Raw genomic sequence first — 57,671 nt, 5'->3', positions numbered from 1 at the left:
CGTATCAAACAGTAAATATTGACCTTTAATGCCATTTAATACGCCAGTAACTTCAGGGTTTTTATCAAAATTATGGCTGACAATTTTGGTTGGAAATTCATTAACAGGGAATGCGATATCAAGAATATTTTCATCTAATAGTTCAACAGAATCTTCACCGTGTTCAGCTTGAATTTTCGCAATGGCTTCTTCTACTTGAGGAAGGAGTTCTAATGCCGCTTCTTTTAGCGCTAATGGCTCATTATTGCCTTTTAATAAGGTACGCCAATTGGTCTTATCTGCGATTAATTTTGCTAATTCAATTTCAACTAATCCTGAAATTAAACGGTTCTTAACTTTAGCAATAGGTAACCCTTGTGTTGCACCTTGGTCAATCCAGCGCGTTGGGATTTGAGTGTGGCGAGTAATACCTACCTTTAAACTTGAAGTGTTTGATAGATAAACATAATGATCAACAAAGCAGTTAGCTTCTCCCCACTGAGGTTCGCGACAAGTCCCCTCTGCAAAATGACAAGTTTCTGGTTTCATAATGCACATATCACAGCTTGCCAGTTTTTTCATACAGACAAAACAGTGACCTTGAGAGTAACTTTTCTTTGTTTTTTTACCGCAAGAGCAACAGAAAATATTGCCTGTATGCGCTAATGTCAGCGTTTGACCAATGAGTGTGTTGAGTTCGACTTCTTCGTCTCCTACCGGTAGACGATATTGTACTGCGCCATCAAGTAGGGATGCGCGCATTTTTGCTATTGTTCCAGTGATTTGAATGCTCATAGACTTCTCTACTACTTATTATAAAAGATGTTTATTATCGAATGTTTTTATTATTAAAGATATTGTCTATCTTATCGTTTATTGAGGCATTGTAGCAAAGTGGTGGGTGAGTGTAAGTGACCAAATGAAGAATTATGTGCAAGGTTAAAGGAGTCTTATGCTATACTCCGCCTCATTAGACCAGAATGACTGGTTATCCATCAATAATACTCGAAATTGGAGTGCAGCTTTTGCAATTTAAAGATTTAGGTTTAGATAATCGCCTATTAAAAAATCTCGCTCACCAGAACATCAAAAAACCAACTGAAATTCAGCGTAAAGCAGTACCTATTGCGATGGCAGGAAAAGACATTCTTGCATCATCAAAAACAGGGTCAGGTAAAACACTCGCGTTTGTATTACCAATGCTTCATAAATCACTAAAATCAAAGTCGTTTTCTAAAAATGATCCACGAGCTGTGATTTTAGCGCCAACACGTGAACTAGCAAAACAAGTATATACGCACCTACGTGCAATGTTGGGCGGGTTAACGTACGATGCTGCATTGATCACTGGTGGTGAAAACTTTAATGATCAAGTCAATGCACTTCGTAAATTCCCTAAATTTATCGTAGCAACTCCTGGTCGTTTAGCGGATCACATAGAGCATCAATCTTTATTCTTAAATGGATTAGAAATGCTTATTCTTGATGAAGCTGACCGTATGCTTGACTTAGGTTTTGCAGATCATCTTCAAAAAATTCACCAAGCAGCAAACCATCGTCGTCGTCAAACTTTAATGTTCTCTGCAACGTTAGATCATGATGCGGTAACTCAGTTTGCAGGCAACATGTTGGATAACCCTAAGTTTGTGTCTGTTGGTTTATCTACCGATGAGCATACAGATATTACGCAAAGCTTTTACTTGTGTGATCACTTAGATCATAAGCAAGCGTTGTTAGATAAAATCATTGAAACGGAAAAATACTTCCAAATCATGATCTTTACAGCAACACGTGTTGATACCGATCGTTTAACTAATTTACTGAACGAACGTAACCTTAAAGCCGTTGCATTAAGTGGTGACATGAATCAAACCGCTCGTAATAACATCATGAGCCAGTTTGAGCGTCGCGCACATAAAATACTAGTGACAACAGATGTTGCTTCGCGTGGTTTAGATTTAACTAGCGTAACTCACGTTATCAATTTCGATATGCCAAAACATATGGAAGAATACGTTCACCGTGTTGGTCGTACAGGGCGTGCTGGTAAGAAAGGTACAGCGATTTCTCTTGTTGGGCCAAAAGACTGGGAAAGCTTTAAGCGTATAGAGAATTTCTTACAAAAAGAATTAACGTTCTCTGTATTTGAAGATCTAAAAGGCAAATTCAAAGGGCTTGTACCGAAGAAGAAACGTACGTTTGTGAAGAAAGCAGATGCTAAGAAAAATACAGCAAAACGCGGAACTCATAAGCCAAAAACAGCGAAGAAACGTGATAATTCATTCCACACTAACGTAGCAGTGGGTGATCAAGTGTTTATGCCAAAGAAAAAGCCAAAAAAATTAGTAGTAGATGACGAATAAAGCGTTGTTTATACATTAAGAATATAAAAAGCCAAGTGAACCTTCATTCACTTGGCTTTTTTATTAATTACTGAGTAACTTGTATACTCTAGTGATTATAAATACTCACATAAGTATGCGGTTTCAACTTCAACTTTAACGTCAAATGAAGAGTTGCCTTCAACTGAGAAATCTTCTCCAGAACTAAACACTACCCAATCAGCATCGGCAGAGCGCTTTATAGTAAGAGCCCCTGTGATTACAGACATTTTCTCTGCTGCATTTGTTCCAAAAGTATAGTTACCCGGTAACATAACACCAACAGAAATTGAATTGTTCTTTTGAACAAAGCCAATTGATTTAACTTTGTCTTCAAAATAGCTATTTACAGTTAACATGGTTCTTCCTTGTTGTGATTCTGACTGTATTAATTTTCACAATAAATTATTCGCTATTTTATTTCAACTATTCTTTTACATAACCTAATGATTTTATTTTAGAAATTGATTGCTTTGAGTTTATGTAATCAATGAATTTTTGTGAATCAGAAGGAAGGTCTTCATTTTTATATACAAACAAGAAAGGGCGAGATAGAGGGTATTTTTTATCAGAGATGGATTCTGTGCTTGGTGAAATACCATTAATTTTAACAACTTGCAATTGTGCTAGATCACCAATCGATCCCGCAGAAACATAACCAATCGCGTGTGGGTTACGTGCCACAATACTCTTAACCATACTTGTACCGTTTACAACAATCGCTTTTTTGCTGATATCAGAAACCGTAAATGAGTTAATTTCTTTGGTTAGTTTAAGGTGTTTCTCAAATGAAAAGCGAGAGCCTGACGCTATTTCTCTTGTTATAACAGCAATCTCTTTGTCTTCACCACCAACTTGTTTCCAGTTAGTAATATCTCCATGATAGATCTTCCATATATTATCAGCAGAAAGGTTATTAATTGGATTATCTGGGTGGGTGATAATAGCAATTGCATCATAGGCGATAAGATTTGAAGAAAGAGACAGTTTTTCTTTAGGCGTAAGTTGACGAGAGCTAATCGCTAAACTGACAATATTATTTTCCAACATAGTTATGCCAGCACTAGAGCCAATGCTTTGTAAATCAATGGACGGTTTGGTTGCTTGATTATACTCTTCAATAAAAGGTTCTAATAAAGTAGAAACAGAGGTCGAACCTGCAATAACCATATTGTTATCGGCGGCAAAAAGGGTTGAGCTAAAAAGTAATCCCGTGATAAAAGTGGTGTAACTGAGTGCTTTAAACATGACCTAAATCCATAATAAAAAAAAGCATCATAAAGTCAAAATGTTACACCAATGTGACACTTAAGGTTGTATAGATTCTCTAAACTCTTTCGGAGTCCTCCCATGAACAGACTTAAAGCAGGTGCTAAAATGAGCAGCTGTTTTAAATCCTGTTTCATAGGCAATTTCAGTGATGGTTTTACGTGTTATGCGCAATTGAGTTGCGGCATAGTTAATGCGTTTCACTTTAACTAAATGTGCAAAAGAAAGTTTATCCGATTGCAATTTTCGTTTGAGTGTTGATGCGGACATTCCTAATTTCGGTGCGACAGCATCAATGGTTAAATCGGCAGAAATATTATCTTCTACATATTGAATCAATTGCTGTGAGGTGGTTAGGATAGAAATACGATGTATAAAAGCAATTAAGTCCGGATATTCATGCACCATTTCACTTAATAAAGCCAGCACCATAAATTCAAGTGAATCATCGGTAGCGCCTTCCGCTAATTGGCTTTTTATAAGATCTAATATTTTATTTACTGATGTGTTTTCAGGCGTAAAAATGAAAGACTCTCTGTCTGACGCCGTATGTGCGGTGTTATTGGTATAAGCAATGAATTTTTGAAAAAGACTGACATCAATGACTAATGATTCGGCTTTAAAATTACCATTTTCATTAATCATTTTTACTTTTGATATGTCACCAGAGCTGTAAAGTAAAAAATCACCAGCATTAAGGGTAATAGGTTTGCCTGATTTATCACAGTAATGAAATTGGCCTGATTTAACAATAAATACGCCATTTCGTTCCACTGGATAACGATCAGATTTTCTTCGGGTTTGGGTGTTAAATTGGTGTAATTCAATTGGTGACATGATGAATTTCCTCTAAATACTCGAGATTTAGTGTAAACTTACTTATTGAAAAATCAAGAGTATAAGTTCACAGTCTCAGAATTTGAACTTATAACTAAGACTAGTATCAACTAACACAACGGTGCTTTATGGGTAGTCCACGTTTACGTACACAATTTGAGAAACTATATACGCATTATAATAATAATGATTCAGGCGTTCAAATTGATGATATTGCCGATTTGTTATGTTGTACTCGTCGAAATACACGTATGGTTCTTAAAAAAATGTCTGATGAAAAATGGATCATTTGGAACCCAGCAGTAGGAAGAGGAAAAAGCTCTATTTTAGAGTTCATTTCTACGCCTGATACGGTGTATTTATCGTTAGCTAGACAAAACATTGAAGAAGGAAAGCTAGATGTAGCTCTTGAATTGCTTGATGGTAACCAAGATGCGTTATTAGATCTGATTAATAATGCGCTAGGCGTTTCTCATGAAAAAGGGAAGCAAGTCGTTAAGCTGCCTTATTATCGTCAATTACACATACTTAAGCCATCTCTTGCCATTCGCCGTTCAGAGCAGCACCTTGTTCAGCAAATCTTTAATGGACTAACGCAATGGAATAAAGCAGGAGATATTGAGGGAGATATCGCTCACCATTGGGAAATGCTTTCTCCTACTCATTGGAGATTTTATATTAGGCCAAGTATTAGCTTTCATGACGGAAAGTTATTAGCGTTCGAGGATATTAAAGAGACGTTTTTAGCGCTTAAGTCGAACTTTGTGTTTGCTCATATTCACAGTGTAAGCAGCCCAAGCCTTAATATTATTGATTTTGCTTTATCTAAAAGCGATCATCATTTTGCATCAAAACTTGCACAGTTTAACGCGAAAATTATTCCAACTACGGCTCATACACAACAGGATTACAGCCGATATCCTATTGGCACTGGACCTTATAAGATAAGTGAGAATACGGATAAAAAATTAATTCTAACCGCTAATGAGCATTATTTTGGTTATAGACCATTAATTGATTCGGTTGAGGTTTGGACTTTACCTGAAGTTGCACCAATACAGCTAAAACTCGGGTTAGAAGTAAGTGAAGGGCCAGAGTCTTATTCTTCTTATGGTGAAAAAGTCGATGTAGATAAAGGGTGTAGTTATCTATTGTTCAATCGTAAAACAGGGGTTGCAAAAGATAAAAATTGGCAAGCGTATCTGTCACAAGTCATTACTCCATTAATGCTGCTTAATGAACTTCAAAATTCACAAATGAATGGGATTGGTTTATTTAATGCCTATGGCTTATTACCTGGATTACAGCACTGTCTTAATCGGCCAAAAGTCCCATTTACTTTGCCGACGAAAGGGAGCGTAGTTCATCTTGGTTACGAAAAAGAGCACCCGTTATACCCATTGTTAGGTAAAGCAATAGAGCAACGTTTAGCACTTGATGGCATTGTTTTAAAAATGCATCCGTTTGATACATTAGATTTATTGTGTGAAGAAAAAACGCAATCTATTGATATGTGGCTTAGAGGTATGAGTCTTGGAACCCAATGCCCAGAAGCTTTGCTATCGTGGTTATTTGCGTTTAATGAAATAGAAAGAGCGACGCCGGAAGAGGATTTTATTCAAATAACAATGCTCATTGATAATTGGCAATCTTCATCAGAAAACCACTTTCCTGTGAACGAAATTTGTCGTTATCTAGTCAATAGCGATCAAATTTTACCTCTTTTCCATGGTTGGATGGGAATAAGTGAAAATGCAAATAACAGTATTCAAAATGCATCATGCAATGGATTAGGTTGGTTTGATTTTGAAACCGTATGGATAAAACCAGAAATAAATTAATTGTTTATTACCGCCATTGAAAACTGACCAATGGCGTTAAATAAAGCTAATGTAGTTTACATTTTTCGATGATTAAATTCACGAATCGCTTGCGCTAACTTTGCTTTAACCTCAATGGTTATCGGGCAAACTTTGTCATCAGGTAATACAGTTAAAAGAGCACTGACTAATTCGTTAATTGGCTCAGGAGAGCATTTTTGCCAATTTTGAAGTAAGTTACGATTAATATGAGAAGGCAGAGACCCTAGCGTACCAACATCATTTTGGTTATGTACTAATAATCCAGCGGTTGTTCCCTTATCTAAAGTAAGCACTTGATAAAAATATAAAGTATGGTAGTTCAATTGTTGCTGACGTTGTTCTACTGAGGGGGCTACCTGACTAATCAAGTGGGATTTTAGAATATGAACATAGGTGTCCATAACATTGCGTGCAAAGTAACGAGTGAATGTCTCACCACTTTCTTCGGTAGGATTAAATCCTTCTAAATAAAAGTGACTGACACCGCGACGTGTTTTTAATGCTGGAATATCAAAATAGTGATTTCCTGCTTTAGTGCCTTGTGAATAATACGCTTTAGCGGCAACTTTTAGGGTTTGATCGAAATATTCTTTATCGTCTTTATTAAAATGAGAAGGGTTTAGATCTGCCATAATTCGCCAGTAGCTGGAACCATCTTTTAATATTGTCCAGCTAAAGTGCATATGAACTGAAGGCAGTGATGGGTTGGCAGGGTGGATAATTGTAGAAAGCGCTGTCGCACTGTCGTAATGCTTTGTCGTATCGTCTTCATAATGAATTTGAGAGACATTAATTGACGCTCGGTTGAAAATTCCTCCTTCAATCGCTTCAAAGCGTTTTCCTCCGCCATGTAAACCTTGATCGCGTAACCATTCCACAGAAATAAACTCAGAAGGTTGAGTTGAGAGCTCGCTTGCTTTTATCAATTCATCTTTAAAGTAAGATTGCAGCTCATTAAGAAGGAGTAGAGCTTCTTTAGCTTGGGGGTGTTGAGCATAAGTTCGCATGGACGATCCTTTATATACAGCAAATTAACAAATAAGAACAATCAATCAATTACTTATTTGGTTGGATTGTAACTCCAGTGTAAAGTAAAATCTTTGTTGATCGCAACCATGGATAATTGAAAGGTATGGCAAAGCCAAATAAAAAAGGTCCAACAAAAACAGTTCAAATCTATTGTGATAAGTGCAGAACAATCCTTTTTAAATATAGAAAAGGCGGTAAAGGCGCATTAATTAAGTGCTTTATTGAGCGTATTGTTGAAAACTATACTAATGAGACTTGTATTTGTCCTAATTGTAAAGGTGTCTTCGCTCGAGAAACTTTAATCAAGGGGACCCCTGCATATAAGATGATTGGCGGAAAAGTAATGGTGAAGTAAGATAAACGGTTCGTATTCCGATTGATTTATAATATACTGATTAAATTGATCTTTATTTTTACATTAACCACAGGATTCACCGTTGATAAATAAACGCTTTCTCCTTTCTTTATTACTGTTAATTAGCTCTTCTTTACATGCCGAGAGTTTAGCTACGAAAATTGACAGCTTTAAAAAAGCGTTTAAAAAACAGCAGGCTGTTGAGATTTATGACATTCGCCTGATACAAAAAGAATATCCTACAGTATTATTGTCCCCTGATACACTCTTGCCGCAAACGGCGTCTTACCCATTTAAGCAGTTACAACAGCTTTATAAAAATGCCCGTACTTGTACTGGACCTTGGCCGGTAAGCCCACTTGTTGGTGAGCCTTTGGTGCTGATCCGGGCTATATGTAAAGGGATCACATTACCTAATAGTTGGTTTGCGCGTTCAGGAATGATTCATCCTGGAGGTGGCTCATATGCTTATCGTTATGTTGATCAGTATCCTAAGAAATTAGGTGAGCTAGAACAATATATGCATATTAAAGAGCGTCCATTAGCGCAAGAAGGAACCTTATTGCATCATCTTCAAAAAATGGATGATAAGGCAATAAGAGCGATTATCAGTGGCTCTGATACGATCATTGCCGATAAGTTACTTTGGATAAGAAAAGGAAGTCGTTATTACCTTTATCCGATGGAGCTAAAATTAAAGTACTTAGACAAATTTGACTTAGATATGTCAGTGTTTGAACAGGGAGATAACTGTTACGTAAAAAATGGGAATGTCTGTTGGAAAGATGAGAGTAATTCTCAAACACTTTCATATATAGTGCTATTTCTTGTTTTTGCTAACTTATCACTTGCAATAGGTTGGGGGATATCTCAATGGAACGGTAAGCGTCGAGAGATGAAAAGCCGTATGTTGGTTTTACAGATACTTACGCATGAATTACGTACACCAATTGCTAGCTTGGGATTGACAGTTGAAGGATTTAGAAGGCAATTTGAATCACTGCCCGAGTCACTTTATGATGAATTTAGACGATTATGCGAAGATTCTCGACGATTAAGACAACTGGCAGAAGCAAGTAAAGATTATTTACAGTCTGATGACAAAGGCCTTTCAACAGAGTGGATCCCTTCTGTTGAAGAATGGTTAAGTTATCGCTGTATGGAGTATAGTAAGCCTGTAGAATTTAAGATAAATAAGGACTCAGCGATAAAAGTAAATATTTACTGGCTGGGGAATTGTATTGACAACTTAATTAGTAATGCTCATAAATATGGGATTGAGCCTGTACTTTTGACCGTTACTGTAGCAAATAAACATTTAAAAATTGAAGTCATTGATGGCGGACAATTAACAAAAGCAAATTGGAAAGAATTAAAAACCCCTTTTGTTAGTAAGGCAGGGCTAGGCTTAGGTCTAACCATTGTTGAGTCAATGATTAAAAGAATGGGTGGAACCATGACACTTCAAGGTCCCCCAACGACATTTATATTGGAGATACCGTGTGAAACAGACAATCCTACTTGTTGAAGATGATAAAAACTTAGCAGATGGTCTTGTAGTTAGCCTAGAAGAAGCAGGGTATCGATGCTTGCATTCTGAAAATGCAACGAATGTATCAAGTTTATGGGCGGAAGCTGACATTGTTATCCTTGATCGTCAGCTACCTGAGGGCGACTCACTGACTTGGCTACCTCAATGGAAACAAATAAAAGATGTTCCAGTTATTTTGCTAACGGCATTAGTGTCTGTTCGCGATAAAGTAACAGGGCTTGATTCAGGCGCTAATGATTATTTAACCAAACCTTTTGCTGAAGCAGAATTATTGGCTCGTTTGCGTGCGCATTTACGCTCTCCAGAATCTGATGAGGCAAAAACACAGTTAAACGTAGGTAATTTATCGATTGATACTTCAACAAGAGACGTAGTTAACTCTGGTGAAAATGTGACTTTAACTCGAACTGAGTTTGACCTTTTGCTTTTCCTCGCATCAAATTTAGGAAAAGTATTTACTCGTGATGAATTACTGGATCAAGTATGGGGTTACAACCATTTCCCAACAACACGTACTGTTGATACGCATATTTTACAACTTCGCCAAAAAATCGTAGGGATAGATATCGAAACCTTACGTGGTGTTGGCTATAAAATGAAAGCGTAATTCTGATGATGATTAAGCGAAAAATTGCCACAGCCATTGGTTTTTTTTGTTTAGTATTTATGGGTACTAATGTCGTTGCAAAAGATTGGTTTAATGAGCAATCTGCGTTGTATAGTGCCCATAAACAATTTTTAGAAGGCGATTCTTTAAAGGGATTTGAAACCGCGATTGAAGTCTTACAGAGTTCGACAGATAACAATGTGAACCATAATATTGATAAATTGATTGGTGCGGTCAGCACGAAAAATTGTGGCCGTGATTTATCAACTATTGTTATCCCTAATTGGTTAAATTCGTTGAGTGTTCAACGAATGATTATTCAAAGTCCGGGTCGATTACATCATCGATTATTAGTTCAGTTTGATAGTAAAAAGACAATATCATCACTGTCTTTCATTAAATGGCCGGATGAAGAGCAATTAACTAACCCGTCGATAAGCATAACTCCGACGCAAGACGAGAAGATAAAACAATATACCTACGCCAGTGAATCGCTCAATAATCGAGTTAAAAATGGGTTATATAAACTCATTATAACTGCGGACGATAAAGAGAGTACTAAATGGGAATCGTGGATTATATTGAATACACCGAAAACAGAAATGACGGTATCGTGGTTAGGAAAAGATAAGTGGAAAACTACGCAAACTGGATTATTAAAGTCAAATTGCCCATTACCAGAAATGGCGATTGGGATTTATGACCATCAAGATAGTGAATACATAAAATTGTGGGAGAAGTTCTATGATGAACAATTCCCACAAAGTCTTCCTAAAACCAATGTGCTACCAGGAAGTTATATTTTAAGCGTGTCGTTTAATCATAAACGTTTCCAAGGCCCAATATCGATTCAAGAAATACAAGCCATAACCAAAGTCATCAATTTTGATGTCACAGAAACTGTAGAGAGTAACTGATGTTAGATTTACCAACGTTAACTCATGAAGAGCAACAACAAGCGGTAGAAAAGATCCAAGAATTAATGCGTCAAGGCGTTAGCAGTGGTGAAGCCATTAAAATCATTTCTGATCAGATCCGAGCTGAAATAGCAGAGAAAGCGAAGAAATAATAAAAAGCCGAGATCATATGATCTCGGCTTTTCACTACGTTAACTATTCAAATTTTACTTATCTCCCACCTTATTCATCATTAAAATAAATGAAAGCGTAAATTTACCTAAAGTTAGCTTTTCTTAAGCCGATACCGTACTTAAGTATTTCTATTAGGTTATAAAAAATGAAACAGTGGATGAAAATTGGCTTACTTTCTTGCGCAGCAGCAACCTCAACTCAGCTACAGGCAACCAATTACAGTGTTGATGGTCGTACTGATGCAATGGGTGGTGCAGGTACAGCGTCTGCGGATTATCTTACTGGTGTTTTTTATAACCCTGCTTTAATCGCTATCTACAGCCGTAAAGATGATGCCGGCCTATTATTACCAAGTTTTGGTTTTCAGGTGATGGATCGTGGTGGCATTATTGATGATGTTGATCAAATAAAAAAAGGGCTTGATAAGCTCCCAAGTGATCCGGTCAATGCTGAAAGAGAAATTGAATCAGGTTTACGCAATTTAAATGGTGATGCGCTCAGTTTTAACCTTGGTGCCGCCGCGGCAGTTGCAATACCAAATCGTTACCTCTCTACTGCTTTTTATGCAAAAATGTCAATGGAAGGCGTGACATTGCCTAATGTTAATACCACTGACTTATCTGATCCTATCGCTGTAGCAAATAATACTACAATGAGTACGGTTAGTTTAGGCTTGATGGAGGCTGGGGTGGCTTTTGCAGGCTACACGAATTTCTTAGGTCAAAATATGACGATAGGCATAACACCTAAAATTCAAAGTTATCTTACTTATACTCATGTAGCCGCAATTAATAATTTTGATTTTAAAGATTTTGATAAAAACAAAACAACAGATAATGCCTTTAATGTTGATGTTGGTGCCGTTTGGTTTTATGGGCCTTGGCGTTTTGCTGCTGCAGGTAAAAATTTAATAAAAAATGAAATTGAAACGAAAAAAATACAAGATCCTATTGATTCTAATAAATATCACCAATATAACTATGAGCTAACACCAACATACACAGCTGGTGTGGCATTTATGACCAACTACTTTATCTTAACCGCTGATATGGATTTGAATGAGCAGGAGCGTTTTGTTGGTTTGGATGATAATGTTCAAATGTTCAGAGCGGGTGCTGAAGTCGATTTATTATATCAAATTCAATTACGTGGTGGTTACAAGAAAGACCTAGCTGGAACTTACGACGATGCCTTTACCGCGGGTATTGGTTTTTCACCATTAAATATGTTCCATTTTGATTTAGCTGCTATCTACTCTATTGATTCAACTTATGGTGTATCACTAAATATGGCTTACGAATACTAATCCAATTTGTCTTTTTAGTAGAAAAATAGGTAACCACTTGTAATAATAGGGTTACCTTACTTCAATAAGAAATTAACTATGACTAAAAAAGCGAAAATTGGCATTGTTACGGTAAGCGACCGTGCAAGTGTTGGTATTTATGAAGACATTTCAGGTCCTGCAATCATTGCTACATTGAATGATTACCTTACCTCTGAATGGGAACCGGAGTACGTAGTTATCCCTGATGAGCAAGATGTGATTGAAAAAACACTGATTGAACTTACAGACGAGAAAGGTTGCTGCTTAGTTGTTACAACGGGTGGTACTGGCCCTGCTAAGCGTGATGTTACACCTGAAGCAACCGAAGCTGTGTGTGATCGCATGATGCCTGGTTTTGGTGAGTTAATGCGTGCAGAGTCATTAAAATTTGTTCCTACTGCTATCTTGTCACGTCAAACGGCAGGTCTGCGTAAAGATTCTTTAATTGTAAATTTACCAGGTAAACCAAAATCCATTCGTGAATGTTTAGATGCGGTATTCCCAGCAATTCCGTATTGCATTGATCTAATGGAAGGGCCATTTCTTGAATGTAACGAAGATGTTATTAAGCCTTTTAGACCAAAAGCAAAATAATACGTAAACAATGAGCCAACTGTAAACTCCCCAGTTGGCTTTTTAACAGCTTTTCTCTTTTCGCAATTTCTTCAATGCTTTTTTCTCTTTTAGCTTTTCCTTATACTCCTTTCCTTCACTAAAGCTTAATACTTTATTTACGTGCGTTAATGTCCGTGTAAGGGTTTCGCATCGTTTTGATTGATGTTCTTTATAATATTTTTTTACAGATTTAGCATCACTTGGAAAAGAGAGCATCGTCAATAACAAGGGGTAGTAACAACTTTTCATAATTATGTTTTGTGTTGAGAATAACAACAAAGATAGCGTTAATTTGTGGATTTAGGAGGATAACGTTATCAAGTTTCGTATCATGTCGCTTCGCACTGCATTTGTGTTTGTTTTATACTTATTTGAAATGATATGTAGATCACCTTGTTAAATAATTATTATCAAAGTATTCTAACTGTATATTGTACTTTAAGTTATACTTCTATTAATTAAGATAAACGGCAAACCATATTATGAGATTCAGTACTCTCTCTTTATATTCCTCATTGTTTCTCACGTCTTCTTTCGTTTTTGCTAATGACGAAGATCTTAGTGCATTGATGTTAATGAGCTTGGAAGACCTTTCTATGTTAGAAGTAAGTGTAACCAGTGCCTCTAAGAGAGAGCAGCATATCTCAGAAATTCCTGCAGCTATTTACGTTATATCTAACGAACGAATTGTACGTAGTGGTGCAAAAACAATAGCAGATGCACTATCTCTTGCTCCTGGTATCGAAGTTAGTCAATTTAATGAGTCTAACGACTTTGTATCTTCTCGTGGCTTTCATGATGGCTTATTTAATAAAATGCTCGTGATGATAGATGGCCGGAGTGTATTTAGCCCAATGTATGGTGGCGCATTCTGGGAAAACATCGACTACATTCTTGCCGATATCGAACGAATTGAGATTATTAGAGGCCCAGCAGGAACGATTTGGGGTGGTAATGCGGTTAATGGTGTTATTAATATCATCACAAAATCGACTAAAGAGACGTTAGGCACTTATGGCCAAATCGCGTATGGGCAACATGGCTATAAAGAAGCTTCTGTACGTCATGGATTGCAGTTTAATGATAACACCACAGCAAGAGCCTTTTATAAAGCTAAAGATACTTTTAGCGTAATTGATAAGTTTCAGAGTCAATATGAAAGTGACAAAGTAAATACGATTTCAATACAAACCGCCGGAGTAAAATTTGATATCGAAGAGGGTAATTCATCTTGGATGCTAGCTTTTGGCGGAGAAAAGTCAGCACAATATTATGATTGGTATACTGTTGATATGAGTGATCTTAATAGGCAGTATGATGATAGTTACAAAAGCGTTGATAGCTCTTCACTTTACGGGCAAGTTAATCACACAATCGAATTAGCTAATTCTCAATGGCAAACTAATTTATGGTATTGGCAAGACAAAGACAACTCTCCCGATGCTCACGGAGAATTCAATACGATTGATTTAGATTCAGTTTATACCTTACAGTATGGTTCAGATGTAACGATCTTAATTGGTGGTGGTTTGAGGCATATCAATATTAAATTACAAGATTCAAGTAATTATGATGTGAGTCATGTTGATATATATAATCGCTACTCAAGCGATCCTATATCAAGCGATACAACCAGTAATGTCTATGCTCAAATTGACTATAATTTTACTGAACAATTTATGATTCAAGTTGGTGCAAAAGCCGAATACTTTACGCTTAATGATTATTTTGAGGTTTCCCCACAGATACGAGGTTTATATTCGATCTCTGCCAGTCAAAAAATATGGTTTGGTGTAGGTCGGGCAGTGGTAACCCCCTCTTATTTTGAGCAAAAATCTACTTATACAAACTATTATAGTTATGTTTATGAAAACAATTTTTATGATGGTGTTTCCGCTTATTTACCGTCTACAAGTCTAGATAATGAGAGTGTTATAACTATTGATGCTGGCTACCGCTTTGAAGGTACTAACGTCAATATGGATTTAACCGCATATTCAAGTTCGTATAACAATGTTCGTGGCCACGACTATATAGGGTACCTTAATGATGGGATTGGTAATTATTATGATCTCTATGAATTTAACGATGATTACGAAGCTCAAACTTATGGTGCAGAGGTAGCTATCGAATGGGATATCAATTCTTCGCTAAAAAATTATACCAGTTATAGCTATCTTTCATTTTCACAAGATAGGGTGCAGGGTGATTCAAATGCGTCTGGCTCTGATGATTACTTCGAAATAAATCATCAAAATATGCTTTCAAACCAATTATTGTGGCAAGTAACAAATAGCATTCAGTGGGACTTTGTTGTGAACTATAAAGATATCGACTATACGAGTGATAGCAACCAATTCGTGTATGATGTTGATAACTTAATATCTTTAGATTCTCGTATTGGTTGGAAAAAACATGAAAATGCACCACTTGTAGAAGTGATGGTAAAAAATATTGGAATGTCGAGTAAATGCGAACTAAATACTAATATCTATTATGATCAATGTAACGCCTATGAAACCGAGCAATCTATCTATGGCAGGGTTTCGTATGAGTTTTAAACAGCCGAAACTACTTTCGTATCTTCTGCTCTTTCTTATTGGTTACTGTCTGCCTGTTCAGTCTCAAGCTGCTTATCAGGCCCATCAAATCGAAGCGGTTTATATCTTTAGAATTGCAAACTTTATACAGTGGACGAATAAGCCACTCGAATCACCTTTAACATTTTGTGGTGAGTCTTTTGATCCTGTGGTTCAAACCTTAATTAAAATATCTACAGATAAACGTATTCAAGGTCGAAACGTTAATATTAAAACCAGCGGTGAAGATACAGCAAATCAATGTGATATCTATATTGCAAATAAGAATACTAAGCCAAGCGAGTTACAAGCAATGGCTGAAAATATCTTAACCATTAGCGGTAAGAAAAATTTCACGCATGAACGCGGTATGATCGAATTAAGGCAAGTTGACGGTAAAGTAAAACCTATCATTAACCTGGATAATCTTGAAAATACGTCCTTTAAGATAAGTTCTCAGTTACTTCGTATCTCAATTATTGAGGAAGGAAATAACAAATGAATTGGATAGAAAAAGCCTCTTTACGACAGCGCTTAGCGGTACCGCTTATTGCGTTCATTTTCAGCTTATTTATTATTCTTCAAGGTTATAATTATGTTAACACTTACCAAGTGCAGCAAACGAATTTAATCGATAGAATAAAAGTTTTATCTAATGGCGTCAGTGTTAACTTACAAGCCGCATTATTGTTTGATGATGAAATAACAGCTTCTGAAGTTCTTCATGCATTTAGTGCTGATAAAGAGATTTTGCAAGCTCTATTACTCAAAAGTGATGGGCGATTATTTGCTGAATATCGGAAAGATGGATTAGTTGCAAAAGCCCCAAATCGAACGCTTCAATTAGAAATTGCAAAGAATGGTTATGCTCTTGGAGAAGATGCAATCTATATACTTATCCCAATTTTTCTTGATAACGAAGTGATCGCTAAAATCCGTCTAATTGTATCAAAAGAAGGGTTAAATGAGACAAGATTATCCGCAATGCGAGTGGCGTTTTCCTTATTTGGACTCATTATTATCTTTAGCTATATTTTCATAGCTAAAATACAACAATGGGTAATTACACCTGTCGTTAATTTGAATGATGCAATGCAAGGGATCATTCTTAGGGGGGAGTTTGGCCAACGTCCTAATGTGGCAACAAGCGATGAGCTAGGGGATTTAACTTTATCCTTTAATAAAATGGCTGACAAACTGGAAGAGCGTCAGAAGCAGCTTAACTTTGTATTAGATAAAGTTGAGCAAGAACGAGATTTTGGTAAGCAAATTATCACGGCAGTTCAACATGGTCTTTTTGCTATTAATAAAAAGAACGGACAAATCCTATTATCTAATGACGCATCAAAAAAACTATTTCCAGAAAAGCTAGATGATGAATTTAGCGATGTATTTTTACTGGATATTATCAATGCACAGGAAGAAGGTAAGCTTAAAGAGATCATTACACAATGCCAAGAGGTTGATGATCTATTAATTCAAACAAAACAGGACTCGACGTTACAGATAACAACTCGTGTCTTACCCAATAAAGAACAATTGTTATTTTCGATTATGGATGTAACTGAAGTAATACAAAACCGCACGCAACAGAAATTGGCTGCAAATGTATTTAAAAATAGCCAAGATGGAGTACTAATTTTTGATGCATTAGGTAATTTAACGTTAATGAATCCTGCATTTACAGAAATGTTTGGTTATGAATTAAATGACTTAATCAGATTATCAATGACTCAGCTATTTGATGGTAAGCACTTTACTACTTCAACAAATTTGCTTGCAGAGTCAATTGAACGCTTTGGTCAATGGCATGGTGAGGTGCTAGAAAAAGATAAAAATGGTGTGGAATTACCTTTATATATTAAAGCAAGTAAGATAAAAGATGATGAACAAAACGGCCAAAATAGCTACATTTTTATTTTCAGTAACTTAAGTGACGCAAAAGAAAGAGATCGTTTGTATTACCTTGCTCATCACGATACGTTAACTGGTTTACCTAATCGTTCTAAGTTTTATAAATCAGCAAATCAGACGATTGAGAAAAACAAACTCACTACGGGTCAGTTTGGCTTATGTTACCTAGATCTAGATGGCTTTAAATTAGTTAATGATACCTATGGGCATGATGCTGGTGATGAAGTATTAAGAGTTGTTGCAAAACGTTTAGAAAATGCAGTGAGAAAAGGGGATCTTGCTTGCCGATTAGCCGGTGACGAATTTGTTCTCTTTATTGAGCCAGTGCAAGATAAAACGCAACTAGCAGAACTTTCAAGTCGAGTAATAGAATCAATTCAAAAACCAATCGCTTATAAAGGGATCACTTTGTCTGTTGGGGTTAGTATTGGGGTAACCATCGCTTATTACAATGAGGAAAAGGATATTGATTACGTGCTGAAGGAGTCTGATCAAGCAATGTATGAAGCGAAACTTTCCGGTAAAGGGCAGTATATATTTTATGAAGTGTGACAGAATGTGTATAAATGTTAGAAAAAACTATTTACCTTATCTGAATTGATGATATATTACTCAGGTAAAGCACTTTTTAAACAATAGATAGGATAGATTAATGGAAATTTTATTATTAGTTGCATTTGTTATTGCTGGTGCAATTATGGTAAAGAAAGAAAAAGCTGAACAAGTAAAATAATATAGATATCCCTTTTTTAAACAATTTTATATCTATGTGAACCAAGATAATCATTGCGATTATCTTGGTTTTTTATTTTTAAATTAAGATTCAATTTAGCGCTAAACTCATTTCGACTATGCCATCTGACATCTGAATGTCTACAGTAAACCCAAAATGTTGCGCTAATCCAATCATCCCTCGGTTTGATGGCATCGTCATTCCGTTCATCACTTTAATACCTTGTGATTTGCAATATCGAATAATCTTGTCCATTAGAATTTTCCCCAAACCTAAGCCTTTAAGGTCTGAGCGTACCAATACAGCGAACTCGGTATTAATGTTATTTGGATCAGATAATGCACGAACCACAGCCAGAATAACCTCTTGATTATCAATCTGTTTTGTCGCGACAAAAGCCATTTCTCTGTCATAGTCGATTTGAGTAAAGTTCGCTAGAGCTTCATGATTAAATTCACCAACATCAGAAAAGAATCGTTTATATAAATCTTCATGTGATACCTGAGAAATAAACTCTGCGTGTTTTGGCTCATCTTCAGGAAGAATTGGACGAAGTAATACTGAGCTATGATCTTTAAGTTGTGAAAATTCTTCTAATTCATTTGGATAAGGTCTAATGGCTAATCGTTTATGAATGTCGCCAGTAAAATGCTGTACCTTCATGGATGAATCAATGATAGTGAGATCAATACCCGAAACAAGAAGAGGGTGTATATCAAGTTCAACTATTTCAGGACAATCAAGTACCATCTGAGAAAGACGAACGAGAAAAGCACTTAAATCAAAGATACTCATTTTTGTTGGAGAATTGCGATGCTGAATAATATTTTCTTTAATCGCGTATTTTATGAGGTTTTCAGCTAGCGCCATATTAAGTGGTGGTAATGCAACGGCGGCATTGTTATTGAGATCCCATTCAGATCCGCCTTCGCCAAGTAAGATCACCGGGCCAAACACTGGATCTTGGCATACTTTAATCCGTAACTCTTGAGATCCCGCTCTTTGAGCCATTTTTTGAACGCTTAACCCTGAAATTCGAGCTGAAGGGTAGCTAATTGATACACGATCAATAATAGATTGTGCTGCATTAATAACTTCTTCTTTGGTGTTTAAATTAAGCATTACACCTTGAACATCGGATTTATGAGGGATATCAGGAGAACGGAGTTTTATGGCAACAGGGTAACCAATATTCTCGGCAATATAACCTGTCTCAACTGGTTCCTCTGTGATCCAAGTATCTACGGTCTTAAATCCGTAGCATGAATATAGGGTTTGGGTTTCATGGGTATCAAGGTCGGTCAGGTTATGTGATACACAATTATCTAACCATTCGCGAGCCATTCTCGCGTCATGCTTATTAATGTGGCCAGACGATACTGGGGTTTCTATTAAGAGCTTCTGATTACGATGGTATTCTACTAAATGAAGGAATGCTGAAACCGAGCTCTCTGGTGTTCGATACGTTGGAATACCAGCTTGTGTAAAGCGTAAACGAGCTTCTTTCGAAGAGCTCTCTCCTGACCAATTAGTTAAAATAGTAAACTTTGCTTTGCGTTTGTGATTACTGATTAACTGGACTAATTTAGCAGCTGTTTGTGTCGCATTAGAAATTGCAGAAGGGCTATGCATAATTAAAATAGCATCGCAATCTTCACTGTCTAATAACGCGTTAACCGTATCACAGTACCTTTGTTCATTAGCATCACCGCCAATGTCTATTGGATTGGAATGTGACCAATTATGAGGAAGGTACAGGTTTAATTGTTCGACTAATGTGTCACTTAATTGTGCAAGACTTCCACCTTGTTGCATTAAGCTATCAACCGCCATAATTGCAGGACCACCGCCATTTGTTACTATTGCTAAACGTTGCCCGCGGAATGGAATAGGGTGTGCAAGTGTTTCTACTGCTGCAAATAATTCATGAGTGTTTGATACACGTAACATACCTGCCCGTCTAATAGCCGAGTCATACACTGCATCTAAACTGATCTCTCCATTGGTATGTAGTTGCGCCGCTTTACTTCCTGCAACGGAGCGACCACTTTTTACGACTAAGATGCGTCGATTACGAGCGGCAGCACGAGCGGCAGACATAAACCGTCGTGCGTCTTTGATTGAATCAATATAAAGTAGTATGGCGTCGGTTTTTGAATCAGTGCATAAGGCATCTAGCAGCTCACTGAAATCAATATCAATACCATCACCTAAAGAAACAAAAGCAGAGAATCCAATCTCTTTTTCTTTCGCCCAATCAAGTATGGTAGTGCACACTGCTGCTGATTGAGAGATAAAGGCAATGTTTCCTTTGTTGGCATTAATTGGAGAGAATGACGCATTAAGATTAACCCAAGGAAGGATTATCCCAAGGCTGTTTGGTCCTAAAATTCGCATATTAAATTGAGAAGCAATTCGTGCCGCTTCATAAGGTAAAGGCTCCCCAATACCGCTGCAATGTAAATGCATATCAGAAGAGAGAATAATGACTAACTTAACGCCCTTTTCTCCGAGTTCTGTTAATATTTTTACGTTCTCACGTGCCGGAGTGCATAAAATAGCAAAATCAGGCGTAATGGGAAGGGAAGGAATATCTGGATAGGCAAGGATCCCACAGACGGAATGATAGTTAGGGTGTACTGGCATTATCGGCCCATCAAACTCACCATCTAATAGGTTTCTCATTACAATATGACCAGCGCGATCCGAGTGTATTGACGCGCCAATAACCGCAATTGAACGCGGTCGAAAAAGCGTTTTTAAATCTGACATTACAGCTCCCTTAATCCTTATATAAGAATAAGATAGCTGAGAATGTATTTTTTGGCTTAATAGAATAATATAAACAAAACCTAGCGCACAAAAACACAACAATTGTACCGTAATCTAAGGAAATATTTGAGTAATTGAACAGATAGAGAGCTAAAGACTTGATTGTCTTGTATATCAGGTGCAAAATTAGGAAATCAGCATGACTTATAATTGTGAATTAAAATGAAAAGAATCATTCCTATTACGTTAACCGCACTACTTGCAGGATGTACAAGTAGTTCGTATACCACAAACATCACGACAGAAACCTCTGAAGAAGTGTACCAAGTATCTCAACCTATTGAAGAAGAGGTAACTACTTTTGAAGAGACTGAGATTGCTGCAGAACCACAAACTGAAAAGCCAGTGGTTAAACTAACGCCAGAAGAGACATCAGCAGTTGCAGAGTCTGATGCTGCTGTGAAGATTTTACCGCCAACAAGTAAGCAAGACGAAATGCACAATCGCTATGGTTATACGCTTCAGATCCTTGCCTTGAGCCGTAAAACAGATCTAACGACTTATGCTGGAAAATTAGCAGGCGAACAACCTGTTTGGATGAACCGTAAAACCGTGAATAATATGCCATGGTATACGATTTTGTATGGTGATTTTGCAACACCTGCAGATGCTCGTGCAGCAATAAAAACACTGCCGGCTGAGATTCAAGCATACGGTCCATTTGTTCGTAGCATTAATAGCATTAAAAATTCAGATAACCCTGAGTTACACAAATTAAATTAAATACTAAATCGGCAGGTTTGCTTTAGCTTGCCGATTATTTTCAATAGTGAATATTATGACTCATATCCTTTTACTTTGTGGCGGTAGCGGTACCGAACATGAAGTGTCTTTGGTTTCTTCGAAATACATTTCTCAACAACTATCGGAATTAAATTCATTTCAAATCACGCATCTTGAAATTAAAGATGGTGCTTGGTTTCATATCGACTCTGGTTTGAAATATGAATTACGCTCTGACAAATCATTACTTTGTGGTGATGAGAACCTAGGTCTAGTTGATTATGTTATCCCTTGTATTCACGGTTACCCTGGTGAAACGGGCGATATTCAATCAATGCTTGATATGTTCGGTATTCCTTATTTAGGTTGTGGTGCAGAAGCAAGCACAAACAGCTTTAATAAAATCACATCAAAGCTTTGGTATGACGCATTAGGTATTCCAAATACACCTTACTTATTCTTAACTGAAAACAATAAAGAGACACATAGTTCTGCATTGGCTGCATTTAAAGAATGGGGCGGATTGTTTGTTAAGGCCGCTTGCCAAGGTTCATCTGTTGGTTGTTACAAGGTCACGTCTGAAAGTGAATTATCACAAGCTATCGATGATGCTTTCGGGTTTTCTGAGCAAGTGTTAGTTGAAAAAGCAGTTAAGCCAAGAGAGTTGGAAGTTGCTGCGTATGAAATTGACGGTAAGCTATTCACAACGCCCCCAGGTGAAGTAACCGCTCCTGATGGCGCATTTTATTCTTACGATGAAAAATACGGCAGTGGCAGTCATTCAACGACAACATTAACTGCTGAAAATTTATCGGCTGAGCAAATTGAGTTAATTAATCAATACAGCCAAAAAGTATTTACACAGATGAAGCTAAAAGATTTATCTCGTATTGATTTCTTCCTAACAGAAGAGAACGAAATATTCTTAAACGAAGTGAATACCTTCCCAGGAATGACGCCAATTTCAATGTTCCCTAAATTGCTGGAACATAATGGAGACTGTTTTAAAACGTTTCTAAAAAAAGCAATTCTTAATTCAATTAAGTAATTTGTATTACTTTAAGTGATAAACAAAGGCCTGATATTATTCAGGCTTTTTTTTGAATTTATCTTTTTGCCTTTCTGAACGTTCAATATTTCCAATGTATTGATTTGGCATTGCAGGGCTAACCCAACGACCTAACTCTTGAATTTCATGAACGGTATAGCCACACTTAGAAAGTTCTTTCGTTGCACCCACTCGAGCTGATAATCCAGAAAAATTAACCTCCAGATTAAGTAATTCGTTTGCACGACGGAAAATACGATAAATAGACGAGTCATTTAAGTGACTTGACGAAAGATTCTGATGTCGGTCAAGCCCTCTGAATAAATAGCCCTCGGTAAGATGTGATGCACTTAGCCACTTATTAAGTAATAAAGTCGTTTCTTGTGATAGTGGATAATAATTCTGTTGCAGTTGAATGACACAATTTCCAAACTCATCAAAACAAACGTCATCAAGAGTAAGGTCTCTTAACTCCCCACGCTTTAAGAGTAATTCAAACATTAAGTGCCAGATAACTAAATCTCTAATGTCTTTTAATTCAACAGAGGAAGACAGTTGGCGTTCAAGCTCTGCAAGCATACTAAGAGTAATGCCTTCTGTTTGTTTGCTGTCGTCTCTTTTATCTAATCTTATCTTTCCAACCGCTGCTTTTACTTGAGCTGTTTGAGTAGGGTCTTTCAATTCGAATGCGTTATGGACATGTGAGATAGATATAAGGGAACGCTTAATGGATGCTAACTTTTTTTCTTTCGCTTGTTTTTCAATAAAAATGCGAATTGCAGTCGTTGAGGCTGGTAAGGCCATTACATGATGTAGCTGACAAAATACAACAAAATTATTCCAATCATTTTTGAATGAAATTAAGCTATTACGTGAATATTTCTTTTTTAAGCAAGAAGCAAATGTATCTATATCGATATCTGAACTTAAGAAAATAGACTTATCCATTCTAGTGCACCATAACTAATTCTTCTGTGTGACAAAACTATATCACAAAAATTAAACGTACATAAGATCACGATTCACTATCTAAAGTCTGGTGTAAAGCTAAAAAATATTCGATCCTAACTATGTGGAAATAAGTAATTAACTAGTAAGAGTAATTGGTATGCAAAAGTCATTATATAAAGGTTTCTTCATTGAAAATAAGACAGGTATTCCTGATGACTGGAAAGTACTGATTAAAAATAAGGTGTTACACGGTCACTTAAGTGCAGTAAAGAAAAGCATTGATTGGTGGAGTGACACAGGAGCAATCATACCGCCTAAAGAATTTGGTGATATGGGCGAAACGGCAATAAATGAGAAAAGAGACAAATCACGTACCGAAGAGCATAAAGGTTTTCAAATCAAGAACGATACAGGTGAAGAAAAGGCTTGGTATTGCTTATATCATGGGAAATTAGCCAAAGGTTCATTGGCTGCAATAAAATCCTTTTTGGATAAACATGAAAAATAATTTACAATTCATCATCACTTTAAAACGAGATTAGTTATGTCTTTAGTATATTCAACCGATATTGGCCGCATTAAACAAGAAGAAGTAAAACAAGAGCGCCCAAAAGGTGATGGCATTGTTCGAATTCAACGTGAAACCAAAGGCCGTAAAGGTAAAGGCGTTTGTGTTGTTACTGGTTTAGATATGGAAGACACGCAACTTAAATTATTAGCTGCTCAGCTAAAAAAAGTATGCGGTTGCGGTGGCGCTGTTAAAGATGGCGACATTGAAATTCAAGGCGATAACCGTGAGAAAATCAAAGAGTTCCTAACAAAGCAAGGTCATACAGTAAAACTAGCTGGTGGCTAATTATTAATGGATCTTTGAAAGCTAATAATCAAACGATGAATACGAAGTATTATTGAATGATTATTAGCTATTTTATGGTAAATAAGATTATCGTTAAATAGCCATAAGAGACGAGAGTATAAGCAGGGATAATTAACTAACTAATTGAGTTTTAATCTCTCTACATCTTATTTAACATAATATACATAATGCGCACTAATGTTGTGGCGCAAAATAGCAATGCTTCTTAGCTATTTATGGTTTAGTCTATTAGATTAATAGAAATAAATGATTATAGATATTCAGTTAATCAGCTAAAATACAAAGGGAATTTCAAATTTGGAGCAATTATGAAAAGAAATTCAGGATTTACATTAATTGAACTTGTTATGGTAATTGTTATCTTGTCTATATTAGCTGTTACGGCTTACTCGAAATGGTTGTCATTTCAAGAAGACGCCCGTATAGCTCAGATTCATGGTCTAAAAGGCCCGTTAGAAACAGCGGAAGAACAAGTACACGCTCTTTCGATTATCCAAGGCAAAGATATAGGAGATCATTCAGTAGACATACAAGGGACAACAGTTGATGTAACTTCAGGCTACCCTGTATTAAAAATAGCTAACATCAATAAGATAATTGATCTTGGGCAAGGTTCAGATAATTCGATTACGCATTGTGAAAAACTGAAACCTTGTAAAATTGGTGATTGGTATGTTATTGATCATTCTATTATGTACCCTGATTTAGACTATCCTTCAGTTATCATTTTTTCTTTAAATGACTCATTAGAGAATAACTGTTCATTATTCTATCAATATGTAAAAACTGGGCCTGACTCTAATTTAGAACCAGAGATATCAATTGCTACTGATGGCTGCTAATGGATTCCTTTTATGCGTATATTTCACTCTATATTCATTTATTAGCGTATTTATATGCATAAAATCATTTTTTTAAGCATAAATGAGAATAGCATTACTTACCATTAACCGCTATATTTAACTGATTTTTCTCATATGTATCACCTATTTGAAAAGCATTGTTTACGTATAGGATACTTATACGAAAAGAAATCAGAAAAATTACAGTATTCTCACCGTAATCCTTTTTCTTATGGTATAAACTTGCCATAATATAAACATTACTAAACAACAGGCACTATTTTATGAGCATTGAAAAAACTCTTTTAACTCGCTGCGATTCTAAATGTGAACTATGTGGTTCAACTAACTCACTAGCTCCATTTGCAGTTCCGCCTAAAACAGATATCACGGTTGATAACTGTGTAATGATTTGTGATACCTGTACTGCACAAATCGAAGACGCTGATAAAATGGATGTTAATCACTTACGCTGTCTTAATGACTCTATGTGGAGCCAAGTTCCTACTGTTCAAGTTATGTCTTATGTTCTTCTAACTAAGCTTGCTTCTGAATCTTGGGCTCAAGATGCTCTAGATATGATGTACGTTGAAGAAGACGTTAAAGAATGGGCTGAGAAAGCACTGCTTTCTGACGGTGAAAAACCACGTGACATTAACGGCGTTGAACTGAAAAAAGGCGATGACGTTACAGTGACTAAAGACCTTCCTGTTAAAGGCACTAACCAAGTAATCAAACAAGGTACAGTTATCCGTGGCATAAGCCTTGGCGACGATCCTCGTCTAGTTTCTGGTAAGGCAAACGGCGGTCAATCTATGTATGTAATCGCTGAGTTTTGTCGTAAAAAGTAATTCGTTACTTAACAATCTGACAGACTAAAAAAGACGCTTAATTGCGTCTTTTTTTATGTCTTAAATTTATCTTAATCATTATGTCTAATACCATTCTGCATAAGTAATTGTTCAGATAATTGCGTAGGAAAAATCGATTAGAGCAAGCAAGAATGCTCAAATACTTATGTAGATTAATGTAGGTAACTATGCAAAATAAAAAGTATAAACCCGAGATATTTCTAACTACTGTGATTATTTATTCATATAAAACTTAAGTTATCACTCGCTTTTTTCAAACGTTCAAATCCACGTTTATCGTACTTTTGCGTGGTAATGATGCTTGCATGCCCCATTGCATCTTTTACGGTCGAAATATCCTCGCCATTATCTAACAACATAGAAGCAAAAGTTCTTCGGCAATCATGGGGAGAAAATGCACTCACCCCAGCCTGTTTTCTTCGTTCATTTAGTATATGTAAAATAGCCTGTGATGTTAGCTTATTATCAGTCACAGTATCAAAACGCCTTATACGGGTAAATAAGGCGCGGCTATTGTCCCCGCTGACAGCATTTAGCCATGAATGTAGTAATGTTAATGATTGTTGTGGCAAGTAAGACATTCGTTCTTTATTGCCCTTACCAAGTACCCGTAATGACCCTTCTTCTGCATTAAAGCTACCAATAGAACAATCCACAATTTCTGAGCGTCTTAAACCACAGCCTAATAACACACCTAAAATAGCACTGTCTCGAATACCTTTTATGGTTTGGTCATTACAAGAAGAAAATAACAATTGGATTTCATTACTGGATAAGGCCCGACCTTTAGCTAATCGAGATCCTTTCATTTGTTTAATGTGCTTTATTAATTGATAGTTTTCAGTAGTTATTTTTTTCGATAACCACAGTTCTTGAGCTACACCTTTGATTGCCGCTATATAGGTATTGATGGTGGCCGATTCTAATTTTTCAGATTTTAATGCTTCAATGACACCAAGTACGTAATCACGGTTTATCTGATGCCACGGACAATTGTTTAAATTAAAAGATCCAAGAAGATGAGCGATCTTATTTAAATTAGATCTCATCGTTGATCGGCTATTTTCAGAGTTTAAAGATAATAAATATGCCTGAGCTGCATTTAAGCTACTCACTTTAGGCATGGTTAGTCCTACTGAAATATCATTACTTAAAAGTGTTACGCTGTCACTACTCATTGATTTTACAACTGATTTATCACTTATCTATAGTATATGATCTTTTTCTACTTTTCCAAAGGTACATTTTAATAAGTAGAGATCCATTTTAGATCCTTTAATCATGGTTTGACGGTTATTACATCAATAAGATCTCGGATTAGCTCTGACTAAGAATTGACTATTATTTTGGATAAAAAAAACCGAGTAATGAATACTCGGTTTTTAATCTATTTAATAAACACATTTTAATTAAAGATGCTTACTGATCTCAACACAACTTTCTTTAGCATCACCGAAAAGCATTTCAGTGTTTTCTTTAAAGAATAGTGGGTTTTGAACACCAGCATAACCTGTATTCATTGAACGTTTAAATACGATTACGTTTTTCGCGTTCCACACTTCAAGAACAGGCATACCTGCGATTGGACTGTTTGGATCTTCCATTGCTGCAGGGTTAACTGTATCGTTAGCACCAATAACTAGGACCGTATCTGTTTCAGATAAGTCATCGTTGATCTCATCCATTTCAAGAACGATATCGTAAGGCACTTTTGCTTCAGCAAGAAGAACGTTCATGTGGCCTGGTAAACGCCCTGCAACTGGGTGAATACCAAAGCGAACTTCAACACCTTGAGCGCGAAGTTTTTCAGTAATTTCATGAACTGGATATTGAGCCTGAGCAACAGCCATTCCGTATCCTGGAGTAATCACGACAGACTTAGACTCTTTAAGCATTTCTGCTACTTCTTCAGCTGTTGTTTCACGATGCTCGCCCTGCTCTTCGTCACCTGATGAAGCAACAACATCTTGACCGAAACCACCAGCAATTACACTGATGAAAGAACGGTTCATTGCTTTACACATGATGTAAGACAGAATTGCACCTGATGATCCCACTAACGCACCAGTAACAATCAGAAGATCATTCGATAGCATGAAACCTGCTGCCGCCGCTGCCCAACCAGAGTATGAGTTAAGCATTGAAACAACCACTGGCATATCTGCGCCACCGATTGAAGCAACTAGATGATAACCAAAGGCAAATGCAATTAAGGTTACTAAGATCATGGCAAACATGCTGCCTTCAACACTAACAAAGTAGTAAAGAAGTCCTACTGAAGCAACTAATGCTAAAAGGTTAAGCTTATGACGGTGAGGTAATTGCAGTGCTGATGAATCAATAACACCACGCAATTTACCAAACGCAACTAAAGATCCGGTGAAAGTTACCGCACCAATGAATACACCTAAGAAAACTTCAACAAGGTGAATAGTTAGCATTGCACCAACAAGTACACCGTGATCGATATAACTGTTGTAACCAACAAGAACCGCTGCCATACCTACAAAGCTATGAAGAATTGCCACAAGCTCTGGCATTTCTGTCATTTCCACTTTTTTAGCGTAATAAAGGCCAATAACAGCACCTATTGCCATAGCGACGATAATCCATCCAGTACCTGCAGAGTCAGGGCCAAAAATGGTAGCAATTAATGCGATAGCCATACCAGTAATACCATAGTAGTTACCGCTACGCGCTGTTTCTTGTTTAGACAAACCGGCTAAACTCATGATAAATAAAACGGCAGATACAATATATGCTGCTTGAACTAATCCTGCTGACATTATCTCTACCCCTTACTTATCTTTACGAAACATTTCAAGCATACGCTTGGTTACAGCAAAACCACCAAATATATTAATACTAGCGATTAGAACTGCGATAAATGCTAAAAATGAAACGACACCATTACCCTGTCCCACTTGCAATAATGCACCGACAATGATGATGCCTGAAATGGCATTAGTTACTGACATTAATGGTGTATGAAGTGAATGACTTACGTTCCATACAACGTAGTAACCCACCACGCAAGCTAGTACAAATACGGTAAAGTGCGCTAAAAATGCAGCAGGAGCAACCGAGGCTACCCAACCAAAAGCAGCAACACCGGTACCTATCATCGCAAACTTTTTAATTGGCGACATTGGTTCTTCAACCTTTGGTTCAATTTTCGCTTTTGGTGCTGCTTTCGCTTGAGGTTGTGCCGAAACTTGAATTGGCGGCGCTGGCCATGTTACTTCGCCTTCTTTAACAACCGTTACACCGCGAAGAACAACGTCTTCAAAATCGATGTTAATGTTGCCGTCTTTTTCTTTGCATAAAAGCTTCAGAAGGTTTACTAGGTTTGTACCGTACAGTTGAGATGATTGAGTTGGTAGACGACCAACCATATCGGTATAACCGACAACCTTTACACCATTCTCTGTAACAAACACTTCGTCTTTTACTGTGTATTCACAGTTACCGCCATTGGCTGCTGCCAAGTCAACGATAACACTACCTGCTTTCATGCTATCAACCATTTCTTTGGTGATAAGCTTAGGTGCAGGACGACCAGGAATAAGTGCTGTTGTAATGATGATATCAACATCTTTAGCTTGAGCTGCATATAGCTCTTCCGCTTTTTTGTTGAATTCATCAGACATTTCTTTTGCGTAACCATCACCTGAACCTGAGTTCTCTTTGAAATCAACTTCAAGAAATTCAGCGCCCATTGATTGCACTTGCTCTTTTACTTCAGGACGAACATCGAATGAGCGAACGATAGCACCAAGACTGCCAGCCGCCCCGATAGCGGCAAGACCAGCGACACCTGCACCAGCAACAAGTACTTTTGCCGGTGGAACTTTACCAGCAGCGGTAATTTGACCAGTAAAGAAACGACCGAACTCATGCGCAGCTTCTACTACTGCACGGTAACCTGCAATATTCGCCATTGAACTTAGTGCATCAAGCGCCTGAGCTCGTGAAATACGAGGAACTGAATCCATAGCTAGAACGTTGATGTTCTTTGTCGCTAATTTTGCAAGTAACTCTTCATTCTGCGCAGGCCAAATAAAACTGATTAGGCTAGCACCATCTTGAATTAAATCGAATTCATCAACACCTGTTTCAGCGTTAACTTGAGGAGCATTAACTTTAAGGATTAGATCTGATTTCCACACATCATCAGCAGAAACAATAGTTGCTCCGGCTTGTTCAAATGCAGAGTCATCAAAACTGGCTAAAATACCGGCTTTAGATTCAACAGAGACAGTAAAGCCAAGCTTCAATAGCTGCTCTACCGTTTTTGGAGTGGCAGCTACACGGGTTTCGCCCGCGAGTACTTCTCTAGGTACACCAATTTGCATAGTTATTCCTTTACTATTGGCATGAATTGATACTTACTTTATAAGGTATAAATTCAAGTGTTTTGTAATAAAATGACATGATCTTATTACATTAAATTAATTCCTGCTTATATTCACCCTAATTCAGTAAAAAAACAACATTACAGTGACAAAGCAGAGGTCAGACCATTACGGTTTTGACGTTGATTTACAACAATAATTATAATTAGATAATATTTTTTCAATCTAATCTACATCAAAGCTAAGGCATTTAATTAAAGATTGACTCATTCATTTGATCGATCAGCATTTTTGATTTACGTACCATAAGCTCATCAGCATCACTTTTGTTTGAGATTACATCAGAACGAATAAAGCGGTGCTCTTTAATTTCACCCTTTATTTCTTTTGTTATTGTACCGGCGATACGAAATTGAGAGCCATCTCGTTCTGAGTTTGGATAAATTAGGAAGGATTGATATTCAATTGGTTCGATCGTTGCTTCTTGCTTAGGTGATGTTCCAAATAGACGTGAAAAAAGCCCCATTTCATTTTCCTTTTTGAAATAAGGCTTATTATAGCTTATGTGTCAGTAATGTAGGTAGTTTTGCTTACTCAATTATAAAATGACCAAAGAAATCACTACTCTTCAAACAATTCGATTATTGGAGTAATGCGGATTTCTATACGACGATTTTTTTTGCGTCCATCGGAATTCATATTAGAAGCAATAGGTTCTTCCTCACCAAAACCATAAGTATTTATACGTGTGGAGTCTACCCCTTGCTCAGCTAATAACGCGAGTACCGAATCAGCCCGCTTATTTGACAATGATATATTAAATTGCTTGCTACCACGGCTGTCTGTATGGCCTGCAATAAACACTTCTGATTCTGGTTTATCGTTTAATAATTTGGCTAATTGAGATAAAACAGTTTTGCTTTCTTCTTTTACCTCTGTACTTCCAGAGTCAAAGCTCTTGTCACCATTAAGTAATAGAATAATTTCATCGTTTGTTTTTGCAATACTGCCGATATCACTGGTAACAAACTGTGCTAATTCGTCATTATGATAATTAACAAAGCTTTCAACGGTAGGAGTGTCAATAATACTTGATGTTGAATCATCGCTAGTACTTTGACATCCCATTAAAAAGCCCGTTGCTATAATCATTCCAAGTATGTGTTTTTTCATTATAAGTATCCCTAGTCCAACCTAGGGATAATTTATCAAACTTCGAATATGCTTACTTGCTTAGTAAAAATGAAATCGAGACACTTCAACTAATAATGAAACTATGTTGTTACTCAGTATCACTTTTAAGAGTTACTTTTGCTTACTGATAAAAAGACCCAACCCATACAGTAAGCATAAACCGTAAAGCCCTGATATATTTAAAAGAACACTGTGTAAGCCTGCGCCCATCTGATTGAGTTTAAGAAAGCCATCAATAGCAAACCCACTTGGCAATAAGTGCATAATATCAGTTAATGCATTTGGAATAAGTTCAGTCGGCCAGATAAATCCGGCACTAAATACAATCGGCATCGAACTAAATAGCACGACTAATAAAATACTTTCGGGGGTAGGAAACCATCGCGCCAGTAGCATGCCAAGCAAGATAACCGATGCAATAAATGGCACCATTATGATCAATAAGTCCAATACGTTAGAAAAACGGCTGATATGATAATGGTCAAATACAAAACCAAAATAAAAGCTCGCGAGTATTAATTCGCTGATTAAAAATAGTGAAAAACGAGCGATTAACTGTAGCGATGAATTCTCGCTTGCCGTTGCTGCTTTCTGTCTTACGCCAACAGCCATTAATAACGTTTGCTGTAGAATCAATACAAATACGGCTGGGACCACATATTCTACATATCCCATATTTCGGTTAAATACAGGAGTATAATTAGATTTAAAAGGTTGAAAGGTATTTATTGCAGTAGTAATTGGAGTGCCATCAATAGCCATATGAGCAACTCGATATTCAGCAGATAATGTTCCCCCCACTTTCATTAACCCTTCGATTATGGTCCCATAAACTAAAAAGTACGAAGCATCACCAGCATAAGCAACTGTTGGTGCTTGGCCTAACTGCAATTTGTCTGAGAAATCATATGGGATAACTAAAAAGCCGCTAACCGTATTATTTAAAAACTGCTGTTTTGCTTGCTCAATACTCTCTGCTTGCTCTACGACGTTTAGCTGCTGTGATGCATTCGCCATTAAAATAAATTTTTGGCTAAGTTCTGATTTATCTAAATCAACAACCGTGATCTTCTGCTCTTCTGGACTTTGATTCAAATAAGGCAACGGGTAAAGAAATGCATAGAAAAGTACACCACCGATCATCGCAAGTACGATCGTGCTATTAGTAAAGATCCCTTTCGCTTCATTTTTTAATATCGAGAGAAAAGACATGATTACTTCCTTAATCGTGAAATAAGTAAAAGAAGCGGCAAGGTAAATAACAGTAAAATACCGACATGCGAGAAACTTGAAACAAGTCCATACCCATAGTTTGCTTGTTCTATTTGTGAGCGAACAAAATGACTTGCAGGTAGAATTGAGTGCCAAAAAACAGCGACGTTGTTCATGTCTGATACTGGAAAAGTAACACCTAAAAATGCAAAACTGGGTGCCGTGTAAGCGCCTGAGATACTCATTGCTTTGACAATATTATTAGTACCATACCCAATAGCAATGCCAATACTAATACAAGCCAGTGTCATTGCTCCCATTGTAATGAGAAAACTTAAAATACTCGCATCAAAAGGAAATCGTAATACCCCGAACAAGAAATAGAAAAGTACACAACCCAAAGTCATTCCAATCAAGAAATAAACGCCAACAAATGAAAGAATGTTTTGAGGTGTTTGGCTATCAAACCATTCACGTAAATCATTGTTATTATTGCGAACCGATTCGTTTTTCATCGCCCAAATCATCCCAACAATAATCGCCATTTGCCATATTGCAGGAAGAATTGCGGAGACTAAGAATTGATTATAATTGCTACCAATGTTAAATAGAGCCGTCACTTGAACTTTAATAGGCACTGCAGAGTTAATTGCTTGAGTCCATGTTGATTGCTTTGTACTCAGCGCCTTTATTGTTGCCAGTTTTGCTTGGATCGTCATGTCTGTTTGCATCAAAGCAGAATTAATTTGCTTTGCGATTAAGATAAACTGTCCATTATAAAAGCCTGAAATTTGAGGGCTCTTCCCCAGCATGACATTACGCTCAAAATCATGAGGGATAACAATATAACCATAGTTATCCCCTTCTTTTAATGCGCGATTGGCAATAGTAACATTCGGTTGGATCGTACGGACGGCAAGCGTTGGGGTTGCGTCGTAATCGCGTATGATCATCCTAGATAAACTGGATTGATCAAGGTCCACCACATCGAGAGGTAATTCACGCACCACAGAGGATGAAAATATCCACCAAATCACTAATGACAGCACTAATGGAAGAGCAAAAGTAACCGCAATTAGCCATGGATTAGAATAATAAGAACGCCAAAATGCTTTCATAAATCACGCTTAATCTAATTTAACTATAGCACTCATACCAACTCGTAGATTTGGAATGTCAGCAGTTGGATGCGCTTCAATTTCAAAGGTTTTTAAATCAAACCCTTGGCTATTATCGGTTGCTCGCCAGGTTGCATAATCTCCCATAACAGCAATATGCGTGATCTTAAATGGAACCGTTTGATCCAGTGCTGGAAGATAGACGTCAATCTGTTGATCTTTTTTATAGTTTTTAAGCTTATCCTCACGAACATGGAAAACGGCCCATGCTTGTTTAATGTCTATAACACTAACAACAGGAAAGCCTTGAGGTGCAATTTCACCTTCATTGAGTAAAACTTGAGTTACCTCTCCTGTATACCAACTGTTAATCTTAGTGTCTGCTACATAAGCCTCTACTTCTGCGACTGAACCCATTGCCATTTTTACTTTTTCGTTGGCTGCTCGTTTTGTTTCTGTTCGAGCGCCCTCTTTGGCCATTTGGTACATTTGGTAAGCTGCACTTTCGGTGTATTTTGCCGCTTGCCATTGAGTGTAAGTCTCATCTTTTTTCTGCTCTGATACGACACCATCGTTATAGAGGTTATTAACACGAGTATAAGTTTTTTCTAGCAGTTTATTGGCCGCTTTTGCTTTTTGCCATTGATCTTTCGCTGCTGCAACTTGTTGAGTTCTTGCTCCTTGTTCTGCTTCTTCTGCCAGAGCGCTTGCTGCAGCTTCACCTGCTTTTGCTTGCGCTAGCTTCGCATCTATTTCTGGGCTGTATAAGGAGAAAATAGCTTGGCCTTTCTCTATCATGTCACCTTTTTTTACGTATAAATTCTCGATTCGACCAGGGACTTTAGAGGAAATATTGTATTGCTCGGCTTCAATTTGACCTTGCAGTAATTCAGGTCGAGGCTGATAAGCTGCCCAAAAACTGTAACCAACCCAACTAACTACACCTACAACGGCAAGAGAACCGATGATTTTCTTTAATTGACTCATGTTATTTTCCTTCTCTTGCTTGAAGTTGATATTGTACAAATGTGTCTGTTTTATCGCTTAAAGCAAGTAATTTAACTAATGAAATCATATAATTAAATGATGCTAATGAACGTTGCGTCTTAATGCTTGCCAAATATAACTCAGCATCCACCACATCAAGTGACGTCGATAGACCTTGTTTAAACCCTTTTTCTCTGAGTAATATGTTTTCTTGTGCAAGCGCGATACTTGATGCTAAACCATAATATTCATCGATCGCTTGTAATGCTTCTCGGTATGTTTTTTCAACCAATAATGAAAGATCTTCTTTCGCTTGTTTTTTAAGGTACTGTACTTGTTGAACAGCACTATGCGCCGCTGCAACTTTTTCTGAACGTCCTTTATTATCCAGTAGTGGCACATTAACACCGACACCGACCATCCAATCTGGTGCAATTTCAGCAGATAAGCTGTCACCTTCATACAGATTATAGTTACCATATAAATAAACTTCAGGGTAATAACTGCCTTTCTCCGCTTTTATTAAACTGCTCGCCTGCTTTTCTTTGGCATCTAAAAGGTCTAAACCTGGGTAAGTGGCTAATGTATTATCAATAAAAGCGGTCATTTCCGGTAATTTTTGATTGATAAACAACGGTGTTTCTGGCGTGATGTTTTCATTCATTTGCAACATGCTTCTTAATGCAGCACTGGCAATATCTGAATTTTGTTGAGCTTTACGAAGGTCTACTTTTGCTTTGTCGTATGCCGCATCAGCTTGTAGGCGCTCTACTTTAGCAATTTGACCCTGTTGTTGGAGTTTAACCGCATTATCTCTGTGTTTTGCTAAGCCTTGTTCTACTTCACTATAGGTTTTAACGACTTCATTAGCGAGAACGACACTAAAATAGTACTTAGCTAAATCTTCATAAGAGGCTTGTTGTTTCATTTTTAGCTGACTGCGTGCTTCGTCTGTTTTTCCTTCCGCTGCACTTTCTGCGGCAGAGATACGGCCACCAGTGAAGATAGGCCAAATCGCACGAATAGAGCTAGTAAAAATATCACGTTCACTTAACGTTGAAGTAAGATTAGGGAAAAAAGCAGGGAATGCAATTCCTGCACTATTCGCTACTTGTTCAGCTGAAACCGTTACATCATCATCTAAATAAGTATAGTTAGCACTTAAGGTAATAGACGGAAGATTAAGGTCAGAAGTGCCTGAGGCCAACGATTCCTGACGCTGAACATTCGCGCGCTCTGCAGCAATACCGTTATGATTGTTGAGTACATTTTTCCATGCGCTATCAAAATCTACTGACTTAGCAGAAACAGACAAAGAAAGCAGCGTTGTTAATAATACAGATAGTCGTGAAATTTTAAGCATAACCCCTCCAGTAATCTAGAGTATATACTCTAACTGGTTCCATGTGCAAAAAAAAAGCTTACCGTTGCGGGTAAGCTTTTAATTATAGTAGATAATTTTATTTTGTCATGCGGATCAAAGATAGGCCAATAAGCCATTCTAGATCTTTACGGCTTTCTTCACCGTATAAGTCTTCAACCATGCCATATAAACGATCGATACCATTGCGAGCAAATTCGTGTGCATTTGCAGAAGTAACGATATGGTGGAATAAAAGACGTAAGATAGCTCGGAATTGCTCGTCTTCTAAAGATGAAATCCAGCTATCGATAAATGCTTGCTTATCACCTTGCATTTCTAAACGTTCTGCAAATAAGCGGAAAATACGGCCGTCTAATGCAGCTGTAAAATCAGTTTTCTTTGGAAAGTGATGACTGATCCCTGTTCTTGACACACCAGTTTGTTGGCTTAGTGTCGTATATGACATCTTGTCATAGCCTAAGCGTAATAGTTGATCAATAACCGCATCCATAATTTTCTGGATGGTGATTTCAGTATCTTCTTTACTTCTTTTTGGCATAATAAAACTCTTCTAATGTGGTTAGTCCATTAAGAAATCAATCGTAAAAATTAACGAAATTAACATTAGGTTAATTTATAAGATTCAACTCCATTTGTATAATATTTTTATGATATTTCACACGATAAACGTAGTATAGCACTCTGGCCGTCACAGCACTCTCAAAATTAAGAATCGCGATTTTAACGAAATGTCAGTTGCTGTTTAAATGTGACTTAACGGCATTCTGCGTTATACAGTATGGAAATACAATATTTTACGCCTAATTCTGACAAAGAATTGTCATAAAGGTTCATTTTTTGGGATTTTCGTCTCAAGTGTCGATACTGATACATAAATGATATGCGATTGTTATCTTTGTGTTTCTTCTTTATGTTCATTTTCCGAGAGGGTTTTCTTAGCCATGGAAACATAGTATAACGTCTGTATATTTATTGTGGAGATAAAATAATGACTACTGAAGTAGAACAAAATGTACCATGCGATGCTTGTGGATGTAGTGCTGAGATGGGCTTTGTGATTAAAGAAGGTGATGATGTTGCAGAAGTAAGCATCTTCGCTAACAATAAAGCGCAATTAGAAGCGGAATTTGCTAATTACTTATCTTTAGCAAAAGAAGTATGTGATGAAGTTGAGTACAATATTGAACTGACTAACGATGAGAAAGAACTTCACGCTCGCTTGAAATTCTCTTGTAGTGCAGAAAAACTGATTTACGAACTAAAGACTCGCTCTCTTAGAAAATAATCGATTATATTGTAGATAATAAAGAAAAAAGGCCCTCACATTGAGAGCCTTTTTATTAATATCTTGGTACTAAGCAGGTTGGATATTGCTTGCTTGAGGGCCTTTAGGGCCTTGCTCAACATCAAAAGTTACTGCTTGGCCTTCTTTCAACGTTTTGAAACCGTCTGATTGAATTGCACTGAAATGAGCGAACACATCAGGTCCGTTCTCTTGAGCGATAAAACCAAAACCTTTCTCTTCGTTAAACCATTTTACAGTACCAGTCGCTTTAGACATTACGTCTCCTTACCTTTAATTAAATTTTTTACTTCGGCACTTAGATACCGAATTTCACTATATCAAATGTGTTTTCATAATAAAAACGTAAAAACAGGACTCATATCACTGTTCTAAATTAAACTTATTTACGATGTGGTCGATACAGTGTCAAGCCATTACTACAAAGTTATTTATCTATGCCTAAAACTATTATTACTCTTTTTGCTCTTATCTTTACAGCCTTGGTCCCCTTTTCAACTTCTGCTGAAATGTTAAATAAACATCGACTCATTAATCATATAGATAGCTATGGAAATATCAGCTTACGTAATACTAATTACACTGAACTCCCTGATAATTTAGAGCTTAAAGGTGATGTGAACCTTGCGAATAGTAAAATAAAAAAACTGCCTAAAGGTTTGGTAGTTAATGGTGATCTAAACTTAGCAAATACCGTAATTAAAAACTTTCCTAAAGGCACTCAAGTAAAGGGCTACTTGAATTTAGCTGGAACCACTCAACTTAAACGCTATACCAGAGGCATTAAAGTCGCAGGCTTTATTAATTTTGCAGGGTCAGGACTCACTGAACTCCCTCCGCGTTTAAAAGTAAACGGCGATCTAAGTGTAATACGAACACCATTAAAAACATTACCAAAACAACTTGTAGTGAAAGGCAACCTATTCCTTGGTCACTCACAAATTACGTCACTTCCTGATGACCTCGTGGTTAATGGTAATATTTATTTGGGTGGCAGACCTATTACGGTTTTTCCTGAAAGCATAAAAGTAGATGGTTATATTTTTAAGTAGTATTACAATAGCCAGATATTTCTTCTCTAGGCTTAATAATGTTAGATAATCTACATCAAATGGTAATCTTTGCGATGGTAGCAAATGAGCTAAATTTTACTCGTGCTGCTGAAAAACTGGGTATTTCTAAGTCGCATGTATCTAAACAAATTAAAGCGCTAGAAACACGTTTAGATTGCCAACTCGTTCAACGTAATAACCGCTCGGTCTCTATTACAGAGCTCGGTCATCAATATGCTGAGTATTGTCAAAAGCTGGTAGATACTGCTTATGAAGCTGATGCCCTATTAGATGCTCATCATGGGCGTATTTCTGGTGTATTTAAAGTTGGTATCGCTCAGTCTTTTGGTAATAGCCACATTATTCATGCATTAGCTGAATTCCAAGCTCATTTTCCAGATGTTGAATTGGAGGTTAGTTTATTTGATCATAAACCTAAATTACTTGAAGACGGTTTAGATTGTTGGATAGCAATTCATGATGATATTCCTGAAGGCATGGTGGCGAGGAAAATTGCAGATTGTCGCTTTATTGTTGCCGCTTCTCCAAGCTACATTAAAGAGAATGGCTTGCCATTGCGTCCAGCTGAATTAGCACAGCATAAATGCATCACCTATCATAGTAATGAACGACGCTTTAATGAGTGGGAATTTACTCGTGATGGTGTTCATCAAGTGGTTAAAGTACAAAGTATTTTTAAAATAGATAACGCTTCTGCTATTTTAGATGCAACCAAAGCAGGTGCTGGCATTGCGTATTTAGCAAGCTATTTACTTGAAGATGAATTTGAAAATGGCAGTTTGATTCAAATATTAAAGGAGTGGCAAGCAGATATGGAGCTACCTATTTACGCTGTTTATCCTCGACGCCAACATTTGCCACCAAAAGTGCGTACCTTTATTGACTTTTTATCCCAACAAGTGGGTAATCCTCCTCATTGGGATAAAAAGCTTTTTAATTGAATCCCTTACTTATCCTGCGTTTTTAACTGGATTTGCGTAAAGCGCACGTAGAAATGGTTGCTCTTCTGCTGTTAAGTGTGACAATTTTTCTTCTAGTTCACGTTTAACTTCAGAAGTGACTTCTTCTGATTCACTATTAGCAGCGGCGTAATTCATTGGGAATAAACGATAGCCTTGGGTAATTTCTTTGTCCATGGCTGCTGCCAGTTCATCAGCCGTTTCTGGCGCTGAAGTGACAACGTCACCAAAGTGGATGTGTATGCGTTTCTTATTACCGATAATCCCTTTGATGATGCTATCAATATCTTCAAACTCCCCTTTTTCGTAAGAGCCGAAGGTAGCCACTGCATTTAATTCTTTGGCTTTTTGAATATCTAACGGGTCATTTTCATAAGAGATAGAAACAGGAACAATTTTCAAATCATTCATATAATCAGAAAAAGCTTCTTTGCGCTTACGCCCTTCTACATGAAACATTTTTAAAATCGCAGGATCAGTAAAATCGTTACCGTCTTTTGCTCGCCCTTCTTTTTGAGCAATCCAAATAGAGTTATTGGTTTCCAAAGAGTGCTTGATATATGAAGATAGTTCACCCAACGCTTTTAGCATTTGACGTGGTGCTTTTGCTGAACGTTTAACAATAAAACTTTTGTTAAGCTTCATCAGCTCAGTACTGCACGCTTTCTTTAATAAGTTATCACCAATGGCAATTCTTACGGTTTGCATATGGTTATTATATAGCACCCAATTCATCAAAGCTGGGTCCATGGCGATATCACGATGATTAGACACAAACAAATACGCTTGTTTTGGGTCTAATTTATCTAATCCAGAGTACGTAATGCCATCGGTGGTTTTTTTGACCGTTTTATTTAAGTAAGTTGCTACATTTAACTGAACGTCTTCTACTGTTGTTATTTTAGACAGTGATTTACGTAGTTTGCAACGCAGTAACGGTGCTAATAACCAAAATAAAAACTTAGAAGCAGACGGAAACTTATAGTGCAGAATCGCTGTAATGAATTCATCATCAGAAATTAATCGCTCAATAGCGGCAGGAACTTCATCATCATTGTAAGGGCGAATTTCTTGATAGATATCTTGTGTGGTCATGTTTGGACTTCTGGTTACCAAAAAAGGAAGTAGCGCGTATTCTACTTGATTTTATTCCAGTTGTACGTGATCAATTAAAGAGGTCGTACCATTGGTCATTAAATATCGCCGTAATTGATGAGAATCCGTTGATTTTTAGATAAAAACCAGTAGAGTTACGGGCTTCAAATCAGAGGTAGCTATGAAAAACGCAATTACGTTTCAGTCAGGAACACATTCACACCTTCTTTATACGGCAAGAAAAAAGAAGAATCATTATGAGTTGATTTCCGTGCAAACTGGAGCCGTACTTATTCGCCTTGGTAAATGGGAATATCTAGTGTTGCCTGGTGAATTGTTTTGGATACCTTTTGATGCTCTATCATCAATGACGATTGTTCCTAACTCTACATTATCTACATTAATGTTCTCAATTCGCACACGTGAAGCGCTACCTACTCAAGGTGGCTATATCACCTCAACACCTCTACTTTCTGCGGGTTTTGGTAAACTTCAAGCAATAGCGATGACTGAAAATGCCAAACAGCATTTATTATACGTAATGCAAGATGAGTTATTAGAAGCGTCACCTCATACGGATTTATCTCCAGAATCACAGCATATCAATACTTACTTATCTCAATTATCTGAAAATAAAGAGATAAAGCATAGTCAGGTTTCTCCTGATATGATGATGACATTGAAAGTAAGAGAAGCGGATAAAATGCGTAAATCAGGTGCTAAGAATAGTATGATTGCAGAGCGCTATTTTTCAGGAAATACGGAATTACTAGAGCAAGCTTACACTTTATTGGATTAATGCATTATACGAACCTAGCTTGGTTTTATTGGAATGGGATTTCTAGTTGCATGAACAATTGATCATCAGCGCGATCATGCCAACGGTAATCAATTCGAAAACGGGTATTCTTGCCCTTTTCTTCCCCACCAAAGGCCAAGCTTAACTGTAGGCCGTGGCTTTCCAACCATTCACCATAAGAATCAAACTCTTCAATTTTTTTATCATAATACTCTTCAGGTTGCCATACAGTAAATCCTACCGCACTATCACTAAGGTAGCCGGTTAGTAAAGGATCATCCCCTGTGCTGTAAGCCCATTTATCCCAAAATCCTTCTTCCATAACGTCTGATTTTATGTTTTCTGTTATTTCTGTTAACTGATAAATAAACTGATTCACCTCAAATAAAGGAATAAGACACTTTGAGTTGGATGAATAAATTTGACGAGAGTAGTTATCATAGCTTTCTTGTAGACAAGTCGAGTTATCCTTGGCAATTAAATCCATGGACATAGTTGTTGTTAATAAACTGATTATAGCGACTTGTTTCTTCATCGTGACTACTCGTATAAATGGTGTGCCTTTATGTAAAGTTGGACACCTTGTGTTGTTAAGTGAGTAATGTCCTCACCTTTTTTTATTGCGTTTCGTATATCGGTACTTCTGACAGGAAGTGTTTCAGGGCAAGCCATTACATTCCAGCGTTTTACTATCTCATCGGCTTTTGAAAACTTGTCAAACTTAAGTAAGTTGTCTGGTCCGATGATAAAGGTTATATCGGCCTCTTTATTCAATTCTTGAAGTTTTTTTAATAAAGAAAAGGTAGTCACGCTTTGCTCTGGAACATACAGTTCTTTTTCAATCAGCGATATTTCAACATTGTTAAGGGGTAAGTCGTTAATAAAAGCAGAGACCATCTCTATTCTGTCTTCATAAGAAAGCATTTTTTTCCCCCAGGCATGTGAAATGCTAGGAACTAATAACACTTTATCATAGTGAGTTAAACGCTCAATGACACTTTTGTGGCCTAGTGATGGTGGGTTAAATGCGCTACCAAATACAGCAATGTTCATGACTTTTCTCTTATTAACGGCATTATTAGTTAGCATAAGTGAAAATTTTGTCGATGGCTATCCTATAACACTATTAGGCTGTTATTAATTGTGTAAATTCAGTATGATTATCAAATTAACTGCCAACTGTCTCAATAGAGTAAAGGAATGAGAATGCAACAACTGATTGTTGAAGAAATGAAAGTTAAACCATCAATTGATCCGGTTAATGAAATTAAAACACGCGTCAATTTTATTAAGGCTACCTTACTCAAGGCTCACTGTACCTCTTTAATCCTTGGTATTAGCGGTGGTGTTGATTCAACAACATGTGGGCGATTAGCTCAGATTGCTATTAATGAGCTGAATGATGAATATGATACTAAAAAGTATCAATTTATTGCAGTTCGTTTGCCGTATGGAATCCAAAAAGATGAAGATGAAGCACAGATGGCCTTGTCTTTTATTCAGCCTTCTCATTCTATTAGCATTAACATTAAAGAAGGTGTTGATGGTTTGCATAAGGCGTCTCACATTGGCCTTGAGCATACAGGTTTACTGCCTTCTGACTCTGCAAAAATTGATTTTGTTAAGGGCAATGTAAAAGCGCGTGCACGCATGATTGCACAGTATGAAGTTGCTGGTTATGTTGGTGGATTAGTTTTAGGTACTGACCATTCGGCAGAGAATATTACTGGTTTTTATACGAAGTTTGGCGACGGCGCTTGCGATCTAGCCCCATTATTTGGTTTAAATAAACGCCAAGTGAGAAGAATAGCTGAAACACTAGGCGCACCTGAGCAGTTAGTTAAAAAAGTACCCACAGCAGATCTTGAAGAACTCGCACCACAAAAAGCGGATGAAGATGCCCTTTCTGTAACTTATGACGAGATTGATGACTTCTTAGAAGGGAAAAAAATAGATGCTGAAGCAGAAGCTAAATTAATAAAAATTTATCAACTGTCTCAGCATAAACGTCAACCAATCCCTACTATTTACGATTAATCCAATATTAATCTATAGCAGGTAACGCAACTAAATTATTGACCAAGGCTTCTTTTGAGGCTTTGGTCATTTTTTTTATGCGGTATTCGTACTTTAACGCTTGGGATTTTGATTCAACATTGTGCGACCATACTAATGTTAAAGGTCCTTTTCCGCGTAAGTACTTAGCGCCCTTTCCTGCTTTGTGCATTTCAAAGCGCCGAGATAAATTATTAGTAATACCACAATACAAACTATTTGTTTGCGTTCTTATTAGATAGAGTGTCCAATTAGATTTAATTTCTGTCATGCAATTATGAGAGAACGTCGTTTACTAATTGTTTTAACTCATCAAGTTCGGTGCGTAATTGGGATACTTCAGTTTCTAGCTGTTCAATACGCTTATTCTCTTCTGAGCTGTGTGTGTGAGTATTTTGACTCTGCTCTATAGTGACGGTGTCACTAATATCGCCACAGAACAAATGTCCATATCGAGCTTCGCGCTTTCCTGGTTCTTTCGATAATTTAACAACTTTAGGGGCGTTCTCATCTGCCGCTAATTTATTTAATACGGCTTCTACTTGTGCTACATTTTCAAATTCGCATAAACGTTGGGTACGAGTTCTTAGCTCGCCAGGTGTTTGTGGCCCACGCAGAAACAAAACGCATAATATGGCAATTTCTTGTTTTGACAGTTTAAGGCTACCAAACTCTGTATTACAAAATCGATGTTGATACTTTGCCACTCTTGAGTTACCACGAGTTTCATCAGTCACGATACGATCGTTAATTAATGTATTTAATGCATCTAAAACATCAGATTCACTCATCGATGTGACAGGGTCACGGTTGCTCTTTTGGTTACATGCCGTGGTTAATGAATTGAGTGTTAGTGGATAGTGTTCTGGCGTTGTGATTTCTTTTTCAATTAAACAACCAATAATGCGGATTTCTGTTTGGGTTATTGTTCTCATTATTTGTAATCCTTTTACTATAATCGATACTATACACAATAAAAATGTGAGCTATATTACTAAATACTGATGTTGATAATGTAATTAGTGATCCCTCAGTCTTCTATCCATGATAATATTCTTTCGTTAGTTTAATATCAATTGGAGAAACCTGTATGGGCCTTTTTAGTAGTCGGTCTACCGCAGCATCATTATCTATTATTGCCAAAGGCTGTCGTGTAACAGGTAATATTGAATCAGATCAAAGCATTCAAATTGACGGCTTTGTTAGTGGGAATATCTTTACAGAAGCGGAAGTAATTGTAACGCCGACTGGTAGAGTTCAAGGTGACATAAACGCTGGATTAGTACTTATTAATGGTCTAGTTGAAGGTACTTGCCAAGGTGGTGAAGTAAGTATCCAGCCAAAAGGAAAGTTCAAAGGCACAATGCAAACTCAGCATTTGACTATTGAAAAAGGTGGCTTACTTATTGGTGAAAACCGTGAAGTTGTTGAGTCAGAAAAAGTAACTCTTATCTCTAAAAATGAAACAGCAGACATTGAAGAGAAAAAAGCGGTTTAATTTATCGGTTAACTGTTTTTTTTAGCACTGTATTGATCTTGTTATTGTTTTCAATGTTGCATTTATGATTTAATCAAGAAAGTGGCTATTACATATTATAGGAAATAAAAATGAATAACGTTTTTGAAATCATCAACCAAGCACGTCGTAAAAATAAACTAAAGCGTGAGCTACAAGATAACCAAAAGAAAATTCGTGATAACCAAAAGCGTGTGACTCTTTTAGAAAATATGCTGGATTATATTCACCCTACAATGTCTACAGACGAAATCATTGCAGTTGTTCAAAATATGAAAGCTGATTATGAAGATCGTGTTGATGATCACATCATCAAAAGTGCTGAGATCTCTAAATCACGTCGTGATATCAGCCGTAAGATCCGTGAGCTGACAGAAGCGGATAAGAAAGCAAATAAATAAGTTTAAATAAAATGGAGACTATCGTGTCTCCATTTTTTTGTCTTATTTATCACATTTTCATTTATTTGTTTAGTGTTTCAGCCAATGCCTCTGCGGTAACATCTTCAACAGCAAGAAACATAGATTTAATCTCCCCTGTTGTACTTCGCATTGGGTTTAATGTGACATTCTGATACATAAAGTGACTTTGTTGAGTTATCGGTCGAACATTACGACAGTGAAATAAATAAGGCCTTTGTCGCCAAATAACAAAACTTCGTGTACCCAGTTCAAAAACTGGCTTTGACTTTGCTTTAAACCAAGAGCTATCTATCTCTGGGAATATTTCAAATAATGACTTTCCCATTACATCATGGGCTTGTTTGCCACTATGGTGTGTCATAAAGCCATTCCAAAGATGAACATTGAATTCTTTATCAACTACGATTAAGCCAAGGTCAACATTTTGTACCATGTCAACCATCCAGTGAAATTGTTCAAACTCAGCAGGAATACCATTCATTATTCATCATCCAGTAAGTAAGCTAGTTTATTATCTAATATAGGTAATGACTCATCGACAATCATTAAAAGTAAATCGCACTTAATGTTTGTATTATCAATACTGTAACTTACCTCAAATGCCATAATACGATTGAACGACCCTTTGGTTGATTCAATAACACTGTTCACCGAAACATGTTGACCAAGAAGAACTGGGGCGCTTTGAAAGAATCTAACCTCTGCTTGCTCACCAATTCCTTTTAAGAATGCCCCTACTAAAATATTAGACACATCCATCAATAACTCTAGTTCTAAGCTATTCTCTGTTACTTCGGGGTAATCCATTAATTTAGTTAGATCTGTTACGCTTGAATCGCTTAACAGTACCAAGGCTTCTCCTGCAATCCCTTCACCACTAAATCCTTGACATACTCCTGACATATTTTCATTACTGGCTAAATGACGAAGTGTCATCTGAAGTTCGCTCATCTCAAATAAATTCACGTTTGGCAAAGGCATATGAACAAAAACATCGAAATGACGAGCCAAAGAATCAGCTGCTCGGCCAATTGCAACATTAGCGACTTCTAAATATATATCACGGCGACGAAGTTGAATAGACGTTACTGGTTGTGGCGAATACGTCGCTTGAACTTCAGGTTTAATGCTAATTGAACCTAGTGTGGAAATTAATGTAGGCTTATCAACAGGTTTTTTTATAAATGCTTTAGCACCAAGTTCTGCTACTTTTTGTTGCGCCTTTGGTTGAATATCACCTGAAACAACAACAACTTGAGTTGTTATCCTGCGTGCTCTCATTTCTTCTAATGTCCCATAGCCATCCAACTCAGGCATGGTAAGGTCAAGAAATAAAAGATCGTATGACTGAGCTTCAAGCTTAGCAATGGCATCCCAACCGTGTTGAGCAAATTCAATATTTGCTCCCCATGAAGAAGGTATCACTCGTGCTAATTGTTTACGAGCAAGTGCTGAATCATCGCAAATTAAGATGGAAATCGCCATCTATAAACCCTTTTTTTTAATAAAACTATCATTACTATATCAAGGAATGATTATTATAGATACGGTATAGCATAATTCAAAAACAAAAAAGGAGCCTAAGCTCCTTCTTTTCAATGACTAGCAGAGGATTTAGTTAAACCGTACCAGAATGTCTATTTAATAATTGTTGCGAGATTTTACGATCTTTAATTTTAAACCATAGGTATGTTGCTACGATTGAAAAGAATAGATAAGAAACAGCAAAAATAAATGGCGAAGTAATTAATTCTGCATCCACAGCCATCATAACTCCTACGATAGTTACCGCCATTTTTGAAAATAGACCAAGCAGTAACAGTACTAAAGCCAGTTGTGGGTATTTTGTGGTTCTAAATGCAAACCAGTGACAAGTGCCAACCGCAAGTGTCGCAATACTTAAGCCTAGGATAAATGAATGAAAATGCTCAGCAGCAGCAACACCGCCTATAGTAGAGAGTAAGAAGATAAATAATAGTTTCATAAACACCTCGAAGATAAATTGAGAGCATCCCTTCAATTTTGAAATCTTTGTTTACGTAGTATTTTATCGCTTTTTATTGGAAATTCAACTAAGGGAAAAATAGAGGTTGTTGCGTAATTGTTGCGTGATCTCATTAGGATTTAGCCTTTAAAGAGTAAATGCTGAACTGCAGTAATATAGTCTTATATATGAAGCGCAATTTGTTACTTAATGGTTAAATTAAACGTTAAAATAAAAATAGAAGTAAATGAATTTTTTTGAAGTAAAGCAAAAAAAAGCACTCAATCACTTGAGTGCTTTTTATCATGAAAGAATAGAAGCTATATTATGCTTGAGAAGCCGCTACATAGTTTTCTAACTCTTCAACTTGTACTGTTGTGATGTAGTTTCCATCTAAGTAAAATGCAACGCTATCATCTGTCTTCTCACCACGCAGCACTTGTTGAGTACCATCTAGTAGTGCAACGTGCATCTCTAATGTGTTTTCATCGATTTGATTAAACGAAGCATTTTTCACATTGTTATTTACTTGAAGTGGCGCAATTGGTGCTTTGGTCATTGATGAATCAATTTTATCATTTACTTTAAAAACAGCACCACCAACATTGGTATCTACTACTGCTGGGCTTTTACCTGTAATGATGTTTTTACCAGTCCAAAATTCAATTGAGTTAAATACAAATAGATCGGCAAATGCAGCAACACCATATACAGGCGCTAATAGGATATAAAGCCCAGCACGACCATAACGGTTATCTACTGCTTTTAAGTTACCAAATGCAACAAGTTTTGATACACCCATTTGACCCATACAACCTGTAAGTGTTGTGATGCCTAGAGTAACTGCCACTGCGATTTTAATTTTTTTGAAGTTCATATTTTCTCATATTATTGGTTATGTTTTAACGCGGCGGATATTATCAAGCAATTAATTGTAAAAATAGATGTTAGATCATAAATTTACATAAACCTGACAATTTAATGCCGATCGCGTCATTATTTTGATAGTGTCAAATATGGAATATTAGATTGAAAAAACATGGTGTAATTTTCATACAAACTATTCCAATAAACACAAAGTGCTGATAAACTCCGCGCTCATTAACGTGATGTAAGTCATGTTTATATGAGTACAATCAAAAAAACATACATTAAACTGTAATAAACTTTCAACTCACTGAGATTGCGATGAAAAATATCGATAAAGCAATGCGTATCCTGCTTGCAGGCTTCTGTATTAACCTATGTTTGGGAATTCTTTACGCATGGAGCGTATTTAACAAGGCTCTTGTTACTGATATGGGCTGGACGGCATCACAAGCCTCTCAACCTTATGCAACTGCAACAATCACTTTTTCTATCTGTCTTCTTGTTGCTGGTATTCTTCAAGATCGCATGGGCCCACGCTTAATTTTGATCTTCGGTACAATCTTAGTTGGCCTAGGTATGATCGCATCAAGTTTTGCTGACACTGTTTTTATGCTTAACTTAACGTTTGGTGTGATGACTGGTGCTGGTATTGGTTTTGGTTACGCTTGTCTTGCGCCTTCTGCTATGAAGTGGTTCCATCCTTCTAAGAAAGGCATGGTTAATGGCTTAATCGCTGCTGGTTTTGGCCTTGCTGCTATTTACTTAGCGCCTGTTACTTCAGCATTAATTTCAATGTATGGTATTCAAACAAGTTTCTTAGTTCTTGGTGTTGCGATTCTTATTATTGCTGTTCCATTAGCAACAACAATCAATAACCCACCAGAAGGTTACCAACCTGAAGAACCAAAAGTAAAAGCAGGTAAAGCTGCGGTTACAACACGTAAACCAATGGATTTAAACTGGAAAGCAATGCTTAAAACACCTCAGTTTTATTCTTTATGGATTATGTATGCATTTGCCGCGTCTGCAGGTCTTATGATCATTGGTAACATTACTACTATCGCAAGTATGCAAGCAAATCTTCCTAACGCGGTTTATTTAGCGTCACTTCTTGCTATCTTCAATTCAGGTGGCCGTGTGGCTGCTGGTATGCTGTCAGATAAAATTGGTGGTGTTAAAACGCTACTTATTGCATTTGTTCTTCAAGGTGCAAACATGGCATTATTTGGCATGTACGACAGTGAAGTGATGCTAATTATTGGTACTGCAGTTGCCGCTGTTGGTTATGGTACGCTTCTAGCTGTATTCCCATCACTTACTGCTGAATTCTACGGTCTTAAAAACTATGGTACCAACTACGGTGTGCTTTACACGTCATGGGGTATTGGTGGTGCTATCGGTGCAGCAGTTGTAGGTTATTCTATGACACAAGGTGGTGATTATGCTCTGGCTTACACTATTTCTGCAGTAATGGTTGGTGTTGCTATTGTTCTTGCATTAATTACTAAACCAATTACAGAAGAAAAAGCACAACAGCTAAGCCCTGCTACTGTTTAAAATTCTTAGTTAAATCAAGCCCGTTTATCGAAAGGTAAACGGGCTTTTTTTTGTTTTTTTCCGCATTTATTATTACAATAAAACTTGTCTCTTTATTTCATGGATACCGTTATGTTTTTCAAACGCCCATTATTTCTCATTTTGGTCATTATTTTTTCTGGTTGTGCGACATACGCAACGTACAATTACGATCAGCTGTTTGGAAAGTCACAAGTACAACAAAGGGTCTATGACTATCAATCCCCTGAAGGTATTGACTATTTAACGGATATCAAACCAATTATAGATAACCGATGTGTTGTTTGCCACGCATGTTACGATGCACCTTGCCAGCTAAAAATGTCTTCCGCTGAAGGGATCGACCGAGGTGCGCATAAATCGCTTATCTATCAAGGAACACGTCTCGTAGCGGCTAACCCTACTCGACTTTTTGAAGATGCTCAAACAACTCAAGAATGGCGTGATATTGGCTTTACTCCCATTTTAAATGAACGTGAGCAAAGTAGTATTGCTAATACTGAAGCGGGTGTGATGGCTCGCATGCTTACTTTAAAACAAAATAATCCACTTGCTAAAGACGATCAACTGCAAGGTTACGATTTTTCAATCGACCGTGAGCAGCAATGCCCTACTATTGAAGAGATGGCTGATTATGAATCACAATACCCGACATGGGGCATGCCTTATGGGATGCCAGAGTTAAATACTCAGGAACATGATTTGCTGTATTCTTGGCTTGAGCAAGGTGCCAAAATGAGTGATATAAAGCCTTTAAGTGATCATGAAGTTACGTTGATCAATCAATGGGAATCCTTCTTTAATGGCGATTCATTAAAGCAACAACTCACAAGTCGCTATCTGTACGAGCATTTGTTTCTTAATAATTTGTATTTTAATACTGAACCATCGCATTTACGTTTTTTTAAATTAGTTCGTTCTTCGACTCCACCAGGGAAACCGCTGTCATTAATAGTGACTCGCCGACCTTATGATGACCCTAACGTTGACCGTGTTTATTACCGTCTCGTTGCTGTTCGCAGCACAACTGTTGATAAAACACATATGCCATACTTTCTTGATAAGAATCGCTATCAAAAGTGGCAAGAATGGTTTGTAAATAATAGTTACACTGTAACTAGCCTCCCAAGTTATTCAACAGAAATTGCTGCGAATCCACTGGTTACTTTTGTCGATTTACCTGTTGATTCACGGTATCGTTACCTATTAGATGAGGCTCAAGATACAATTCAAGGCTTTATTAAAGGTCCGGTTTGTCGTGGACAGTTAGCTTTAAATGTAATTAATGACCATTTTTGGGTCTTTTTTGTTGATCCTGAAGCAGCTAATAACCCAAATGTTGAGCAATTTTATAGAGAGCAAAAACAGAATTTAGCTTTGCCTGCGGAATTAGACAGTACTACTGTACCAATTACGAGTTGGATTCAATATTCACGTAACCAAGCTCGTTATTTGGAGGCTAAAAATACGTACCTAAATCAGGTCTTTAAAAATGGACAGCATTTAACGCCAGAACTCGTCTGGGCGGGAGATAAAAACAATGATAATGCAGCTCTCACCATTTATCGACATTTTGATAGCGCATCTGTAATTAAAGGGCTTAATGGACCAACACCCAAAACGGCTTGGGTTATTGATTATGCTTTATTAGAGCGAATTCACTATCTACTCGTTGCTGGATTTGATGTCTATGGTAATTTTGGTCATCAATTAATGACACGTATGTACATGGACTTTTTACGAATGGAAGGTGAAAGCAATTTCTTAACGCTATTACCAAAAGAGATACGTCGAGAAGAGTGGCAAAGTTGGTATCAAAATCCATCTCCTCAATTAAGTAAATATATGCAGCGAGATGTTCAACCATTTGAGCAGCCAACAAAGATCGAGTATGTCTCGGATAATCCAAAGGCAGAGTTATTCTCATTATTACGTAAACATATCGGTGGGAATGTAACTCAACGTTACAACGTAGCGAATTCAAAATTAGCAACAAGTACATTAGTTAAGTTACGTGAAATCGATGCGATTAAAGGTGAGGGTTTACAATACTTACCGCAAATCATCACGATTAAAATCATTGCAGCAACAGATAAACGAAGTGAATTTTTCACACTACTTAATACCAGTGCACATAAAAATATATCATCTCTGTTTAATGAAGAAAAAAATAGAGCTCCGGAATTAGATCGTTTTTCTCTGCTTTACGGCATTGTTGGTAGTTACCCTGCTGCATTTTTAGAAATTAACGAAACTGATGTGCCTAGTTTTGTTAAGCAACTCGCTGATATTGATACCGAAGTAGATTATATTAAACTACTGGATAACTTTGCTATTCGCCGAAGTTCAGACAAATTTTGGGCTTACAGTGATGAACTAAGCCAATGGTATCGAGAACACTACCCTGTTGAAGCTGGTTTATTAGATTATAATCGCTTTGAAAATCGTTAATTCTTAATATTAACTATTGAAAGTCCAGAGTTATGAAGCGACACTGGACTTTTTTATAAGGAAGACTTTTTGTTAGAGTCGTTATTTATTAATTCGCTGAGTGCATTTGGTGATGATTATAAAGCGCTTTGTCAGCATCATTACCCTACTATTCACAACCGGGGAATGTCCCCTGCGCATTTAAGTGCTGCGTTTCAGCGGCGGTTGCTGGCATTAGTAAAACAAGAATGTACCGATGTCGAATGCTCAATGCACTCATATGATACAAATCATGACCTTTATATTTATACTGTTGTAATAGAGAATAAAAAAACATGGTTAATTTACCCTCAGTTTCTTAACGCAAAAACGGAAGCTAAAGATCAAATTTTTTCTGCTATTAAACAGTTAGTCAAAGAGAGTAAAATCAAACGCTCAGACCATCTTGCTATTTTGTGTGACCATTGGTATGACAGAACTCGTAGCAGCAAAACACTGTATCATTGGTGGACTGGTAATTTACCTGAGGTGGGAATAAGCTTTAATCATCAAGGGATCCATAATTTAATTCCAGAAGATAATGATGATCTCGCCATTATTATACAAAAAAAGTTTCAGCTCGCATGCATTAATCGCTCTATTTTCCATCCATTAGAAACGACTAACAAGCATGCGCTACTAAAATATTTCCTTTGTTTCGCTTTGTTCGAATGTTCTACAAACTAAAAGTACTGTTAACCTAACGGTTCCTTTTTGGGATCATTATTGATGTGCTCAATATTAATAACCCCTCTACACCCTAGATTTTCAATTTGCGTCTTATGTAACTGCGTAGTTAAATAAAAACCGTATTGATAGCAAGTATCACCTGCTTGATTTTTAAATTCTTTACGATAGACAATGTTCCCCATCATCGCAGGAAAAGAACGGATCCTTAATTCACAACAGCCTTCCTGAAGCTTCCGTTCGCTGGTAAATCCAAACCCTTTTTTTGATACATCCATCAGCTTAACACTGACAAATGGCATTAATCGATGTGCCCAAAAAATTTTTGCATTGACCGATTTTTTACATTCAAATCTAGGCCAACGGCGTTTCAGTAAAAATTCCACATATCACCTTGATGAAATCACTATGTGGCTATTTTCAACAAAAAAACGAGATAATTCAATCAAATTATCGCATTTTTTACTACCGTACGGCATAAACTATTGTAGTTCAAAGTGATAATGTACATATCTATATGAAAGGAGCATGAAAATGGCGTCTATATCATGCTAATAATTAAGATTCGCATGCATTTAAGCGCCAGAATGACGCCCCGTTACTTGGTTCATGTTTACCCTTGAGCTTATTAATATACTTGTGCCAACTCTACGGGGTAACCTCGTTCTTTTGCTAATGCTTCTGCTTTCTTTTCAACTTCTTCTATAGTAAAAATTAACGCTGATTTTTTATTTTCTTGTAGACGTATTAATTGCGCTATTTCTTTAGCGCATGTTATCGCAGAAGATGCTTTGACAATTTCAGCCCTAAAGTAACCGTCAGATGTATAGGATATGTTTGCTGCTCTTAATGTAATGTCATCGCCAGGGATTTGTTGAGCGCCATACAATGCCTTTCCGCCGGGTCTTGCTTGCGCAAATTCTGGCATAAATTGAGCTAAATAATCGATGGCCTTTTGTGTTCTCTCTTTTTGTACTTTTTGATCCCAGCCTTGGGTGATTTTTTTATTAAACTCTTTAGGTAATTTAGGGTGTGCTGAAAGATGACAAGAACTTGATAAACCATTTTTAAATAGCGTTATTTCTTCTGTCATACCATGTAACTGAAAATACCCATTTGGGTATGGCGTAAATTGAGCCATACCTTGAGGTGTTCCTCGTTCTCCATGAAAGATTATTTCGGGCCACTTACCATAATTTTCGTTGCCCCAGTGGGTAACGTATGCGGCTTTAAACTCAACCAATCTCTTTTTAGGCTTATTGGCAAGATCGTCGATTATGCCTGTTTTAAAACCGGCGCTGTTAATTATATAATCAAATGTATCTGAGTATGCTTGACCTTCTTTTGCGTAACTCAAAACCCAACCATTATGATCTTCTTCATTTTTGACCACTCCATTTACTGAACTGGCATAATTTAGGGTTACGTTGCTTTGATTGGATAATGTTAATTGTGCTGTCGCTGCCATACGAAAGACACTTAAGCCATATTCTTGAACAAGCACTATTGGGTATTTTAATTGGTTCAGGTCGACTTGTTTGGAAAAACCAATTAACCAATCATCAAGTGTTTTAGGGTTATTGGTTGGAGGGTATGATGCAATTCTTTGCAGGTCTAATTTTGAATAGGTTTTAAAGTAATCAGATGCAGGGCCAAAAACTTGATTACTTTGGTCATCTTCTATTAATTTAGAATAGATTTTCTGCAATAACTTTAGACGAGGTAGTAACGCCTCAGGTTGACCTTTATCGACTTTAGGGATTGCGATAATAGTTGGCCGTTCGTTTAATGTATGAGGAAAGTAACGCACAGTTTCAATAGATTCAGTGAGTAACGTCGTACATTGTTCATCAGAGATCTCTCGGTATAAATTCCCCCCTGCATGAAGGTGACATATTGGCGGCCCATTAACTAAACTTGTGCCTTCTTCAAAGACATTAATATCAACATCATACTCAGATAAATACATGGCAATGCTTGAGCCTGCTATCCCGCCACCAATAATGGCAATTCTCTTATGTGATTGTCTTTTATCCATCTTATTTTTATTTATCCAAGGCTATTTTTATTGACTTATGTATTTTACTTCGCGTCACAAAAAAATAATAGGATATAACAAAAAAAAGCTTGCTATAGAGGTATTTCTTTTAAATTTCATTGTGTTAAGTGGTTATTCAAATAGTTACCCACAGAAAATGTGGATAACTGTGAGTAACTCTTATCCCCAAAGTGTTAAATTCAGAATGCGTACAAGTACGCCAATAAAAAATAAACTTACGCCAATGCGATACCATTTATGCTCTTGGAGAGATAGGTCAATTCTTTTAACAAAAAGTAGACATGCTCCACCCCAATCTGCGGTTCGTTTTCCATACAGTGAAATGGCGAGCAAAAGACAAATAATTCCTGAGCCAATAAGTAAATTTTCTAAAATAGTAACGATAACATTCATACTGTATTCCTTTACGTAATTAGCATTACTATGACTTGAAACTCTTTAAAAAGTAAATTAGCCAATGGTCGTAGAGTTATTTTTCATATCGGCATGAAAGAAGTTCTTATTATGACGGGCTTTTTGTTATACTGCTCACAACTTTATTTGATAATGTGAATGTAATGGAACATCTTGAAGCCAAACTAAAAAAATTAGAAAAAAGAAACTATCGTAGCTATACCTCTATTAAAGGGGAATATGACTTCACTGACTTCACTTTATCTATTGATAATGTTCAATCTGATCCCTATGCGCCGCCGTCACGATTAAGAGCTAAACGTGCATGGTCGCTTACGCATCTTCAGTGGTTACAAGAAACGTCTCTTGATTATCAGCGTGCTGCAAGAGATTTTCTTGCTCGTCATTTCAGTCAATTGCTTGAGAAAGACACGACATTGTCAATTGCGCTTTCTGGCCAAACGGTTTTAGATCATACATCGGTTATTTTTGATGATGAAGGGATTGAACTTCGTTATAACATGAACTTACCTGCTGATGGTCGTGAGATCTTAGCGAAACGCGCGATTAATATTTTGACATTCCACATGCCAAAATATATCCGTCGTACTTTATTGGCTCGTGAATTACCAATTGATGAGCTAAAAGCGCACTGCCAAGTTATCGTTGATCAAGTCGCGCTGCGTCGTCAGTTAGCAGAACATAATTTAGTGGCTTTTGTTGCTAATGGCAGTATTTTACCGCGTATTGCTGGTAATAATGATCGCCCAATGAAAGACGCAATTCCATTCCAAAGCCCTGCTTCTCTTGAGGTAGAGTTATCTACACCGAATCGCGGTCTTATTAAAGGCATGGGGATCCCAAAAGGTATCACTCTGATTGTTGGTGGTGGTTTCCATGGTAAATCAACGTTATTAAATGCCTTGGAACGTTCTATTTACGATCACATTCCTGGTGATGGTCGCGAATATATCGTTACTGAAGAGTCAACGACTAAAATTCAGGCAGAAGATGGCCGTTGTGTTCACAATTTGAACCTATCGAACTACATTAATCATTTGCCTATGGGTAAAGATACGACCTGTTTCTCTACCCAAGATGCCTCTGGTTCTACATCACAAGCAGCATGGCTTCAAGAGTCATTAGAAGCGCAAGCAAAAACGCTATTAATAGATGAAGATACTTCAGCAACTAACTTCATGATCCGTGATGAGCGCATGCAAGCATTAGTTAATAATGGTGCTGAGCCTATTACCCCATTAGTTGATCGCATTGGTCAGTTACGTGATGAACTTGATGTTTCTACCATTTTAGTAATGGGTGGCTCTGGTGATTACCTTGATGTTGCCGATACTGTGATTCAAATGCATGATTACCAAGCGGTTGATGTCACTGTAAAAGCAAAAGAAGTGGTAGCGACTCATCCTACAACGCGAGTTCGTGAAGGTTCTGAGCATTTATTACCGACTCAAACTCGTCAATTGAATCGTTCTTCTCTTCAAGCTATCTTGCAAGAAGGTAAATTTCGCATTCAAGCAAGAAATAAGAATACATTACGCTTTGGTCGCGAGTTAGTTGATATTACCGCCATGTCGCAATTACAGTCATCAGCGCAAGTTCATGCGATTGGTTGGTTATGGTTCCAACTTTCTCAAACTCCAGGTTGGGAAACTGACCCAGTTGAATTTATTGCGCAGCAACTGCATGACAACTGGCACGAATTAATGCCAAAACATGGTGATTTAGCTAAGCCTCGTGTTATTGAAGTTATGGCGACATTAAACAGAATGCGAGTTGCTGACTTCAAATAACTAACTTATCAATTATAGCCTCCAATCACGGGGGCTTTTTTATATTTAATGTCTTGTCCTGAAATGTGTTTACATA

59 protein-coding genes (1 of these 59 running past the window's edge) are annotated in these 57,671 nt (G+C 37.1%); 29 read left to right on the top strand and 30 right to left on the bottom strand.

Annotated elements, in window-relative coordinates; genetic code table 11:
* Positions 1 to 774 carry the 5' portion of a DUF2797 domain-containing protein gene (locus PVK63_RS13185; RefSeq protein ID WP_130087625.1) on the bottom strand. It extends 54 nt beyond the left edge of the window, so 774 of the gene's 828 nt are visible here — the first part of the coding sequence; its start codon is at positions 772 to 774; its stop codon lies off the left edge, out of view.
* 185 nt (positions 775 to 959) lie between these two features.
* Here PVK63_RS13185 and PVK63_RS13180 point away from each other — a divergent pair, with 185 nt between their 5' ends.
* Complete coding sequence (locus tag PVK63_RS13180; RefSeq protein ID WP_130045872.1) at positions 960 to 2,342, top strand: DEAD/DEAH box helicase; 1,383 nt, start codon at positions 960 to 962, stop codon at positions 2,340 to 2,342.
* Positions 2,343 to 2,437: 95 nt separating this feature from the next.
* On the opposite strand, the gene ppnP is transcribed toward PVK63_RS13180, so the two are convergent.
* From ppnP to PVK63_RS13165, 3 genes are all read right to left on the bottom strand, one after another.
* Positions 2,438 to 2,719: a pyrimidine/purine nucleoside phosphorylase gene (gene ppnP / locus PVK63_RS13175; protein ID WP_130087626.1), complete on the bottom strand. Its 282-nt coding sequence runs from the start codon at positions 2,717 to 2,719 to the stop codon at positions 2,438 to 2,440.
* A gap of 67 nt (positions 2,720 to 2,786) precedes the next feature.
* Complete coding sequence (locus PVK63_RS13170; protein WP_130048105.1) at positions 2,787 to 3,608, bottom strand: phosphate ABC transporter substrate-binding protein; 822 nt, start codon at positions 3,606 to 3,608, stop codon at positions 2,787 to 2,789.
* A gap of 60 nt (positions 3,609 to 3,668) precedes the next feature.
* Positions 3,669 to 4,466, bottom strand: a complete 798-nt coding sequence (locus tag PVK63_RS13165; RefSeq protein WP_165371205.1) for a helix-turn-helix domain-containing protein — start codon at positions 4,464 to 4,466, stop codon at positions 3,669 to 3,671.
* A 128-nt stretch (positions 4,467 to 4,594) separates the two neighbouring features.
* On the opposite strand from PVK63_RS13165, the gene PVK63_RS13160 reads away from it, so the two are divergent.
* Positions 4,595 to 6,307 (top strand): SgrR family transcriptional regulator, encoded by a 1,713-nt coding sequence (locus PVK63_RS13160; RefSeq protein WP_130046085.1) that lies wholly within the window; start codon positions 4,595 to 4,597, stop codon positions 6,305 to 6,307.
* A gap of 56 nt (positions 6,308 to 6,363) precedes the next feature.
* Here the strand turns inward: PVK63_RS13160 and PVK63_RS13155 are convergent, their stop codons facing one another.
* Positions 6,364 to 7,335, bottom strand: a complete 972-nt coding sequence (locus PVK63_RS13155) for a coproporphyrinogen III oxidase (protein WP_130087628.1) — start codon at positions 7,333 to 7,335, stop codon at positions 6,364 to 6,366.
* A gap of 125 nt (positions 7,336 to 7,460) precedes the next feature.
* On the opposite strand from PVK63_RS13155, the gene PVK63_RS13150 reads away from it, so the two are divergent.
* From PVK63_RS13150 to PVK63_RS13105, 10 genes are all read left to right on the top strand, one after another.
* Positions 7,461 to 7,712 carry a hypothetical protein gene (locus PVK63_RS13150; protein ID WP_130048101.1) on the top strand — a complete coding sequence of 84 codons (252 nt, stop codon included), beginning with the start codon at positions 7,461 to 7,463 and terminating at the stop codon, positions 7,710 to 7,712.
* Positions 7,713 to 7,794: 82 nt separating this feature from the next.
* Positions 7,795 to 9,240: a sensor histidine kinase VxrA gene (gene vxrA / locus PVK63_RS13145; protein ID WP_130087629.1), complete on the top strand. Its 1,446-nt coding sequence runs from the start codon at positions 7,795 to 7,797 to the stop codon at positions 9,238 to 9,240.
* Complete coding sequence (locus PVK63_RS13140; RefSeq protein WP_130087630.1) at positions 9,215 to 9,871, top strand: response regulator transcription factor; 657 nt, start codon at positions 9,215 to 9,217, stop codon at positions 9,869 to 9,871. The genes vxrA and PVK63_RS13140 overlap by 26 nt, the downstream gene beginning before the upstream one ends.
* Positions 9,872 to 9,876: 5 nt before the next feature.
* A complete protein-coding gene (locus PVK63_RS13135; RefSeq protein ID WP_242511076.1) occupies positions 9,877 to 10,788 on the top strand; it encodes a DUF2861 family protein in 912 nt (303 codons plus the stop codon).
* Positions 10,785 to 10,940, top strand: coding sequence for a YoaH family protein (locus PVK63_RS13130; RefSeq protein WP_207215680.1), 156 nt, complete (start codon positions 10,785 to 10,787; stop codon positions 10,938 to 10,940). The genes PVK63_RS13135 and PVK63_RS13130 overlap by 4 nt, the downstream gene beginning before the upstream one ends.
* Before the next feature lie 167 nt (positions 10,941 to 11,107).
* A complete protein-coding gene (locus tag PVK63_RS13125; RefSeq protein ID WP_130087631.1) occupies positions 11,108 to 12,268 on the top strand; it encodes a conjugal transfer protein TraF in 1,161 nt (386 codons plus the stop codon).
* A gap of 78 nt (positions 12,269 to 12,346) precedes the next feature.
* Positions 12,347 to 12,883: a molybdopterin adenylyltransferase gene (gene mog, locus PVK63_RS13120; RefSeq protein ID WP_130046092.1), complete on the top strand. Its 537-nt coding sequence runs from the start codon at positions 12,347 to 12,349 to the stop codon at positions 12,881 to 12,883.
* A 503-nt stretch (positions 12,884 to 13,386) separates the two neighbouring features.
* Positions 13,387 to 15,465, top strand: coding sequence for a TonB-dependent receptor plug domain-containing protein (locus PVK63_RS13115; RefSeq protein ID WP_130087632.1), 2,079 nt, complete (start codon positions 13,387 to 13,389; stop codon positions 15,463 to 15,465).
* A complete protein-coding gene (locus PVK63_RS13110) occupies positions 15,455 to 15,985 on the top strand; it encodes a YfiR family protein (protein WP_165371206.1) in 531 nt (176 codons plus the stop codon). The genes PVK63_RS13115 and PVK63_RS13110 overlap by 11 nt, the downstream gene beginning before the upstream one ends.
* Entirely contained in the window at positions 15,982 to 17,949 is a 1,968-nt protein-coding gene (locus tag PVK63_RS13105) for a sensor domain-containing diguanylate cyclase (RefSeq protein ID WP_130087634.1), read from the top strand. Before PVK63_RS13110 ends, PVK63_RS13105 begins: the two co-directional genes overlap by 4 nt.
* A 271-nt stretch (positions 17,950 to 18,220) precedes the next feature.
* On the opposite strand, the gene PVK63_RS13100 is transcribed toward PVK63_RS13105, so the two are convergent.
* Positions 18,221 to 20,902: a bifunctional acetate--CoA ligase family protein/GNAT family N-acetyltransferase gene (locus tag PVK63_RS13100; protein WP_130087635.1), complete on the bottom strand. Its 2,682-nt coding sequence runs from the start codon at positions 20,900 to 20,902 to the stop codon at positions 18,221 to 18,223.
* A 222-nt stretch (positions 20,903 to 21,124) separates the two neighbouring features.
* Between PVK63_RS13100 and PVK63_RS13095 the strand changes: the two genes are divergently transcribed.
* Both PVK63_RS13095 and PVK63_RS13090 read left to right on the top strand, forming a co-directional pair.
* Complete coding sequence (locus PVK63_RS13095) at positions 21,125 to 21,685, top strand: SPOR domain-containing protein (protein ID WP_130049100.1); 561 nt, start codon at positions 21,125 to 21,127, stop codon at positions 21,683 to 21,685.
* Positions 21,686 to 21,740: 55 nt separating this feature from the next.
* A complete protein-coding gene (locus tag PVK63_RS13090; RefSeq protein ID WP_130049099.1) occupies positions 21,741 to 22,733 on the top strand; it encodes a D-alanine--D-alanine ligase in 993 nt (330 codons plus the stop codon).
* A gap of 36 nt (positions 22,734 to 22,769) precedes the next feature.
* On the opposite strand, the gene PVK63_RS13085 is transcribed toward PVK63_RS13090, so the two are convergent.
* Positions 22,770 to 23,681 (bottom strand): tyrosine-type recombinase/integrase, encoded by a 912-nt coding sequence (locus tag PVK63_RS13085; RefSeq protein WP_130087636.1) that lies wholly within the window; start codon positions 23,679 to 23,681, stop codon positions 22,770 to 22,772.
* Between the two features lie 160 nt (positions 23,682 to 23,841).
* Here PVK63_RS13085 and PVK63_RS13080 point away from each other — a divergent pair, with 160 nt between their 5' ends.
* From PVK63_RS13080 to PVK63_RS13065, 4 genes are all read left to right on the top strand, one after another.
* Positions 23,842 to 24,192 (top strand): DUF3319 domain-containing protein, encoded by a 351-nt coding sequence (locus PVK63_RS13080; protein ID WP_130049097.1) that lies wholly within the window; start codon positions 23,842 to 23,844, stop codon positions 24,190 to 24,192.
* A gap of 36 nt (positions 24,193 to 24,228) precedes the next feature.
* Entirely contained in the window at positions 24,229 to 24,540 is a 312-nt protein-coding gene (yciH, locus tag PVK63_RS13075) for a stress response translation initiation inhibitor YciH (protein ID WP_130046102.1), read from the top strand.
* 329 nt (positions 24,541 to 24,869) lie between these two features.
* On the top strand, positions 24,870 to 25,403 hold the full coding sequence (locus tag PVK63_RS13070) for a type II secretion system protein (RefSeq protein WP_130087637.1): 534 nt from the start codon (positions 24,870 to 24,872) through the stop codon (positions 25,401 to 25,403).
* 284 nt (positions 25,404 to 25,687) lie between these two features.
* A complete protein-coding gene (locus PVK63_RS13065) occupies positions 25,688 to 26,254 on the top strand; it encodes a PhnA domain-containing protein (RefSeq protein ID WP_130046104.1) in 567 nt (188 codons plus the stop codon).
* A 242-nt stretch (positions 26,255 to 26,496) separates the two neighbouring features.
* Here PVK63_RS13065 and PVK63_RS13060 read toward each other — a convergent pair whose 3' ends face one another.
* The 10 genes from PVK63_RS13060 to PVK63_RS13015 form a co-directional block, all read right to left on the bottom strand.
* On the bottom strand, positions 26,497 to 27,453 hold the full coding sequence (locus tag PVK63_RS13060) for a tyrosine-type recombinase/integrase (RefSeq protein WP_165371207.1): 957 nt from the start codon (positions 27,451 to 27,453) through the stop codon (positions 26,497 to 26,499).
* Positions 27,454 to 27,684: 231 nt separating this feature from the next.
* Positions 27,685 to 29,061, bottom strand: a complete 1,377-nt coding sequence (gene pntB, locus PVK63_RS13055; protein WP_130046106.1) for a Re/Si-specific NAD(P)(+) transhydrogenase subunit beta — start codon at positions 29,059 to 29,061, stop codon at positions 27,685 to 27,687.
* 12 nt (positions 29,062 to 29,073) lie between these two features.
* A complete protein-coding gene (pntA, locus tag PVK63_RS13050) occupies positions 29,074 to 30,630 on the bottom strand; it encodes a Re/Si-specific NAD(P)(+) transhydrogenase subunit alpha (protein WP_130087638.1) in 1,557 nt (518 codons plus the stop codon).
* Between the two features lie 250 nt (positions 30,631 to 30,880).
* Entirely contained in the window at positions 30,881 to 31,156 is a 276-nt protein-coding gene (locus PVK63_RS13045) for an HlyU family transcriptional regulator (protein ID WP_130087639.1), read from the bottom strand.
* 95 nt (positions 31,157 to 31,251) lie between these two features.
* Entirely contained in the window at positions 31,252 to 31,803 is a 552-nt protein-coding gene (locus PVK63_RS13040) for an OmpA family protein (protein WP_130046109.1), read from the bottom strand.
* A 132-nt stretch (positions 31,804 to 31,935) separates the two neighbouring features.
* Entirely contained in the window at positions 31,936 to 33,036 is a 1,101-nt protein-coding gene (locus PVK63_RS13035) for an ABC transporter permease (RefSeq protein ID WP_130087640.1), read from the bottom strand.
* 2 nt (positions 33,037 to 33,038) lie between these two features.
* Positions 33,039 to 34,154 carry an ABC transporter permease gene (locus PVK63_RS13030; protein ID WP_130087641.1) on the bottom strand — a complete coding sequence of 372 codons (1,116 nt, stop codon included), beginning with the start codon at positions 34,152 to 34,154 and terminating at the stop codon, positions 33,039 to 33,041.
* A gap of 9 nt (positions 34,155 to 34,163) precedes the next feature.
* Positions 34,164 to 35,141, bottom strand: coding sequence for an HlyD family secretion protein (locus PVK63_RS13025; RefSeq protein ID WP_130049083.1), 978 nt, complete (start codon positions 35,139 to 35,141; stop codon positions 34,164 to 34,166).
* A gap of 1 nt (position 35,142) precedes the next feature.
* Positions 35,143 to 36,504, bottom strand: a complete 1,362-nt coding sequence (locus PVK63_RS13020) for a TolC family protein (protein ID WP_130087642.1) — start codon at positions 36,502 to 36,504, stop codon at positions 35,143 to 35,145.
* 97 nt (positions 36,505 to 36,601) lie between these two features.
* Complete coding sequence (locus PVK63_RS13015; protein WP_130087643.1) at positions 36,602 to 37,063, bottom strand: TetR/AcrR family transcriptional regulator; 462 nt, start codon at positions 37,061 to 37,063, stop codon at positions 36,602 to 36,604.
* A 450-nt stretch (positions 37,064 to 37,513) separates the two neighbouring features.
* Between PVK63_RS13015 and PVK63_RS13010 the strand changes: the two genes are divergently transcribed.
* Complete coding sequence (locus tag PVK63_RS13010; RefSeq protein WP_130046115.1) at positions 37,514 to 37,810, top strand: YfcZ/YiiS family protein; 297 nt, start codon at positions 37,514 to 37,516, stop codon at positions 37,808 to 37,810.
* Positions 37,811 to 37,879: 69 nt separating this feature from the next.
* Here the strand turns inward: PVK63_RS13010 and cspE are convergent, their stop codons facing one another.
* Positions 37,880 to 38,086 carry a transcription antiterminator/RNA stability regulator CspE gene (gene cspE, locus PVK63_RS13005; RefSeq protein WP_130046116.1) on the bottom strand — a complete coding sequence of 69 codons (207 nt, stop codon included), beginning with the start codon at positions 38,084 to 38,086 and terminating at the stop codon, positions 37,880 to 37,882.
* Positions 38,087 to 38,265: 179 nt separating this feature from the next.
* Here cspE and PVK63_RS13000 point away from each other — a divergent pair, with 179 nt between their 5' ends.
* Together PVK63_RS13000 and PVK63_RS12995 are read left to right on the top strand one after the other, a co-directional pair.
* Positions 38,266 to 38,880 carry a hypothetical protein gene (locus PVK63_RS13000; protein ID WP_242511077.1) on the top strand — a complete coding sequence of 205 codons (615 nt, stop codon included), beginning with the start codon at positions 38,266 to 38,268 and terminating at the stop codon, positions 38,878 to 38,880.
* A gap of 38 nt (positions 38,881 to 38,918) precedes the next feature.
* Complete coding sequence (locus PVK63_RS12995; RefSeq protein WP_130087644.1) at positions 38,919 to 39,842, top strand: LysR family transcriptional regulator; 924 nt, start codon at positions 38,919 to 38,921, stop codon at positions 39,840 to 39,842.
* Positions 39,843 to 39,851: 9 nt separating this feature from the next.
* Here the strand turns inward: PVK63_RS12995 and PVK63_RS12990 are convergent, their stop codons facing one another.
* Positions 39,852 to 40,955: a 1-acyl-sn-glycerol-3-phosphate acyltransferase gene (locus tag PVK63_RS12990; RefSeq protein WP_130087645.1), complete on the bottom strand. Its 1,104-nt coding sequence runs from the start codon at positions 40,953 to 40,955 to the stop codon at positions 39,852 to 39,854.
* A 181-nt stretch (positions 40,956 to 41,136) separates the two neighbouring features.
* On the opposite strand from PVK63_RS12990, the gene PVK63_RS12985 reads away from it, so the two are divergent.
* Positions 41,137 to 41,754, top strand: a complete 618-nt coding sequence (locus tag PVK63_RS12985; RefSeq protein ID WP_165366923.1) for an AraC family ligand binding domain-containing protein — start codon at positions 41,137 to 41,139, stop codon at positions 41,752 to 41,754.
* Positions 41,755 to 41,779: 25 nt separating this feature from the next.
* Here the strand turns inward: PVK63_RS12985 and PVK63_RS12980 are convergent, their stop codons facing one another.
* Positions 41,780 to 42,289: a hypothetical protein gene (locus tag PVK63_RS12980; RefSeq protein ID WP_130046121.1), complete on the bottom strand. Its 510-nt coding sequence runs from the start codon at positions 42,287 to 42,289 to the stop codon at positions 41,780 to 41,782.
* 5 nt (positions 42,290 to 42,294) lie between these two features.
* Positions 42,295 to 42,807: a nicotinate-nicotinamide nucleotide adenylyltransferase gene (locus tag PVK63_RS12975; RefSeq protein WP_130046122.1), complete on the bottom strand. Its 513-nt coding sequence runs from the start codon at positions 42,805 to 42,807 to the stop codon at positions 42,295 to 42,297.
* A 153-nt stretch (positions 42,808 to 42,960) separates the two neighbouring features.
* Here PVK63_RS12975 and nadE point away from each other — a divergent pair, with 153 nt between their 5' ends.
* On the top strand, positions 42,961 to 43,791 hold the full coding sequence (nadE, locus tag PVK63_RS12970) for an ammonia-dependent NAD(+) synthetase (RefSeq protein ID WP_130087646.1): 831 nt from the start codon (positions 42,961 to 42,963) through the stop codon (positions 43,789 to 43,791).
* Between the two features lie 7 nt (positions 43,792 to 43,798).
* Here the strand turns inward: nadE and PVK63_RS12965 are convergent, their stop codons facing one another.
* Positions 43,799 to 44,080: a GIY-YIG nuclease family protein gene (locus PVK63_RS12965; RefSeq protein WP_130049265.1), complete on the bottom strand. Its 282-nt coding sequence runs from the start codon at positions 44,078 to 44,080 to the stop codon at positions 43,799 to 43,801.
* 4 nt (positions 44,081 to 44,084) lie between these two features.
* On the bottom strand, positions 44,085 to 44,744 hold the full coding sequence (locus PVK63_RS12960) for a YceH family protein (protein ID WP_130087647.1): 660 nt from the start codon (positions 44,742 to 44,744) through the stop codon (positions 44,085 to 44,087).
* Between the two features lie 155 nt (positions 44,745 to 44,899).
* Between PVK63_RS12960 and PVK63_RS12955 the strand changes: the two genes are divergently transcribed.
* Complete coding sequence (locus PVK63_RS12955) at positions 44,900 to 45,307, top strand: bactofilin family protein (RefSeq protein ID WP_130046126.1); 408 nt, start codon at positions 44,900 to 44,902, stop codon at positions 45,305 to 45,307.
* Positions 45,308 to 45,417: 110 nt separating this feature from the next.
* A complete protein-coding gene (locus PVK63_RS12950) occupies positions 45,418 to 45,726 on the top strand; it encodes a DUF496 family protein (RefSeq protein WP_130046127.1) in 309 nt (102 codons plus the stop codon).
* Positions 45,727 to 45,787: 61 nt separating this feature from the next.
* On the opposite strand, the gene PVK63_RS12945 is transcribed toward PVK63_RS12950, so the two are convergent.
* The 4 genes from PVK63_RS12945 to PVK63_RS12930 form a co-directional block, all read right to left on the bottom strand.
* Positions 45,788 to 46,228 carry a PAS domain S-box protein gene (locus tag PVK63_RS12945; protein WP_130046128.1) on the bottom strand — a complete coding sequence of 147 codons (441 nt, stop codon included), beginning with the start codon at positions 46,226 to 46,228 and terminating at the stop codon, positions 45,788 to 45,790.
* A complete protein-coding gene (locus PVK63_RS12940; protein WP_130049263.1) occupies positions 46,228 to 47,232 on the bottom strand; it encodes a response regulator in 1,005 nt (334 codons plus the stop codon). The genes PVK63_RS12945 and PVK63_RS12940 overlap by 1 nt, the downstream gene beginning before the upstream one ends.
* Positions 47,233 to 47,365: 133 nt before the next feature.
* Positions 47,366 to 47,731 carry an NADH:ubiquinone oxidoreductase gene (locus PVK63_RS12935; RefSeq protein WP_130049262.1) on the bottom strand — a complete coding sequence of 122 codons (366 nt, stop codon included), beginning with the start codon at positions 47,729 to 47,731 and terminating at the stop codon, positions 47,366 to 47,368.
* 325 nt (positions 47,732 to 48,056) lie between these two features.
* Positions 48,057 to 48,608, bottom strand: coding sequence for a DUF3332 domain-containing protein (locus PVK63_RS12930; protein WP_130049261.1), 552 nt, complete (start codon positions 48,606 to 48,608; stop codon positions 48,057 to 48,059).
* A 311-nt stretch (positions 48,609 to 48,919) separates the two neighbouring features.
* Between PVK63_RS12930 and PVK63_RS12925 the strand changes: the two genes are divergently transcribed.
* The 3 genes from PVK63_RS12925 to PVK63_RS12915 all read left to right on the top strand — a co-directional run bounded on the left by PVK63_RS12925 (position 48,920) and on the right by PVK63_RS12915 (position 53,332).
* Positions 48,920 to 50,158, top strand: coding sequence for an L-lactate MFS transporter (locus PVK63_RS12925; RefSeq protein WP_130046132.1), 1,239 nt, complete (start codon positions 48,920 to 48,922; stop codon positions 50,156 to 50,158).
* A gap of 111 nt (positions 50,159 to 50,269) precedes the next feature.
* Entirely contained in the window at positions 50,270 to 52,627 is a 2,358-nt protein-coding gene (locus PVK63_RS12920) for a fatty acid cis/trans isomerase (protein ID WP_130087648.1), read from the top strand.
* 69 nt (positions 52,628 to 52,696) lie between these two features.
* Positions 52,697 to 53,332, top strand: a complete 636-nt coding sequence (locus tag PVK63_RS12915; protein WP_130087649.1) for a hypothetical protein — start codon at positions 52,697 to 52,699, stop codon at positions 53,330 to 53,332.
* Positions 53,333 to 53,340: 8 nt separating this feature from the next.
* Here the strand turns inward: PVK63_RS12915 and PVK63_RS12910 are convergent, their stop codons facing one another.
* From PVK63_RS12910 to PVK63_RS12900, 3 genes are all read right to left on the bottom strand, one after another.
* Positions 53,341 to 53,718 (bottom strand): hypothetical protein, encoded by a 378-nt coding sequence (locus tag PVK63_RS12910; RefSeq protein ID WP_130049258.1) that lies wholly within the window; start codon positions 53,716 to 53,718, stop codon positions 53,341 to 53,343.
* Positions 53,719 to 53,960: 242 nt separating this feature from the next.
* Positions 53,961 to 55,370 carry an NAD(P)-binding protein gene (locus tag PVK63_RS12905; RefSeq protein WP_130087650.1) on the bottom strand — a complete coding sequence of 470 codons (1,410 nt, stop codon included), beginning with the start codon at positions 55,368 to 55,370 and terminating at the stop codon, positions 53,961 to 53,963.
* 180 nt (positions 55,371 to 55,550) lie between these two features.
* A complete protein-coding gene (locus PVK63_RS12900) occupies positions 55,551 to 55,784 on the bottom strand; it encodes a hypothetical protein (RefSeq protein ID WP_130087651.1) in 234 nt (77 codons plus the stop codon).
* A gap of 164 nt (positions 55,785 to 55,948) precedes the next feature.
* Here PVK63_RS12900 and PVK63_RS12895 point away from each other — a divergent pair, with 164 nt between their 5' ends.
* A complete protein-coding gene (locus tag PVK63_RS12895) occupies positions 55,949 to 57,595 on the top strand; it encodes an ABC-ATPase domain-containing protein (RefSeq protein ID WP_130087652.1) in 1,647 nt (548 codons plus the stop codon).
* The last annotated feature ends 76 nt before the right edge of the window (positions 57,596 to 57,671 follow it).

This window comes from Aliivibrio sp. S2TY2, from assembly GCF_028765525.1.
Lineage (GTDB): Bacteria > Pseudomonadota > Gammaproteobacteria > Enterobacterales > Vibrionaceae > Aliivibrio > Aliivibrio finisterrensis_A.
The sequence above is the reverse complement of the archived record's forward strand: the minus strand, read 5'-3'. Positions and strand labels throughout refer to the sequence as shown.

What these genes read in the sequence shown, in the direction of transcription:
- PVK63_RS12920 (WP_130087648.1), top strand. Translation starts at nt 50,270, where the DNA reads ATGTTTTTCAAACGCCCATTATTTCTCATTTTGGTCATTATTTTTTCT.
- PVK63_RS13000 (WP_242511077.1), top strand. Translation starts at nt 38,266, where the DNA reads ATGCCTAAAACTATTATTACTCTTTTTGCTCTTATCTTTACAGCCTTG.
- PVK63_RS13030 (WP_130087641.1), bottom strand. Translation starts at nt 34,154, where the DNA reads ATGAAAGCATTTTGGCGTTCTTATTATTCTAATCCATGGCTAATTGCG.
- PVK63_RS12945 (WP_130046128.1), bottom strand. Translation starts at nt 46,228, where the DNA reads ATGAATGGTATTCCTGCTGAGTTTGAACAATTTCACTGGATGGTTGAC.
- PVK63_RS12930 (WP_130049261.1), bottom strand. Translation starts at nt 48,608, where the DNA reads ATGAACTTCAAAAAAATTAAAATCGCAGTGGCAGTTACTCTAGGCATC.
- PVK63_RS13100 (WP_130087635.1), bottom strand. Translation starts at nt 20,902, where the DNA reads ATGTCAGATTTAAAAACGCTTTTTCGACCGCGTTCAATTGCGGTTATT.
- PVK63_RS13085 (WP_130087636.1), bottom strand. Translation starts at nt 23,681, where the DNA reads ATGGATAAGTCTATTTTCTTAAGTTCAGATATCGATATAGATACATTT.
- PVK63_RS13065 (WP_130046104.1), top strand. Translation starts at nt 25,688, where the DNA reads ATGAGCATTGAAAAAACTCTTTTAACTCGCTGCGATTCTAAATGTGAA.
- PVK63_RS13165 (WP_165371205.1), bottom strand. Translation starts at nt 4,466, where the DNA reads ATGTCACCAATTGAATTACACCAATTTAACACCCAAACCCGAAGAAAA.
- PVK63_RS12895 (WP_130087652.1), top strand. Translation starts at nt 55,949, where the DNA reads ATGGAACATCTTGAAGCCAAACTAAAAAAATTAGAAAAAAGAAACTAT.
- PVK63_RS13080 (WP_130049097.1), top strand. Translation starts at nt 23,842, where the DNA reads ATGCAAAAGTCATTATATAAAGGTTTCTTCATTGAAAATAAGACAGGT.
- PVK63_RS13020 (WP_130087642.1), bottom strand. Translation starts at nt 36,504, where the DNA reads ATGCTTAAAATTTCACGACTATCTGTATTATTAACAACGCTGCTTTCT.
- yciH (WP_130046102.1), top strand. Translation starts at nt 24,229, where the DNA reads ATGTCTTTAGTATATTCAACCGATATTGGCCGCATTAAACAAGAAGAA.
- cspE (WP_130046116.1), bottom strand. Translation starts at nt 38,086, where the DNA reads ATGTCTAAAGCGACTGGTACTGTAAAATGGTTTAACGAAGAGAAAGGT.
- PVK63_RS13135 (WP_242511076.1), top strand. Translation starts at nt 9,877, where the DNA reads ATGATGATTAAGCGAAAAATTGCCACAGCCATTGGTTTTTTTTGTTTA.
- PVK63_RS13115 (WP_130087632.1), top strand. Translation starts at nt 13,387, where the DNA reads ATGAGATTCAGTACTCTCTCTTTATATTCCTCATTGTTTCTCACGTCT.
- PVK63_RS12950 (WP_130046127.1), top strand. Translation starts at nt 45,418, where the DNA reads ATGAATAACGTTTTTGAAATCATCAACCAAGCACGTCGTAAAAATAAA.
- pntA (WP_130087638.1), bottom strand. Translation starts at nt 30,630, where the DNA reads ATGCAAATTGGTGTACCTAGAGAAGTACTCGCGGGCGAAACCCGTGTA.
- PVK63_RS12935 (WP_130049262.1), bottom strand. Translation starts at nt 47,731, where the DNA reads ATGAAACTATTATTTATCTTCTTACTCTCTACTATAGGCGGTGTTGCT.
- nadE (WP_130087646.1), top strand. Translation starts at nt 42,961, where the DNA reads ATGCAACAACTGATTGTTGAAGAAATGAAAGTTAAACCATCAATTGAT.
- ppnP (WP_130087626.1), bottom strand. Translation starts at nt 2,719, where the DNA reads ATGTTAACTGTAAATAGCTATTTTGAAGACAAAGTTAAATCAATTGGC.
- PVK63_RS12985 (WP_165366923.1), top strand. Translation starts at nt 41,137, where the DNA reads ATGAAAAACGCAATTACGTTTCAGTCAGGAACACATTCACACCTTCTT.
- PVK63_RS12960 (WP_130087647.1), bottom strand. Translation starts at nt 44,744, where the DNA reads ATGAGAACAATAACCCAAACAGAAATCCGCATTATTGGTTGTTTAATT.
- PVK63_RS12900 (WP_130087651.1), bottom strand. Translation starts at nt 55,784, where the DNA reads ATGAATGTTATCGTTACTATTTTAGAAAATTTACTTATTGGCTCAGGA.
- PVK63_RS13150 (WP_130048101.1), top strand. Translation starts at nt 7,461, where the DNA reads ATGGCAAAGCCAAATAAAAAAGGTCCAACAAAAACAGTTCAAATCTAT.
- PVK63_RS13060 (WP_165371207.1), bottom strand. Translation starts at nt 27,453, where the DNA reads ATGAGTAGTGACAGCGTAACACTTTTAAGTAATGATATTTCAGTAGGA.
- PVK63_RS13025 (WP_130049083.1), bottom strand. Translation starts at nt 35,141, where the DNA reads ATGAGTCAATTAAAGAAAATCATCGGTTCTCTTGCCGTTGTAGGTGTA.
- PVK63_RS13040 (WP_130046109.1), bottom strand. Translation starts at nt 31,803, where the DNA reads ATGAAAAAACACATACTTGGAATGATTATAGCAACGGGCTTTTTAATG.
- PVK63_RS12990 (WP_130087645.1), bottom strand. Translation starts at nt 40,955, where the DNA reads ATGACCACACAAGATATCTATCAAGAAATTCGCCCTTACAATGATGAT.
- PVK63_RS13015 (WP_130087643.1), bottom strand. Translation starts at nt 37,063, where the DNA reads ATGCCAAAAAGAAGTAAAGAAGATACTGAAATCACCATCCAGAAAATT.
- PVK63_RS12925 (WP_130046132.1), top strand. Translation starts at nt 48,920, where the DNA reads ATGAAAAATATCGATAAAGCAATGCGTATCCTGCTTGCAGGCTTCTGT.
- mog (WP_130046092.1), top strand. Translation starts at nt 12,347, where the DNA reads ATGACTAAAAAAGCGAAAATTGGCATTGTTACGGTAAGCGACCGTGCA.
- PVK63_RS13105 (WP_130087634.1), top strand. Translation starts at nt 15,982, where the DNA reads ATGAATTGGATAGAAAAAGCCTCTTTACGACAGCGCTTAGCGGTACCG.
- PVK63_RS13110 (WP_165371206.1), top strand. Translation starts at nt 15,455, where the DNA reads ATGAGTTTTAAACAGCCGAAACTACTTTCGTATCTTCTGCTCTTTCTT.
- PVK63_RS12955 (WP_130046126.1), top strand. Translation starts at nt 44,900, where the DNA reads ATGGGCCTTTTTAGTAGTCGGTCTACCGCAGCATCATTATCTATTATT.
- PVK63_RS13035 (WP_130087640.1), bottom strand. Translation starts at nt 33,036, where the DNA reads ATGTCTTTTCTCTCGATATTAAAAAATGAAGCGAAAGGGATCTTTACT.
- PVK63_RS13045 (WP_130087639.1), bottom strand. Translation starts at nt 31,156, where the DNA reads ATGGGGCTTTTTTCACGTCTATTTGGAACATCACCTAAGCAAGAAGCA.
- PVK63_RS12940 (WP_130049263.1), bottom strand. Translation starts at nt 47,232, where the DNA reads ATGGCGATTTCCATCTTAATTTGCGATGATTCAGCACTTGCTCGTAAA.
- PVK63_RS12905 (WP_130087650.1), bottom strand. Translation starts at nt 55,370, where the DNA reads ATGGATAAAAGACAATCACATAAGAGAATTGCCATTATTGGTGGCGGG.
- PVK63_RS13090 (WP_130049099.1), top strand. Translation starts at nt 21,741, where the DNA reads ATGACTCATATCCTTTTACTTTGTGGCGGTAGCGGTACCGAACATGAA.
- PVK63_RS13170 (WP_130048105.1), bottom strand. Translation starts at nt 3,608, where the DNA reads ATGTTTAAAGCACTCAGTTACACCACTTTTATCACGGGATTACTTTTT.
- PVK63_RS13180 (WP_130045872.1), top strand. Translation starts at nt 960, where the DNA reads ATGACTGGTTATCCATCAATAATACTCGAAATTGGAGTGCAGCTTTTG.
- PVK63_RS13125 (WP_130087631.1), top strand. Translation starts at nt 11,108, where the DNA reads ATGAAACAGTGGATGAAAATTGGCTTACTTTCTTGCGCAGCAGCAACC.
- PVK63_RS13095 (WP_130049100.1), top strand. Translation starts at nt 21,125, where the DNA reads ATGAAAAGAATCATTCCTATTACGTTAACCGCACTACTTGCAGGATGT.
- pntB (WP_130046106.1), bottom strand. Translation starts at nt 29,061, where the DNA reads ATGTCAGCAGGATTAGTTCAAGCAGCATATATTGTATCTGCCGTTTTA.
- PVK63_RS13160 (WP_130046085.1), top strand. Translation starts at nt 4,595, where the DNA reads ATGGGTAGTCCACGTTTACGTACACAATTTGAGAAACTATATACGCAT.
- PVK63_RS13070 (WP_130087637.1), top strand. Translation starts at nt 24,870, where the DNA reads ATGAAAAGAAATTCAGGATTTACATTAATTGAACTTGTTATGGTAATT.
- PVK63_RS12995 (WP_130087644.1), top strand. Translation starts at nt 38,919, where the DNA reads ATGTTAGATAATCTACATCAAATGGTAATCTTTGCGATGGTAGCAAAT.
- PVK63_RS13155 (WP_130087628.1), bottom strand. Translation starts at nt 7,335, where the DNA reads ATGCGAACTTATGCTCAACACCCCCAAGCTAAAGAAGCTCTACTCCTT.
- PVK63_RS12965 (WP_130049265.1), bottom strand. Translation starts at nt 44,080, where the DNA reads ATGACAGAAATTAAATCTAATTGGACACTCTATCTAATAAGAACGCAA.
- PVK63_RS12980 (WP_130046121.1), bottom strand. Translation starts at nt 42,289, where the DNA reads ATGAAGAAACAAGTCGCTATAATCAGTTTATTAACAACAACTATGTCC.
- PVK63_RS13010 (WP_130046115.1), top strand. Translation starts at nt 37,514, where the DNA reads ATGACTACTGAAGTAGAACAAAATGTACCATGCGATGCTTGTGGATGT.
- PVK63_RS12975 (WP_130046122.1), bottom strand. Translation starts at nt 42,807, where the DNA reads ATGAACATTGCTGTATTTGGTAGCGCATTTAACCCACCATCACTAGGC.